Annotated in this window: 63 protein-coding genes (2 of these 63 running past the window's edge); 12 read left to right on the top strand and 51 right to left on the bottom strand. The window is 69.8% G+C overall.

What is annotated here, in order from left to right; all coding sequences use genetic code 11:
* Positions 1-109, bottom strand: the beginning of a protein-coding gene (locus AB0D18_RS15670; RefSeq protein ID WP_362417450.1) for a right-handed parallel beta-helix repeat-containing protein. The gene continues 1,475 nt to the left of window position 1, outside the view; only the first 109 of its 1,584 coding nucleotides appear in the window; it begins with the start codon at positions 107-109; its stop codon lies beyond the left edge, outside the window.
* On the bottom strand, positions 84-1,925 hold the full coding sequence (locus AB0D18_RS15665; protein ID WP_362417447.1) for a DUF2264 domain-containing protein: 1,842 nt from the start codon (positions 1,923-1,925) through the stop codon (positions 84-86). The genes AB0D18_RS15670 and AB0D18_RS15665 overlap by 26 nt, the downstream gene beginning before the upstream one ends.
* A gap of 169 nt (positions 1,926-2,094) precedes the next feature.
* On the opposite strand from AB0D18_RS15665, the gene AB0D18_RS15660 reads away from it, so the two are divergent.
* From AB0D18_RS15660 to AB0D18_RS15640, 5 genes are all read left to right on the top strand, one after another.
* Positions 2,095-3,222 (top strand): substrate-binding domain-containing protein, encoded by a 1,128-nt coding sequence (locus AB0D18_RS15660; RefSeq protein WP_362417444.1) that lies wholly within the window; start codon positions 2,095-2,097, stop codon positions 3,220-3,222.
* Between the two features lie 205 nt (positions 3,223-3,427).
* Positions 3,428-4,753 (top strand): sugar ABC transporter substrate-binding protein, encoded by a 1,326-nt coding sequence (locus AB0D18_RS15655; protein WP_362417441.1) that lies wholly within the window; start codon positions 3,428-3,430, stop codon positions 4,751-4,753.
* Between the two features lie 8 nt (positions 4,754-4,761).
* On the top strand, positions 4,762-5,817 hold the full coding sequence (locus AB0D18_RS15650; RefSeq protein WP_362417438.1) for a sugar ABC transporter permease: 1,056 nt from the start codon (positions 4,762-4,764) through the stop codon (positions 5,815-5,817).
* Complete coding sequence (locus AB0D18_RS15645) at positions 5,814-6,689, top strand: carbohydrate ABC transporter permease (protein WP_362417435.1); 876 nt, start codon at positions 5,814-5,816, stop codon at positions 6,687-6,689. The genes AB0D18_RS15650 and AB0D18_RS15645 overlap by 4 nt, the downstream gene beginning before the upstream one ends.
* A gap of 50 nt (positions 6,690-6,739) precedes the next feature.
* The gene (locus AB0D18_RS15640; protein WP_362417433.1) at positions 6,740-7,765 is read left to right on the top strand and encodes a hydroxyacid dehydrogenase; all 1,026 of its coding nucleotides are present in this window, start codon (positions 6,740-6,742) and stop codon (positions 7,763-7,765) included.
* 105 nt (positions 7,766-7,870) lie between these two features.
* On the opposite strand, the gene groL is transcribed toward AB0D18_RS15640, so the two are convergent.
* The 4 genes from groL to AB0D18_RS15620 all read right to left on the bottom strand — a co-directional run bounded on the left by groL (position 7,871) and on the right by AB0D18_RS15620 (position 11,953).
* Positions 7,871-9,496 (bottom strand): chaperonin GroEL, encoded by a 1,626-nt coding sequence (groL, locus tag AB0D18_RS15635; protein WP_362417430.1) that lies wholly within the window; start codon positions 9,494-9,496, stop codon positions 7,871-7,873.
* Between the two features lie 110 nt (positions 9,497-9,606).
* Positions 9,607-9,915 (bottom strand): co-chaperone GroES, encoded by a 309-nt coding sequence (gene groES, locus AB0D18_RS15630; protein WP_362417428.1) that lies wholly within the window; start codon positions 9,913-9,915, stop codon positions 9,607-9,609.
* A 215-nt stretch (positions 9,916-10,130) separates the two neighbouring features.
* The gene (locus AB0D18_RS15625; protein ID WP_362417425.1) at positions 10,131-11,033 is read right to left on the bottom strand and encodes a polysaccharide deacetylase family protein; all 903 of its coding nucleotides are present in this window, start codon (positions 11,031-11,033) and stop codon (positions 10,131-10,133) included.
* A complete protein-coding gene (locus AB0D18_RS15620) occupies positions 11,033-11,953 on the bottom strand; it encodes a polysaccharide deacetylase family protein (protein ID WP_362417422.1) in 921 nt (306 codons plus the stop codon). The genes AB0D18_RS15625 and AB0D18_RS15620 overlap by 1 nt, the downstream gene beginning before the upstream one ends.
* Positions 11,954-12,169: 216 nt before the next feature.
* On the opposite strand from AB0D18_RS15620, the gene AB0D18_RS15615 reads away from it, so the two are divergent.
* Both AB0D18_RS15615 and AB0D18_RS15610 read left to right on the top strand, forming a co-directional pair.
* Positions 12,170-13,645 (top strand): SAM-dependent methyltransferase, encoded by a 1,476-nt coding sequence (locus tag AB0D18_RS15615; protein WP_362417419.1) that lies wholly within the window; start codon positions 12,170-12,172, stop codon positions 13,643-13,645.
* Between the two features lie 35 nt (positions 13,646-13,680).
* Positions 13,681-14,256: a hypothetical protein gene (locus AB0D18_RS15610; protein WP_362417416.1), complete on the top strand. Its 576-nt coding sequence runs from the start codon at positions 13,681-13,683 to the stop codon at positions 14,254-14,256.
* Positions 14,257-14,352: 96 nt separating this feature from the next.
* On the opposite strand, the gene AB0D18_RS15605 is transcribed toward AB0D18_RS15610, so the two are convergent.
* The 8 genes from AB0D18_RS15605 to tsaB form a co-directional block, all read right to left on the bottom strand.
* The gene (locus tag AB0D18_RS15605) at positions 14,353-14,979 is read right to left on the bottom strand and encodes a hypothetical protein (protein WP_362417413.1); all 627 of its coding nucleotides are present in this window, start codon (positions 14,977-14,979) and stop codon (positions 14,353-14,355) included.
* A gap of 189 nt (positions 14,980-15,168) precedes the next feature.
* Complete coding sequence (locus AB0D18_RS15600; protein WP_362417410.1) at positions 15,169-15,531, bottom strand: hypothetical protein; 363 nt, start codon at positions 15,529-15,531, stop codon at positions 15,169-15,171.
* 63 nt (positions 15,532-15,594) lie between these two features.
* A complete protein-coding gene (locus AB0D18_RS15595) occupies positions 15,595-16,350 on the bottom strand; it encodes an amidohydrolase family protein (RefSeq protein WP_362417408.1) in 756 nt (251 codons plus the stop codon).
* 244 nt (positions 16,351-16,594) lie between these two features.
* A complete protein-coding gene (locus AB0D18_RS15590) occupies positions 16,595-17,137 on the bottom strand; it encodes a hypothetical protein (protein WP_362417405.1) in 543 nt (180 codons plus the stop codon).
* 170 nt (positions 17,138-17,307) lie between these two features.
* Positions 17,308-17,574, bottom strand: coding sequence for a hypothetical protein (locus AB0D18_RS15585; protein WP_362417402.1), 267 nt, complete (start codon positions 17,572-17,574; stop codon positions 17,308-17,310).
* A complete protein-coding gene (tsaD, locus tag AB0D18_RS15580) occupies positions 17,571-18,785 on the bottom strand; it encodes a tRNA (adenosine(37)-N6)-threonylcarbamoyltransferase complex transferase subunit TsaD (RefSeq protein WP_362417400.1) in 1,215 nt (404 codons plus the stop codon). The genes AB0D18_RS15585 and tsaD overlap by 4 nt, the downstream gene beginning before the upstream one ends.
* The gene (rimI, locus tag AB0D18_RS15575; RefSeq protein WP_362417591.1) at positions 18,782-19,252 is read right to left on the bottom strand and encodes a ribosomal protein S18-alanine N-acetyltransferase; all 471 of its coding nucleotides are present in this window, start codon (positions 19,250-19,252) and stop codon (positions 18,782-18,784) included. Before rimI ends, tsaD begins: the two co-directional genes overlap by 4 nt.
* A gap of 53 nt (positions 19,253-19,305) precedes the next feature.
* Complete coding sequence (gene tsaB, locus AB0D18_RS15570; RefSeq protein WP_362417397.1) at positions 19,306-19,995, bottom strand: tRNA (adenosine(37)-N6)-threonylcarbamoyltransferase complex dimerization subunit type 1 TsaB; 690 nt, start codon at positions 19,993-19,995, stop codon at positions 19,306-19,308.
* A gap of 122 nt (positions 19,996-20,117) precedes the next feature.
* Between tsaB and AB0D18_RS15565 the strand changes: the two genes are divergently transcribed.
* Positions 20,118-20,687, top strand: a complete 570-nt coding sequence (locus AB0D18_RS15565) for a hypothetical protein (RefSeq protein ID WP_362417394.1) — start codon at positions 20,118-20,120, stop codon at positions 20,685-20,687.
* 59 nt (positions 20,688-20,746) lie between these two features.
* On the opposite strand, the gene AB0D18_RS15560 is transcribed toward AB0D18_RS15565, so the two are convergent.
* The 4 genes from AB0D18_RS15560 to alr all read right to left on the bottom strand — a co-directional run bounded on the left by AB0D18_RS15560 (position 20,747) and on the right by alr (position 24,263).
* Positions 20,747-20,962, bottom strand: coding sequence for a hypothetical protein (locus tag AB0D18_RS15560; RefSeq protein WP_362417392.1), 216 nt, complete (start codon positions 20,960-20,962; stop codon positions 20,747-20,749).
* 260 nt (positions 20,963-21,222) lie between these two features.
* A complete protein-coding gene (tsaE, locus tag AB0D18_RS15555) occupies positions 21,223-21,765 on the bottom strand; it encodes a tRNA (adenosine(37)-N6)-threonylcarbamoyltransferase complex ATPase subunit type 1 TsaE (RefSeq protein WP_362417389.1) in 543 nt (180 codons plus the stop codon).
* Positions 21,737-22,975, bottom strand: a complete 1,239-nt coding sequence (locus tag AB0D18_RS15550; RefSeq protein ID WP_362417386.1) for an alpha/beta hydrolase — start codon at positions 22,973-22,975, stop codon at positions 21,737-21,739. The genes tsaE and AB0D18_RS15550 overlap by 29 nt, the downstream gene beginning before the upstream one ends.
* A 100-nt stretch (positions 22,976-23,075) precedes the next feature.
* The gene (gene alr / locus AB0D18_RS15545) at positions 23,076-24,263 is read right to left on the bottom strand and encodes an alanine racemase (protein WP_362417588.1); all 1,188 of its coding nucleotides are present in this window, start codon (positions 24,261-24,263) and stop codon (positions 23,076-23,078) included.
* A 296-nt stretch (positions 24,264-24,559) separates the two neighbouring features.
* Here alr and AB0D18_RS15540 point away from each other — a divergent pair, with 296 nt between their 5' ends.
* Positions 24,560-25,447 carry a L,D-transpeptidase gene (locus tag AB0D18_RS15540; protein WP_362417384.1) on the top strand — a complete coding sequence of 296 codons (888 nt, stop codon included), beginning with the start codon at positions 24,560-24,562 and terminating at the stop codon, positions 25,445-25,447.
* 178 nt (positions 25,448-25,625) lie between these two features.
* Here the strand turns inward: AB0D18_RS15540 and AB0D18_RS15535 are convergent, their stop codons facing one another.
* The 4 genes from AB0D18_RS15535 to AB0D18_RS15520 form a co-directional block, all read right to left on the bottom strand.
* Complete coding sequence (locus AB0D18_RS15535) at positions 25,626-27,158, bottom strand: NAD(P)H-hydrate dehydratase (RefSeq protein WP_362417381.1); 1,533 nt, start codon at positions 27,156-27,158, stop codon at positions 25,626-25,628.
* 61 nt (positions 27,159-27,219) lie between these two features.
* The gene (locus AB0D18_RS15530) at positions 27,220-27,588 is read right to left on the bottom strand and encodes a holo-ACP synthase (RefSeq protein ID WP_362417378.1); all 369 of its coding nucleotides are present in this window, start codon (positions 27,586-27,588) and stop codon (positions 27,220-27,222) included.
* A 48-nt stretch (positions 27,589-27,636) separates the two neighbouring features.
* A complete protein-coding gene (gene glmS / locus AB0D18_RS15525) occupies positions 27,637-29,484 on the bottom strand; it encodes a glutamine--fructose-6-phosphate transaminase (isomerizing) (protein ID WP_362417375.1) in 1,848 nt (615 codons plus the stop codon).
* 216 nt (positions 29,485-29,700) lie between these two features.
* On the bottom strand, positions 29,701-30,474 hold the full coding sequence (locus tag AB0D18_RS15520; RefSeq protein WP_362417372.1) for a hypothetical protein: 774 nt from the start codon (positions 30,472-30,474) through the stop codon (positions 29,701-29,703).
* A 277-nt stretch (positions 30,475-30,751) separates the two neighbouring features.
* Here AB0D18_RS15520 and coaA point away from each other — a divergent pair, with 277 nt between their 5' ends.
* Positions 30,752-31,738 (top strand): type I pantothenate kinase, encoded by a 987-nt coding sequence (gene coaA / locus AB0D18_RS15515; protein ID WP_362417369.1) that lies wholly within the window; start codon positions 30,752-30,754, stop codon positions 31,736-31,738.
* A gap of 75 nt (positions 31,739-31,813) precedes the next feature.
* Here coaA and glmM read toward each other — a convergent pair whose 3' ends face one another.
* From glmM to AB0D18_RS15495, 4 genes are all read right to left on the bottom strand, one after another.
* Positions 31,814-33,172: a phosphoglucosamine mutase gene (gene glmM, locus AB0D18_RS15510; protein WP_362417366.1), complete on the bottom strand. Its 1,359-nt coding sequence runs from the start codon at positions 33,170-33,172 to the stop codon at positions 31,814-31,816.
* A gap of 235 nt (positions 33,173-33,407) precedes the next feature.
* Positions 33,408-33,935: a 30S ribosomal protein S9 gene (gene rpsI / locus AB0D18_RS15505; protein ID WP_362417363.1), complete on the bottom strand. Its 528-nt coding sequence runs from the start codon at positions 33,933-33,935 to the stop codon at positions 33,408-33,410.
* 46 nt (positions 33,936-33,981) lie between these two features.
* Complete coding sequence (gene rplM, locus AB0D18_RS15500) at positions 33,982-34,425, bottom strand: 50S ribosomal protein L13 (RefSeq protein ID WP_362417360.1); 444 nt, start codon at positions 34,423-34,425, stop codon at positions 33,982-33,984.
* Between the two features lie 363 nt (positions 34,426-34,788).
* Positions 34,789-36,408: an ATP-binding cassette domain-containing protein gene (locus AB0D18_RS15495; protein ID WP_362417357.1), complete on the bottom strand. Its 1,620-nt coding sequence runs from the start codon at positions 36,406-36,408 to the stop codon at positions 34,789-34,791.
* Between the two features lie 251 nt (positions 36,409-36,659).
* On the opposite strand from AB0D18_RS15495, the gene AB0D18_RS15490 reads away from it, so the two are divergent.
* Positions 36,660-37,619, top strand: coding sequence for a hypothetical protein (locus AB0D18_RS15490; RefSeq protein ID WP_362417354.1), 960 nt, complete (start codon positions 36,660-36,662; stop codon positions 37,617-37,619).
* 137 nt (positions 37,620-37,756) lie between these two features.
* Positions 37,757-38,845 carry a hypothetical protein gene (locus AB0D18_RS15485; protein ID WP_362417351.1) on the top strand — a complete coding sequence of 363 codons (1,089 nt, stop codon included), beginning with the start codon at positions 37,757-37,759 and terminating at the stop codon, positions 38,843-38,845.
* Between the two features lie 50 nt (positions 38,846-38,895).
* On the opposite strand, the gene AB0D18_RS15480 is transcribed toward AB0D18_RS15485, so the two are convergent.
* The 25 genes from AB0D18_RS15480 to rpsC all read right to left on the bottom strand — a co-directional run.
* Positions 38,896-39,270, bottom strand: a complete 375-nt coding sequence (locus tag AB0D18_RS15480) for a hypothetical protein (protein ID WP_362417348.1) — start codon at positions 39,268-39,270, stop codon at positions 38,896-38,898.
* Positions 39,271-39,804: 534 nt separating this feature from the next.
* Positions 39,805-40,683: a tRNA pseudouridine(38-40) synthase TruA gene (gene truA / locus AB0D18_RS15475; protein ID WP_362417345.1), complete on the bottom strand. Its 879-nt coding sequence runs from the start codon at positions 40,681-40,683 to the stop codon at positions 39,805-39,807.
* A 94-nt stretch (positions 40,684-40,777) separates the two neighbouring features.
* Positions 40,778-41,254, bottom strand: coding sequence for a 50S ribosomal protein L17 (gene rplQ, locus AB0D18_RS15470; RefSeq protein ID WP_362417342.1), 477 nt, complete (start codon positions 41,252-41,254; stop codon positions 40,778-40,780).
* Between the two features lie 121 nt (positions 41,255-41,375).
* Entirely contained in the window at positions 41,376-42,398 is a 1,023-nt protein-coding gene (locus AB0D18_RS15465) for a DNA-directed RNA polymerase subunit alpha (protein ID WP_185028035.1), read from the bottom strand.
* A gap of 231 nt (positions 42,399-42,629) precedes the next feature.
* On the bottom strand, positions 42,630-43,034 hold the full coding sequence (gene rpsK, locus AB0D18_RS15460; protein WP_003948617.1) for a 30S ribosomal protein S11: 405 nt from the start codon (positions 43,032-43,034) through the stop codon (positions 42,630-42,632).
* A 72-nt stretch (positions 43,035-43,106) separates the two neighbouring features.
* Entirely contained in the window at positions 43,107-43,487 is a 381-nt protein-coding gene (rpsM, locus tag AB0D18_RS15455; protein ID WP_362417338.1) for a 30S ribosomal protein S13, read from the bottom strand.
* A gap of 200 nt (positions 43,488-43,687) precedes the next feature.
* Entirely contained in the window at positions 43,688-43,801 is a 114-nt protein-coding gene (rpmJ, locus tag AB0D18_RS15450) for a 50S ribosomal protein L36 (RefSeq protein WP_009740505.1), read from the bottom strand.
* A gap of 57 nt (positions 43,802-43,858) precedes the next feature.
* Positions 43,859-44,080: a translation initiation factor IF-1 gene (gene infA, locus AB0D18_RS15445; protein ID WP_003956442.1), complete on the bottom strand. Its 222-nt coding sequence runs from the start codon at positions 44,078-44,080 to the stop codon at positions 43,859-43,861.
* Between the two features lie 434 nt (positions 44,081-44,514).
* Positions 44,515-45,351, bottom strand: a complete 837-nt coding sequence (gene map, locus AB0D18_RS15440; protein ID WP_362417332.1) for a type I methionyl aminopeptidase — start codon at positions 45,349-45,351, stop codon at positions 44,515-44,517.
* A 154-nt stretch (positions 45,352-45,505) separates the two neighbouring features.
* On the bottom strand, positions 45,506-46,159 hold the full coding sequence (locus AB0D18_RS15435; protein ID WP_362417329.1) for an adenylate kinase: 654 nt from the start codon (positions 46,157-46,159) through the stop codon (positions 45,506-45,508).
* A complete protein-coding gene (gene secY, locus AB0D18_RS15430) occupies positions 46,159-47,481 on the bottom strand; it encodes a preprotein translocase subunit SecY (protein ID WP_362417326.1) in 1,323 nt (440 codons plus the stop codon). The genes AB0D18_RS15435 and secY overlap by 1 nt, the downstream gene beginning before the upstream one ends.
* Before the next feature lie 223 nt (positions 47,482-47,704).
* A complete protein-coding gene (gene rplO, locus AB0D18_RS15425; protein ID WP_362417323.1) occupies positions 47,705-48,160 on the bottom strand; it encodes a 50S ribosomal protein L15 in 456 nt (151 codons plus the stop codon).
* 1 nt (position 48,161) lies between these two features.
* On the bottom strand, positions 48,162-48,344 hold the full coding sequence (gene rpmD, locus AB0D18_RS15420; protein WP_266659719.1) for a 50S ribosomal protein L30: 183 nt from the start codon (positions 48,342-48,344) through the stop codon (positions 48,162-48,164).
* Positions 48,344-48,946 (bottom strand): 30S ribosomal protein S5, encoded by a 603-nt coding sequence (gene rpsE, locus AB0D18_RS15415; protein WP_097866720.1) that lies wholly within the window; start codon positions 48,944-48,946, stop codon positions 48,344-48,346. The genes rpmD and rpsE overlap by 1 nt, the downstream gene beginning before the upstream one ends.
* A 46-nt stretch (positions 48,947-48,992) precedes the next feature.
* Positions 48,993-49,376 carry a 50S ribosomal protein L18 gene (gene rplR, locus AB0D18_RS15410; RefSeq protein WP_362417319.1) on the bottom strand — a complete coding sequence of 128 codons (384 nt, stop codon included), beginning with the start codon at positions 49,374-49,376 and terminating at the stop codon, positions 48,993-48,995.
* Between the two features lie 3 nt (positions 49,377-49,379).
* Positions 49,380-49,919 (bottom strand): 50S ribosomal protein L6, encoded by a 540-nt coding sequence (gene rplF / locus AB0D18_RS15405; protein WP_362417316.1) that lies wholly within the window; start codon positions 49,917-49,919, stop codon positions 49,380-49,382.
* A gap of 21 nt (positions 49,920-49,940) precedes the next feature.
* On the bottom strand, positions 49,941-50,339 hold the full coding sequence (rpsH, locus tag AB0D18_RS15400; RefSeq protein WP_362417313.1) for a 30S ribosomal protein S8: 399 nt from the start codon (positions 50,337-50,339) through the stop codon (positions 49,941-49,943).
* 221 nt (positions 50,340-50,560) lie between these two features.
* On the bottom strand, positions 50,561-50,746 hold the full coding sequence (locus tag AB0D18_RS15395; protein ID WP_003956452.1) for a type Z 30S ribosomal protein S14: 186 nt from the start codon (positions 50,744-50,746) through the stop codon (positions 50,561-50,563).
* 5 nt (positions 50,747-50,751) lie between these two features.
* Positions 50,752-51,309 (bottom strand): 50S ribosomal protein L5, encoded by a 558-nt coding sequence (gene rplE / locus AB0D18_RS15390; RefSeq protein ID WP_362417310.1) that lies wholly within the window; start codon positions 51,307-51,309, stop codon positions 50,752-50,754.
* Entirely contained in the window at positions 51,309-51,620 is a 312-nt protein-coding gene (gene rplX, locus AB0D18_RS15385) for a 50S ribosomal protein L24 (protein WP_189821105.1), read from the bottom strand. Before rplX ends, rplE begins: the two co-directional genes overlap by 1 nt.
* Positions 51,621-51,622: 2 nt before the next feature.
* The gene (rplN, locus tag AB0D18_RS15380) at positions 51,623-51,991 is read right to left on the bottom strand and encodes a 50S ribosomal protein L14 (protein WP_003966950.1); all 369 of its coding nucleotides are present in this window, start codon (positions 51,989-51,991) and stop codon (positions 51,623-51,625) included.
* 98 nt (positions 51,992-52,089) lie between these two features.
* Positions 52,090-52,374 carry a 30S ribosomal protein S17 gene (gene rpsQ / locus AB0D18_RS15375; protein ID WP_362417305.1) on the bottom strand — a complete coding sequence of 95 codons (285 nt, stop codon included), beginning with the start codon at positions 52,372-52,374 and terminating at the stop codon, positions 52,090-52,092.
* A complete protein-coding gene (gene rpmC / locus AB0D18_RS15370; RefSeq protein WP_138894199.1) occupies positions 52,374-52,598 on the bottom strand; it encodes a 50S ribosomal protein L29 in 225 nt (74 codons plus the stop codon). The genes rpsQ and rpmC overlap by 1 nt, the downstream gene beginning before the upstream one ends.
* Positions 52,598-53,017 (bottom strand): 50S ribosomal protein L16, encoded by a 420-nt coding sequence (gene rplP / locus AB0D18_RS15365; RefSeq protein ID WP_119286204.1) that lies wholly within the window; start codon positions 53,015-53,017, stop codon positions 52,598-52,600. Before rplP ends, rpmC begins: the two co-directional genes overlap by 1 nt.
* Before the next feature lie 5 nt (positions 53,018-53,022).
* A protein-coding gene (gene rpsC, locus AB0D18_RS15360; RefSeq protein WP_362417301.1) for a 30S ribosomal protein S3 crosses the window boundary here: on the bottom strand, positions 53,023-53,796 show its 3' portion. Its footprint extends 69 nt past the window's final position; only the last 774 of its 843 coding nucleotides appear in the window; its start codon lies off the right edge, out of view; the stop codon is at positions 53,023-53,025.

Raw genomic sequence — 53,796 nt, 5'->3', positions numbered from 1 at the left:
CCTGCGCCGGGGCGGGGAGGAGTACGGCGAGGGCGGCAGCCGAGGCTGCTGCGGTGGCGGCCAGGGTGGTGGCCGTACGGGTGCTAAGGGCGTGGGTTCGGTATCTCACGGTGCGGTTCCTCCGGGTCGAGGCGGAGCAGGACAGTGGTGCCGTTCTGCCAGGTCACACGGATTTCGGCGCCGTGGACCTGGACGTCTGCGAGGGACGCGGCGGGGGCCGGGGTGGGCTCGGCGGTGAGGGAGGCGAGGGCGACGAAGAGGGTGCCGGCCGGCTCGGTGGTACGTCCGTGGAGCGCGGCGGCGTGGGCCGAAGAACCGAACTGGGTTGGCCCGACGGGGAGTTGGGTCGCGGCCTCGTCCGAGTAGCCGTGGACGGGGTGGAGCTGGGCGGCCGGTCCGTCCGGCGTGACGGCCCAGCCGGTCTGGCGGGCCTGGGTGCCCGGCGGGGCGCCGACGACCAGGTGTGCGCGGACCTCGGCGCGGCCGTGGACGGCGGTGACCGAGACGACGCGGACGCCGGGGGCGGGAGTGTGGGCGGAGGACGCCCAGCCAGGGCCGTGGGCGAGGGGTTCGGCGGGTCCGCGCCTGGTCTGCGTACCGTCGATGAGCAGGGAGAAGTGGTTGTCGGCGCTCTCGTGGGCCGGGCCGGTGCGGGTCGAGTAGGCGAACCGGGCGTAGCAGGGGGCCTCGTCGTCGCCGACGTGGTTGCTGCCGTGGTTGTGCAGGCGGACCAGGCCGTCGGCGGCGGTGGACTGGATGAGGAGGTGGGGCGGGACGGCGATGGTGACCGCGTCGGCGGTCTCGGCGGGGAGGGGTTCCTCGGCCGCCGTCCAGGCGGGGTGGTCGGCGGGGAGGAGCAGGCCGAGGAAGCCCTTGGAGGCCCAGTAGGGGGAGGCGGGCCCCGAGTACGTCTGGATCATGGGTGGGTACGGGCCGTACCAGCCGAGGGTGAGCAGGCCGTCGTCGTCCGTCGCGCCCCGGTCCATGAAGTGGCGCAGGGCGCCGGAGGCGAGGCGACGGGTGGCGCCGGGGCCGAGCGGGGTGTGGCCGGTGAGGGCGCCGAGCCAGGGGGCGGCGGCCGCGGCGAAGCGGTAGGTGAGCGAGCGGCCGAACGGCATGGGTGCGCCGTTGGTGTCGAACAGACGGGTGGCGTCGCCGAGTTGGGACCGCAGCCTCGGCCCGTACAGGTCGAGGAGGCCCTTGTCGCCGGCGAGGTGGGCGTGCAGTACGGGATAGAAGTGCAGGGCCCAGGCGTTGTAGTGGTCGAAGGCGCGGTTGTGGCCGTCGCTGTACCAGCCGTCGCCCAGGTGCCAGTCCTCGATGCGGGCGAGGGCGGTGTCGATGGTGGTGCGGGCCCGGTCGGTCTCGATGCCGGCGTCCTGGAGGAACCCGGCGACGGTGAGGCCGAAGAGCCACCAGTTGTTGTCCACGGGGGACGGGCCGAGGGCGGGCAGCAGCCAGTCGACGGTGCGCTGCCGCGTGGCATCGTCGAGGGTGTCCCAGAGCCAGGGGCGGGTGAGGCGGAGCGACAGGGCGACGGAGGCGGACTCGACGACGGCCTGGCGGACGTCGGCCATGCGGGGCCAGGACTCGGGGTCGCAGGCACTCAACACACGGCTGCGTGTGGGGTGTTGGGTTCCCGCGGCGAGTCCTTCGGCGTACCTGGGGAGGTGTCCGTGAGGGTCGTCGCCGTGTGCTCCGGCGACGCGGAGGGCCGCGAGGAGGAACGTACGGGCATAGCCTTCGAGGCCGTCGGAACGGGGTCCCGACTCGCTGGGGCGGGGGCCGGGGAGGTGGATCAGGCCGTGCCGGGGGGTGCTGTACGGGCGCACGGCGAGGAGGAGTTCGTCGGCCGTGTGCTCCCAGTGGGCGCGGGTCCAGCCGGTGTACGGGCTGAGCTCACGGTTCTCGGGCGGCATGGGCATGATGCTCCCCTGGAGGCGGTGCGGCGGTGTCGGCGTCGCCCGGAATCATCAACTTCCGTTGATCGAAGGTCAATGGATCGCGTTCGAATGATCGAAACTTCTGTCGTTCGATCAGCCTTGCTGGTCTAGGGTCGGACCGAGCCACCACACCGCCTAGGGGGATGCGACCGTGCGCGAGAGTGCCGCTGAACGTCATGACCGACTGCTGGAGCTGGTGCGCCGGCACGGCACCGCGCGGGTCTCGGACCTGGCCGGGCTGCTGGGGGTCTCCCCCGTCACCGCCCGCCGGGACGCCGAGGCGCTGGCCGCGAAGGGGCTGCTGGAGCGGGTGCACGGCTCGGTGTCGTGGCCCGGGGAGCAGGACCCTGCGGTCCCGGGGCAGCGGTCGGGCGATCTGGTGCTCGGGCTGCTCGCACCCTCGGCGACGTACTACTTCGCCGAGGTGATCAGGGGTGCGCACGAGGCGGCGGCGCGGGCCGGGGCGCGGCTGATCCTGCGGATCTCCGACTACCGTCCCGAGGAGGACCGCGCCCGGGTGGAGGGGCTCCTCGCGGCAGGCGCGCAGGGGCTGCTGGTGGCGCCCGGGTGGCGGCGCCCCGAGGATCCGGCGGTGCACGGGGAGTGGATCGCCCAACTACCCGTACCGGCCGTGCTGCTGGAGCGGCTGCCCGAGCCGGGGTCCGCGCCGGACGGCCTCGACCGGGTGTGCTCGGACCACCGGTACGGGGCACTGCTCGCGGTGCGGCACCTGGTGGGGCTCGGGCACGGGGCGCCGGTGCTGGTGGCGCGGGCGGACAGCCCCACCGCACTGTCGGTGCGCGCCGGGTACGCGGCGGCGCTCGGCTCGCTGGGGCTGGCCGCACCGCGGACGGCGATCGACTCCGTACCGGCGGAGCTGGACCCGGAAGGGTTCGAGGCGGCGGTACGGCAGCTGCGTGCGGCGGTCGCGGCCGGGGCGACGGCGGCGCTGGTGCACAACGACGTGGACGCGATCCAGATCGTGCAGCGGCTGGCGGAGCTGGGCGTGCGGGTGCCGGACGATCTGGCGGTCGTCGCGTACGACGACGAGGTGGCCGCGCTGGCGGACACGCCGCTGACAGCGGTGGCCCCGCCGAAGCGCGAAGTGGGGCGGCACGCGGCCGAGTTGCTGGTGGAGAGACTGGGCGAGCAGACGGGCGGGGGCGGGAGCGGTGGTGCGCAGGAGGCTCCGCGGCGGCACCTGACGCTGCTGCCGAGGCTGCGGGTACGGGCTTCGTGCGGGGCCGGATCGCAGGTTCCGGCAGGCTCGCGGACATAGGTCCCGGCGGGCTCCACTCGCAGGTTCCGGCAGGCTCTACTCGCAGGTCCCGGCAGGCTCCACTCGCAGGTTCCGGCAGGCTCGCGGGCCATATCCGCCTGATCTATTTTCGATCATTCGATCGTTCGCTCTTGACTTCGTTCAAGGCTGGTTCAAGGATCGCGGCCAACGCCAATGTCGCCGCCTTCCTTACAGGAGCCAAGCCGTGAGCCGCAGTTGGAAGCGAACACCACTCGTCATAGCCGGCGCCGCCATCGCCCTCGCCGTCCTCACGGCCTGCGGCGGCAGCGGTGACGGCGGTTCCGCCGCCCCGGGGGCCGACGGCAAGCCCGTCGACATCACCTTCTGGGGCTGGGCGAAGGGCACCAAGGAGGTCGTCGACGCCTTCAACGCCTCGCACACGAACATCAAGGTGAAGTTCGAGGAGATCCCGTCGGGCAACGCGGGCGGCTACGCGAAGATCTCCAACGCGGTGAAGGCGGACAACGCCCCCGACCTGGTGTCCATCGAGTACCCGATGCTGCCGGAGTTCGTCAGCCAGGGCTCGGTGCAGGACATCGGCTCCCTGCTCGGCGACGACGTGAAGAAGAAGTTCCTGCCGCAGGCGGTGGAGCTGACGACGCTCGGCGGCAAGAACTGGGCGGTGCCCTTCGACGCCGCACCGCAGGCCTTCTTCTACCGCAAGGACCTGTTCGCCAAGTACGGCGTCGAGGTGCCGAAGACCTGGGACGGGTTCAGGGCGGCGGCCGAGAAGGTCAAGAAGGCCGACGCGAAGGCGCGGATCGGCACGTTCTTCCCCGACGACCCGACAACGTTCCAGGCGATGGCCTGGCAGGCGGGCGCCCAGTGGTTCAAGGCCGAGGGCGACACCTGGAAGGTGAACACCACCGACCCGGCGACCGCCAAGGTCTCCTCGTACTGGCAGAAGCTCCTCGACGACGACCTGATCCGCAACAACGCGTCCTTCAGCCCTGAGTGGACCAACTCCCTCAAGAGCGGCGGCACCATCGGCTACCTCGGTGCGGCCTGGGGCGCGGGCGTCCTGAAGAGCACCCTGCCGGAGCAGAGCGGCAAGTGGGCGGTGGCGCCGATGCCGACCTGGGACGGGAAGGCGGCCAGCGGAATGCTCGGCGGGTCGACGTTCGCGGTGACCAAGGGCAGCAAGAAGGCGGCTGCCGCGGTCGAGTTCGCGAAGTGGATGACGACGACGGAGGCGGGCATCAAGGCCCGTATCGCGTCCGGCACTTCGAGCGCCTTCCCGGCCGCTGCCGAGCTGCGCCCGGCGGCGAAGAAGGCGTTCGACGCGAAGTACTACGGCGGCCAGGACATCTACCAGGTCTTCGAGGACGCCGGTACGTCGATCAGCCCGAACTGGTCGTGGGGGCCGAGCACCGGCACCACCAACAGCATCATCAAGGACCAGTTCGGCAAGGTCACCCACGGTGGCACCACGATCGCCGACGCGGTGAAGGCCGGCCATGACGCGACCGTCGCCGAGCTGAAGAAGCGCGGCCTGAAGGTCGAGGGCTGAGCAGCACCATGACCACCACGAAGGCCGGTACCCGGCCCGGCGCTCCCGCCGCCGGGCCGGACGACCCCGCCGCCGCCCGGCCGACACGCGCCGACGGCCGCGTCCGCTCGGCCGCCCGCGCCCGTACCAATGCCGCCGCAGCCCTCCTCCTCACTCCCTTCTTCGCGCTGTTCGTCCTGGTGATGGTCGTGCCGATCGGTTACGCGGTGTGGCTCAGCCTGTTCAGCGAGAAGCAGTCCGGGCTGGGCTTCGGCGGGGTCGAGACCGTGTTCAGCGGGCTCGACAACTACGCCGCCGCGTTGGGCGATCCGGCCTTCCGCGAGGGCTTCGTCGTACTCCTCGGGTACTGCGTGCTCTACATCCCGCTGATGATCGGCGGAGCGCTCGCGCTGGCGCTGCTGCTCGACTCGGCGCTGGCCCGCGCGCGCCGCTTCTTCCAGCTCGCGCTGTTCCTGCCGCACGCCGTGCCCGGCATCATCGCCGCGCTGATCTGGGTGTATCTCTACACGCCGCAGCTCAGCCCGGTGGTCGACGCGATGGAGGCAGGCGGGATCGGCTTCGACTTCTTTTCGCCGTCGGGTGCCCTGCCCTCGGTGGTCAACATCGCCCTGTGGGAGTGGCTCGGCTACAACATGGTGATCTTCTACGCGGCCCTCCAGGCCGTCGACCGGTCCGTCCTGGAGGCGGCCACGGTGGACGGCGCGGGGGCCTGGCGCACCGCGTTCAGCATCAAGGTGCCGCTGATCAGGGCCTCGGTGGTGATGGTCGCACTGTTCACGGTCATCGGCTCGCTGCAGCTGTTCACCGAGCCGCTGATCCTCAACAAGGGCACGGGCTCCGCCGTCACTTCCACCTGGACGCCGAACATGTACGCCTACACCGCGGCCTTCGACCGCAACGACTACGGGCTGGCAGCGGCCGCCTCCGTACTCCTCGCCCTGACAGCCGCACTGCTGTCGTTCGTGGTGACCAGGCTGTCCGGCGGACGCAGGCAGAAGAGGGCCGTGCACAAGCAGAGGGCCGTGAACAAGCAGGAGAAGGCCTCGAAGGGCGGCAGCTCATGACCACCCCCGTCTCCCCCACCGCCCCGGCCGGCGCGGCGAGCCGCTGGCTCTCCCGTACGGCAGTCAACGGCGCGCTCGTCCTCGCCACGCTCTACATGCTCTTCCCCCTGGTCTGGCTGCTCACCGCCGCCACCAAGGACGCCGGCGGACTGCTCGCGGGCAACGCCTTCTCCTTCGAGGGCTTCGACCTCGGACAGAACCTCTCCGACCTGGCCTCGCACGGCGACGGCATCTACTTCCGCTGGTACGGCAACTCCCTTCTGTACGCAGGTGTGGGGGCTGTGATCAGTTCGCTGGTGAGCGTGGCCGCGGGCTACGCCTTCGACAAGTACGCCTTCCGGGGCAAGGAGAAGCTGTTCTCCACGGTGCTGCTCGGGGTGCTGGTCCCGACGACCGCGCTCGCCCTGCCGATGTACCTGCTGGCCAGCAAGATCGGGCTGGTCAACACCTACTGGTCGGTCCTGCTGCCGGTCCTGGTCCACCCCTTCGGGGTCTACCTCTCCCGGGTCTTCAGCGCGGGCTACATCCCGAACGAGGCCCTGGAGGCCGCCCGTATCGACGGCGCGGGCGAGCTGCGGATCTTCTTCTCGATCGGTCTGCCCATGGTCATGCCGGGCTTCGTGACCGTCTTCCTCTTCCAGTTCACCGCGATCTGGAACAACTTCTTCCTCCCCCTGGTGATGCTCTCGGACCAGAAGCTCTTCCCGCTGAGCCTTGGTCTGTACGCATGGAACTCCAATGCCCACGCCGAGCCGACGTACCTCCCGATGGTCGTCACCGGCTCCCTCCTCGCCGTCATCCCCCTGATCGTCGCCTTCGTCTCCCTCCAGCGGCACTGGAAGGCCGGGCTCACGGCCGGCAGCGTCAAGTGACGGGCGACTACTTAGCGCCGAACGACCCGATGAGGAGCCCGAGTTCCACCATGCACCACGGCACTGACAATCGCCCGGCCACCTTGCTCGCCATGGCCCCCGGTATAGCGGAGCGCCTGCTCGGCGACGCCCAGCGCGGCCACCTCGCCCGTATCGCACGCACCGACCCCCGCCTGGTCGCCCACGACCTGCACGCCCCCGAGTTCGCTTCCGCGCTCGCCGAGGCCGAGGTGCTCCTCACCTGCTGGGGCGCGACACCGCTCACCCCGGAGATCCTGGAGCGGGCCCCGCGGCTGCGCGCCGTCGTGCACGCCGCGGGTTCGGTGAAGCACCACATCACCCCGGCCTGCTGGGAGCGCGGTCTGCTGGTCAGCTCGGCCGCCGGGGCCAACGCCCTGCCCGTCGCCGAGTACACGCTCGCCGCGATCCTCTTCGCGGGCAAACAGGTCCTGCCCGCCGCCCACCACTACCGCGCACTGCGCGGCACCGACCACGACTGGCGCACCGAACTGGCCTCCTCCGGCAACTACCGGCGCACCGTCGGCCTCGTCGGCGCCTCCCGGATCGGCCGCCGGGTGATCGAGCTGCTCCGCCCCTTCGACGTAACGACCCTCCTGTACGACCCGTATGTGACGGACACGGAAGCCGCCGGACTCAGCGTGCAGAAAGCGGAGCTGGCGGACCTCTGCGCCCGCGCTTCGGTCGTCTCCGTACACGCGCCGCAGCTCCCGGAGACCGACGGCATGATCGGTGCGGCACAGCTCGCCGCGATGCCGGACGGCTCCACTCTGATCAACACCTCGCGCGGTTCACTCGTCGACGAGGCGGCGCTGCTCGCGGAGCTGCGCACCGGCAGGCTGCATGCCGTACTCGACGTAACGGAACCCGAAGTACCGCCCGCCACCAGCGAGTTCTACACCCTGCCGAACGTACTGCTCACTCCGCACATGGCCGGTTCCTTCGGCAACGAGCTGCACCGGATGGCCGACCACGCACTGTCCGAGCTGGAGCGGTACGCCGCAGGACTGCCCTTCACCGAGCCGGTACGTCCGGACGCGCTGGAGCACTCCGCGTAACCCGCCCCGCAAACGCGCCGAGGCCCGGCACCCCCGAAGGGGCGCCGGGCCTCGGCGTTCAACCGGCTACTGGCTACCGACTACCGACAGCCGCTGACGCGGACGTCAGTGGGAGTGGCCGTGGCCGCCGTGACCGGCGTCGCCCTCGTCCTCGGCCGGCTTCTCGACGACCAGGGTCTCGGTCGTGAGCAGCAGCGACGCGATGGACGCGGCGTTCTCCAGGGCGGAGCGGGTGACCTTGACCGGGTCGATGACGCCGGCCTTGACCAGGTCGCCGTACTCGCCGGTGGCGGCGTTGAAGCCCTGCCCGGCCTCCAGGTCGGCGACCTTGGAGGTGATGACGTAGCCCTCCAGGCCGGCGTTCTCGGCGATCCAGCGCAGCGGCTCGACGGCGGCGCGGCGGACGACCGCGACACCCGTGGCCTCGTCGCCGGTCTTGCCGAGGTTGCCCTCGAGGACCTTCACGGCGTGGACGAGCGCGGAGCCACCACCGGAGACGATGCCCTCCTCGACCGCGGCGCGGGTCGCGGAGATGGCGTCCTCCAGACGGTGCTTCTTCTCCTTGAGCTCGACCTCGGTCGCGGCACCGACCTTGATGACGCAGACGCCGCCGGCGAGCTTCGCCAGGCGCTCCTGCAGCTTCTCGCGGTCCCAGTCGGAGTCCGTGGACTCGATCTCGGCCTTGATCTGGTTGACGCGGCCCTTGACGTCCTCGGAGTTGCCCCCGCCGTCGACGATGACCGTGTCGTCCTTGGAGATCGTGACGCGGCGGGCGGTGCCCAGTACGTCCAGACCGGACTGGTCGAGCTTGAGGCCGACCTCTTCGGCGATGACGGTGGCACCGGTGAGGGTGGCCATGTCGCCGAGCATCGCCTTGCGGCGGTCGCCGAAGCCCGGGGCCTTGACGGCCACGGCGTTGAACGTGCCACGGATCTTGTTGACGACGAGGGTGGAGAGCGCCTCGCCCTCGACGTCCTCGGCGATGATCAGCAGCGGCTTGGAGCCACCGGCCTGGATGACCTTCTCCAGGAGCGGCAGCAGGTCCTGGATGGAGCCGATCTTGCCCTGGTGGATCAGGATGTACGGGTCGTCGAGGACGGCCTCCATACGCTCCTGGTCGGTCACCATGTACGGCGAGAGGTAGCCCTTGTCGAAGGCCATGCCCTCGGTGAAGTCGAGCTCCAGGCCGAAGGTGTTGGACTCCTCGACGGTGATGACACCGTCCTTGCCGACCTTGTCCATCGCCTCGGCGATGAGCTCGCCGACCTGCTGGTCCTGCGCGGAGAGCGCGGCCACGGCGGCGATGTCGGACTTGTCCTCGATCGGGCGGGCGGTCGCGAGGAGCTCCTCGGACACGGCCTTGACCGCGGCGTCGATGCCCTTCTTCAGGGCGGCCGGGGAGGCACCCGCGGCGACGTTGCGCAGACCCTCGCGGACGAGCGCCTGGGCCAGCACGGTGGCGGTGGTCGTACCGTCACCCGCGATGTCGTTGGTCTTGGTCGCCACCTCCTTCACCAGCTGGGCGCCGAGGTTCTCGTACGGGTCGTCGAGCTCGACCTCACGCGCGATGGTGACACCGTCGTTGGTGATGGTCGGGGCGCCGAACTTCTTGTCGATGACGACGTTGCGGCCGCGGGGGCCGATCGTCACCTTCACGGTGTCGGCAAGCTTGTTGACGCCACGCTCAAGGGCACGACGGGCGTCTTCGTCAAACTTCAGGATCTTCGCCATGGAGCTTTCTCAAGTCCTCTCGGGAAAAACGAACTGCGCCCCTGCCGCCCGGCAGAGCGGGGCCAGGGGCGCAGAACAAGAAATGCGGAAGTGGGTACTTCCCGGCTTGCTTACTTCTCGACGATGGCGAGAACGTCGCGGGCCGAGAGGACGAGGTACTCCTCGCCGTTGTACTTCACCTCGGTGCCGCCGTACTTGCTGTACAGCACTACGTCGCCGACGGTCACGTCGAGCGGAAGGCGCTCGCCGTTCTCGAACCGACCCGGACCTACGGCGAGGACGGTGCCCTCCTGGGGCTTCTCCTTCGCGGTGTCCGGGATGACCAGGCCGGAGGCCGTGGTCTGCTCGGCGTCGAGCGGCTGGACCACGATGCGGTCCTCAAGCGGCTTGATGGCAACCTTGGAGCTTGCGGTCGTCACGATCCGGTCTCCCCCTTCGGAGATCTCACGGGGTTAAACGTCTGGGGTGGCGACCAGGTGGATCCGTCGTCGCGGGTGCCGGACCTGCCCGTCGCTGTGTTGGCACTCTCCAGTGGTGAGTGCCAGGGCCGAGACTATGACGCGGTTAGCACTCGGTCAAGCGGAGTGCCAATTCAAGACCCCCGGGAGTGGTCCCGCGCCCCCGCAGGGGCGGGTCACAGATAGTCCTCCAGCCGCGCCACCGTGAACCCCTGGTCCTGGATCCTGCGCAACATGCGGGCCGTCATCTCGGTGATGGTCGAGCCCTTGAGCTCGTCGGGGCCGCGGAAGTGGGCGAGGACGATGTCGCCGGGCTTGAGGCTGTCGCCCTCCGCGTAGCGCATGTTGTGGATCTGCATCGACTCGCGCCAGAGGACGAGGGCCCGCACGCCGCAGCTGCCTGCCGCGCGCACCGTGTCGTCGTTGTAGTTGCCGTACGGCGGACGGAAGAGAGCGGGGCGGGTGCCGAAGCGGGCGGCCAGTCGATCCTGCTGGTGGCAGATCTGGGCACGCTGCCCCTCGTACGAGAGGGTGCGGAGGTTGGCGTGGCCGGTGGTGTGGTTCTGTATCGCGCCGCCGCCGGCGTCGCGCAGGCGCGCGAAGTGGCCGTAGTCGCTCCCGGCGACGCTGTCCGTCAGGAACATGCTGATCGGGAGCTTCAGATCCCCGACCATCTTGATGAACCGGGGGTCCTTCTCGGCGCCGTCGTCGAAGGTCAGGAAGACGACCTTGTCGCGGGTGCGGACCCGGTCCAGGACGACGGGCGGTCCGGACGCCTTGAGCACGGGCGTACGGTCCGGGCGCGCCGGGGCCGGCGCGAGGGGGCCCGCCAGACCCCAGCGCGTGTACGCCTTCAGGGGTACGCCCCGGGCGTCGGTCCCCGGTGCGGCGGGCGCGGGCGCCGCCTTCTTGGGCGTCGCCGGTCCGGGAGTCGCGGACTTCGCCGCGGTCCCGTCCGGCGGCGCACCGGGGCCGGCCCCGGCCCCTTGCCCCGCGCATCCGCTCGCCCCCACGACGAGCACACCGATCGCCACCGCCCCCGCCGCCCACAGTCCCGACCGGCGTGCCCGTCCTCGCATCACACGTAATCCTCCAGCTTGGCCACGGCGTAACCCTTGGCGGTGATCGTCTTCATGACGCGTCGAATCATGTCGGGCATGGACCCCTTCCAGTCACCCCGCCCCCGGAAATGTGTGAGAACGATGTCGCCGGGGTGCAGGTCCTTGTCCCATTCGCGCCATTCCATCCGGTCCGGGAAGGCCTCCGCCGCCCACAGCGGGACCGCCTTCACACCGCAGGACTTGGCCGCGACCAGGGTGTCCTTGTTGTAGTTGCCGTACGGCGGGCGGAAGAGCGGGGGGCGCTTGCCGTACCGCTTCTCGATGTTGGACTGCTGGCCACAGATCTCGCGCTTCTGCTCTTCGTACGAAAGGCCGGGCAGGTAGCGGTGGTTGAGGGTGTGGTTGTGCAGGGCCACGCCCTTGTTCTGCATCTTCTTGAAGTACGCGTAGTCCTCCTTCACCAGGTAGTCGGAGAGGAACGCGCTGTACGGGATCTTCAGCTCGTCCAGCATCCGGATCAGCTCGGGATCCTTCTCGGCCCCGTCGTCGATGGTCAGGAACACGACCCTGTCCTTGACCGGCACCGTCGTGAAGACCGGCGGCAGTCCCTCCGAGACCTGCCCGTCCACCTCGAAGCCCTGCCGCGTCGTGATCTTCGGCTTGACCTTGGGCGCCGGAGGCACGGCCAGCGGCGTCTGCACCAGCCCCCAGCGCCTGGCCGCCACCACCCGGGCCGCCTGCGCGGCCTTGGCCACGGCCTGCTCGTGCCGCAGCTTCTCGGCGGGCGAGAGCAGTGCGCCGGCCGCGCCGTCCACCTTCTTCCGCCCCTCCCCCGTCTCCTTCCCGACGGCGGACCCGCCCCGCCCGCCCGTCTCCTCCTCCGCCGGGGTCGCGCACCCCGAGGCGATCGCGGCCGTCAGCAGAACCGCTACCGCCATGGTGCCCCGCCTGCGCCCGCCTGCTCCCGAGTTATCCACAGAGAGCCCTCTTTCTTCCGTTTGTCGTACAAGCCGCATGGCGCCGCATCCTGTCAGCGGGGCGGGGCGGGGAGCGGGCGACACGGGGAGGGGGTGCGGACGGTCGCCCGCCTGGCCCACAGGGGGGTACGGCGGGCGGGGCGGGCGGTTCTGCCGGGCTGGACCACAATGGGGCAGGTGACGAACCACTCCGGCCGCCCCTCCGGCGACGACAACGCCGACACCCCCGGCACGCCCCCTGGCACGCCCTCCGGGACGCCCTCCGGGACCACCGGCACCACCGGCATGACCGCCAGCACCGCCACCGGCACGAGCGGCACCGGGACCCCCGCCACCGACACGACCAGCACGACCGCCACCGGGACCACCGCCACCGAGGACGCCGCCCTCGCCGCCTTCCGCGCCCTCCTCGCCCCCGAGGGCCAGGCCCTCCTCGCCGAGCTGCGGGACTACGACCCCGCGCAGGCCCTGGCGCTCGCGACCCGGCTACGCCGCGACCACCCCGCCGAGCTGGTGTCGGCGGCGCTCGCCCAGGCCCGGCTACGGCAGCGCGCGGCGGTGAAGTTCGGCGCCGCGGACGCGCACCGGATGTACTTCACGCCCAACGGGGTCGAGCAGTCCACCCGCCGCTCCGTCGCCGACTACCGCGCGGCCCGCTTCCGCGGCCTGACCCCCGGGCCCTCGCTCTCCCACGTCCTCGACCTCTGCGGCGGCATCGGTGGCGACGCCCTCGCCATGGCCCGTGCGGGTCTGGCCGTCACCGCGGTCGACCTCGACCCAGCCGCCTGCCTCGCCGCCCGCGCCAACGCGCAGGCCCTCCTCCCCGACCCCGCCGCGCTCACCGTCGTACAGGCCGACGTCCTGACGTACGACCTGACCGGCGCGCAGTCCCTCTTCATCGACCCGGCCCGCAGGTCGGGCGCACGCGGCCGGATCTTCGACCCCGAGGCGTACTCCCCGCCCCTCTCCTTCTCCATCGACGCGGTGCGCAAGGTCGGCACGGGCGCCATCAAGATCGCCCCTGGCATCCCTCACGAGCTCGTCCCCGACGACTTCGAGGCCGAGTGGATCTCCGACAACGGCGACGTGAAGGAAGCGGTCCTCTGGCACGCGCCCAGCAGCCAGAACCAGACCCAGGACCAAGGCCAGCCCCAGCCCCAGGGCCAGGGCCAGGACCAGGGCCACGCCCAGAACCGGCGGATCGTCGGCGGCGCCCGCCGCGCCACCCTCCTCCCCTCCGGCGCGACCCTCGTCGGCCGCGGCCTCCCCAACCCGGACGTCCGCAAGGTCGGCCGCTACCTCTACGAGCCCGACGGCGCCGTCATCCGCGCCCACCTCGTCGCCGAGGCCGCCGAGGAACTCGAAGGCGGCCTGATCGACGAGACGATCGCGTACATCACCGCCGACGCGCTGCGTCCCACCCCGTACGCCACCCCGTACGAGATCACCGATCAACTCCCCTTCGGCGTAAAGAAGTTGAAGGCACTCCTCCGCGAGCGCGAGGTCGGCATCCTCACCGTCAAAAAGCGCGGCTCGGCCGTCGAACCCGAGGAGCTCCGCAAGAAGATGAAGCTCTCCGGCAAGAACTCCGCGACCGTCTTCCTCACCCGCGTCGCCGGCGCCCCGACCATCCTGATCGGCCACCCGGCCTGAGCAGGGGCCGTACGACCCGCAAGTAGGGTCGCACCATGACTCACCTGGAAGACGCCCTGCGCGAAGTGCGGCGCGTCCTCGGGCCCCGTACCGAGGACGGCAGCAGCGACGACTGGTCCGCCCCCGCCGGGTCCCTGACCTGGTCCTGCTGGGAGACCACCGCGCACATCGCGCACGATCTGACCGCGTACGCAGGGCAGTTGGCGGCCCGGCCGACGGACCGCTATCTGCCGATGGACCTGACCGTCCGGCCCGGGACCGCCCCGAGTGACGTACTGCGCGTGATCGCCGCCGCCGGTGGAATGCTCTCCGCCGCGCTGGCCGCCTCCGGGCCCGAGGTGCGGGCGTACCACTGGGGCCCGTGCGATCCGACCGGGTTCGAGGCGATGGGGGTGGCCGAGGCGATGCTTCACACGTACGACATCACGCAGGGCCTGAAGGTGGAGTGGATGCCCCCGGCCCGGCTGAGCGGCTTCGTGCTGGAGCGGCTGTTCCCCGAGGCCCCCGCGGGCGATCCGGCGCACGTGCTGCTCTGGTGCACCGGTCGCGGCGATCTCCCCGGCCACGAGCGGCGTACGGAGTGGGTGTGGCAGGCCGCACAGGACGAGTAGCCGGTGCGCATAGCCGACGCCTGTAATCGGCGCCGGTAGCCGGCGCCGGTAGCCGGTACGCATAACCGGCGCGTCGGTAGCCGGCGCCGGTGCCGGTCAGTTCCGGTCGCGGCGGCGCCCCGGCACCCGTACCGCCCACCGGTAGTGGCCCACCGCCTTGACCGACCCCAGCAGCCCCACCACCCACATCACACAGCCGAAGCCGATGAAGTAGGCGGCGTCCGCGTACGTAGCCGACCCCGGGCGCGCCGTCGCCGCGTACCCCAGCGAGGTCCACAGGCCGACTGCCGCAAGCAGGAAGGAAGGGAGCAGCCAGCCGAGGCTGCGGGAGGGGGCGCACAACCGGGCATCGACGGCGGGGTCGGGGCCCAACTCGGCCCAGGCGCGCAGTCGTTCACGTATCGTCCGGTCGCGCTTCACGCCCAGCCACAGCAGGATGACGGCGGGCACGATCGCGCCGATGCCCAGTACGAGGAAGACGCCGCCGATCAGGACCTCGGGAAAAGCGCCGCCGTCGAAGGCCTGGAGCGCGACCCCGACGCACCCCCACCCGACCGCGAGCAGCACCCCGTACAGCCAGAATCCGACGGCCGCGGGCGCTCCGAGCCATCTGCGGCCCAGCTCCTCCATCGCGCGCGCCCGGTCGGTCAGCATCGCCTCCCGGTCCGGCCAGGCCCAGATGTCCGGGGCGGGCGGAGACGGCGGCAGGGGCGGGCGGGGCATGGGCGTCCTTCGTACGTACGGGGCAGTCGGGGCCGCGTTGACGCTACCGCGCACCCCGAGCCGTACGAACGGCCGGGTCCAGGGATCCGCCGGGCCTCAACAGCTCCTCACAGCCCTTGGAGGTCCGTCAGCCTTAAAGGCCCGTCACGGCCCGTCAGCCCTTAAAGGCCCGTCACGACCCGTCAGCCCTTAAAGATCCGTCAGCTCTTCCGCGTACACCTGCGAGAGCGGCTGTGGCCCCACGTACTGCTGACAGTTGCAGCTGCCCGCCTCGAAGCGGATCGGCTTCTTGTTCTCGTCCCACGCGGTGGGCGTCTCGACCGCCTCGTGGCACTTGCCGGCCTTGTCGTGCTTGGCGAGGTGGTGCGTACAGCCGCAGATCGGCTCCGGGGGCTTGTTGGCCGCCTCGATGGCCTGACGCTCCTTGCGCTGCGTCTCGATGCGCTCCAGCTGGCGCTTGTGCCGGGTGTCCAGCGCCTGGCGCCCCATGTTCGCCAGACCACCGAAGCCGCCCATCATGAAGAAGATGAACAGCCACCAGTACCACTCCATTTGACGCCCCTTCCCCCGCCCCGCACTTGTGCGACAAGGGTACGCCGCTTCGGTCAACAGGGACTAAAAGCGGAGGAGCTCCGCCGCATTGCCCTCGGGCACCAGCGCGTCGAACTCCCCTGTGCGGTACGGGTATCCACTGCCCAGCAGCAGCCGCTCCGGACCGAACGTCACGGCCGCCCGACGCAGGGACTCCGCGTCGGCGACGGCGTGGTGGTGGAAGGGGTTGAGGGGGCGGTCGGGCGGAGTGCTGCCGGTGGTAATGAGGCGGATGTTCGGGTACGGGGCCAAGTCCAGCCACTCGTAGGCCCGTGGGGAATCCTCCCCGCCCGTGGGATGCAGCAGGAGTACGGCACCGCGCCGCTCCAGCGCGTCGAGGAGCGGGACGAACTCCGGGTCGGAGAGCGGCCGTCCGAGGACGGTCGTGGTGACGGCCGCACCCAGGAACCCCAACTCGTCGACTGCATATCCCAGTTCGTCGCCCGCCGCGAGGCCGTTGGGCAGCGGGAGCGCGGCGAGCGCGCGGAAGCGGGTGGGGTGGGCACGGATCAGGTCGGCGTACGCGGCGTTGGCGACGCGCGCGGCACCGAGCGCCTGCACGGAATCGTCGAAGTACGGGGTGAGGGGCGGTGCGGACAGCACCTGTACGTCGACCCCGGCGGCGTCCATGGCGGCGAGGCGGGCAGCGATCTCCGGCGGGGTGCTCCCGCCGCCCTCACCGCGCAGCCCGGTGGTCGTGGCGGGCGAACCGTGGAGCTCGTCGAGCATGTCGAGGTAGAGCTCGGGGAAGTAGTGCGCGTGGACATCGACCCTGGTCATGGAAGTGCCGCCTCCTTCATGGGCTCTCGTACGAGGCTGCCACGGGCGGGGGCGGGGCGCGCGGTGGGGATTTCGGGGGCGGGGAGGGCGCGCAGGCGCGGCAGGGAGGGCACGCGAGCGCGGCACGCCGGCAGGGCGGAGCGGGCACGCGAGCAGAACACGCAGGCAGGGCGGAGCGGGCACGCGAGCGGGCCGTGGCCGAGGACCTCAAGGTCTCCGGTCACGGCCCGCTGTGCCGCCCTCGTCACCCCTTCGGGCCCGCAGGGTCGGCGGGCCTCACGGGAGCAGCCAGTTCCGCGGGGCTGAGGGGGCTCGTCGCAGCGCGGTGGTGGCCGCACCAGCCGACGTAGCTGAAGTTGTCGACGTACTTGGCGCTCATCCAGCCGGAGCGGTTCCACAGCTTGAACCAGATGGTGTTGCCGCCGACGTTCTGGCCGCGCACCTTGCAGGCGATGCGGACGATGGCGTGCGAGGGGTACGAGCCGATGTTCGCGGAGTGCGTGGTCGGGTGGGACCGGACGATCTGTCCGGTGTGCGAGGTCACCCTGCCGCCGACGCCCCACCGCGCGGCGACGGTGTTCACGGCCTGCACGGACTCGGCGGTCCGCACGGAATCGGCGGTCCGCACAGACCCGGCGGCCTGCACGGACCCGGCGGCCTGCGGTGCGGCGGCGACGGACGTGACCGGCGCGGCGACGGCCCCGGCCGGCGCACCCACCGCGAGCACGACACCCAGGGACACTGCACCCAGAGCGGCCTGGGCCACCTTCAGCTGCGATACGAACATACGGCGGACTCACTTTCTCGACGAGCGGGACGAGCGGTACGAGCGGAGGGGTGACCCCCCGGCACCGCCGAGTCTCAAGTCGAATTGTCCGAAAAGCGGTTAACGCCACTCGGGAGTCAGCCGTATGGCCCAGCCCGGACCCGCCGGTCTCCGGCGGCCCCAGTCGCCCCCTAGGGCCGCCGCTCCACCGATTCGAACCGCCACCTGTGCACCGGCCGGGAGATCAACTCGGCGTCGGGCTCCGGGAGTTCGGGCAGCTCCGCGTCATAAGGAGCGTCCCACCAGGTGAGCACGAGAACCCGGTCCTGCGGCGCCCGGAAGATCTCGCGGCGCAGCGGCGGGGTGGCGAGGACCTCCGCCTGGGCGTAGGCCCACTCAAGGAGCTCGGGGCCCTTGCCGTCGACGGCGCGGGCCTCCCACATCAGCGCGAGGGTCATGAGTAGAGGTTGTCCTTGCTGATCTCGTGGACGTGGTCGTGGTCGTGGGCATGCCCGTGGCCGTGCGAGTGACCGTGCGCATGGCCACCCCCGTGACCACCCCCGTGACCGGCCCCGCCACCGTCTCCCTCGCCGTCCTCATGACCGTGCGCATGGCCCGGTACGTGCGGTTCCGTCACCGGCAGCGAGGAGTCAGCGGACAGGTCCCAGTCGGAGGCGGGCCTGCCCCTGGCCACCATCTCGGCTCCCAGCGCCGCGACCATCGCACCGTTGTCCGTGCACAGGCCGGGGCGCGGCACCCGCAGCGTGATGCCCGCCTTCTCGCAGCGCTCCTGGGCGAGCGCCCGCAGCCGGGAGTTCGCGGCGACACCGCCGCCGATCATCAGGTGGTCGACGCCCTCGTCCTTGCAGGCGCGTACGGCCTTCCTGGTCAGGACGTCGACGACCGCCTCCTGGAAGGACGCCGCCACGTCGCGCACCGGCACCTCCTCGCCCGCGTTCCGCTTCGCCTCGATCCAGCGCGCCACGGACGTCTTGAGGCCGGAGAAGGAGAAGTCGTACGCCGGGTCGCGCGAGCCGGTCAGACCGCGCGGGAACGCGATCGCCTTCGGGTCGCCCTCCCTGGCGAGGCGGTCGATGACCGGGCCGCCGGGGAAACCGAGGTGGAGTACGCGGGCGATCTTGTCGAAGGCCTCGCCCGCGGCGTCGTCGATGGTCGCGCCCAGGGGGCGTACGTCGGAGGTGATGTCGGGAGCGAGGAGCAGGGACGAGTGCCCGCCGCTGACCAGGAGGGCCATGGTCGGCTCGGGGAGCTTGCCGTGCTCCAGCTGGTCGACGCAGATGTGCGAGGCGAGGTGATTGACGCCGTAGAGGGGCTTGCCGAGGGCGTACGCGTACGCCTTGGCCGCCGTCGTGCCGACGAGCAGCGCGCCCGCGAGGCCCGGACCGGCCGTGACCGCGATGCCGTCCAGGTCGGAGGCGGCGATCCCGGCTTCCTTCAGGGCCCGCTCGATGGTCGGAACCATCGCCTCCAGGTGCGCGCGGGAGGCGATCTCGGGGACCACTCCGCCGAATCTGGCGTGCGTGTCCACGCTGGACGCGACGGCGTCGGCGAGCAGCGTCGTGCCGCGGACGATGCCGACGCCGGTCTCGTCGCAGGAGGTCTCGATGCCGAGGACCAGGGGTTCGTCGATACCGCTGGTGAGGTTCATGGCTGGATCTCTTCTGTCTCTTCGGTCGTGGTACGCCGCATCACGAGCGCGTCGATGTTGCCGGGCTGGTAGTAGCCGCGGCGGAAGCCGATCGGCTCGAAGCCGAAGCGCTCGTAGAGCCGCTGCGCGCGGGTGTTGTCGACGCGCACTTCGAGCAGCACCTCGGTGCACTCGAAGGCGGTCGCGTGCTTGAGGAGGTCGGCGAGGAGGCGGGCGCCGAGGCCCGTGCCCCACTGGTCGCGGGAGACCGCGATGGTCTGCACGTCACCGAGGTCTCCGGCGGCGGCGAAGCCCGCGTACCCGACGAGGCGGCCACTCTCCCGGTCCTCGGCGACGACGTAGCGCCGGGTGGCGCGGGGGCCGCGCGCGAACGCCAGCTCGGACCAGAACATGCCGGGCGACCAGGCGTCCTCGGGGAACAGCTCGTGCTCCAGGGCGAGCACAGGCCCGATGTCCCACCAGCGCATCTCGCGCAGGACCGCCGAGTCGGCCCGGTCGCTCAACCTGCTTGCCGCAGCGGTCACTGGGGGGTGACCACCTTGTAGTTCTTGGGCACCTGCGCGTCCGGCCGGCGCAGGTAGAGGGGAAGCGGCGGCAGGAACTCCGTCCCCGCGGCCAGCTTCTCGGCGGCCAGCGAGGCGAGCGCCGCCGCCGACACGTGCTCGGGGCCGCGCGCGTCCGGGAAGGCCTCCGGGTAGAGGAGCGCACCGGCCCCGGCCACCGGCAGGCCGGCGAGCTGCTCCGCGATCTCGGCGGGGCGGTCCACGGCGGGCTCGGTGGTGCGGGTGCGCGCGTCGTCGTAGCGCGCCCAGTAGACCTCCTTGCGGCGGGCGTCGGTCGCCACCGCGAAGGGGCCTTCGATGCCGCCCCCGGTTCTCTCCCCGGCCGCCGCCCCGGTCCCCGCCGCGTACGCCAGCGCGTCCAGCGTGCACAGGCCGTGCACGGGGACGCCGAGCGCGAACCCGAAGGTCTCGGCGGTCGCGAGGCCGACACGCAGTCCGGTGTACGGGCCCGGTCCCACGCCCACCACCAGACCGGTGACGGCGTCGAGCTTCAGACCGGCCTCGCGGAGGGTCGAGTCGATGAGGGGCAGCAGCAGTTCCCCGTGCCGGCGCGCGTCGACCCGGGTGGTCTCGGCGACGACGAACGAACCGTCGTGGAGGGCGACGGTGACGGCAGGGGTGGCGGTATCAACAGCGAGCAGGAGCACACAAACAGCCTACGGCCCGCGCAGCGGAAGCACGGCGTCCGTACGGGCCGTACACCTGCTGCTACCGTCACGACAAAGTCGTGCAGAACCTCGGTCTGAGTCGAAACGAAAGGTGCAGCAAGGTGGCTAGCAGCAGCTCGGGAATCGTGGCCGGGCTCACCGCGGGGGCACTCGCCGTCGTCGGGTTCCTCGCCTACCAGGCGTCGGCGAGCGCACCCTCGTCGGCGGTCGCCGCCAGCTCGTCCGCCTCGCCCTCCGCCACCGGCCCCACGGAGAAGGCCCGCAAGCCGTCACCGCTGGCGCTGCCCGCGAACTCCGGCAGCGGCACCCGGGTCGTGTATTCGCTGGCGGGCAAGCGGATCTGGCTGGTGGACTCCGAGGCGAAGGCCGGCACCAAGCCGCGGACCTTCCCGGTCGCGCCGAGCGCGGTCAACCCGACGCCGGACACCTACCGGGTCCTCACCCGCTCCTTGAAGATCACGGGCTCGGACGGCAAGCCGGTGGAGCACGTGGTGCGGTTCGCGAACGTCGACGGGACGACGATCGGCTTCAGCGCGGCCGTCGACGGGACGATGCCGAAGCCGGGCGCGACGCCGCAGGAGGGCACGGGTGCGGTGCGCCTCAGCCGCGCGGACGGCACCGCGGTGTGGGAGTTCGCCACGGTCGCCGTCAAGGTGGTCGTCGTCCCGTAACCCCCGCACCCGTAATCCCCACACTCGAACGAGGGCAACGGGGACACCGAGGGGATCGTCTAGGCAGCGTCGCGCTGCCCGGCGGTCCCCTCTTCGCTGCCCCGGGTACGGGCCGGGGACTGGCGGGCCGGGGACTGGCGGGGCGGGGTGGACACCGCCGTGGCCGCGGCACAGGACGCGAGCAGGGCGCTCATGGTGACGGGAGCGGTGACGGGAGCAGGCGCGGGCGCGGCAGGCGTCATGGGCTTCTCGACTTCTCGTTCCGGTGCCGACATGGACGCCTCCTGGGGCGACGGGAGCAGGCGCAGGGCGAAGGTGGTTAGGCTGGCCTAACCAAGGCCTCGGAACCCATGTGACCATGTCCGGCACCCCCGATGCAACATCTTCCCGACACCTTGTCGGAAAGTACGGCGTGTCAGGAGAACGCACGGCGCGCCGCGCAGGTTCCCGGTCGCCCCCCCCCGGAGCCGTCAGCCCCCTCGGCACCGCCACCCCAGCACCGTCAGCCCCTCCAGCGCCGTCAGCCCCAGCGCCGTCAGCCCTCCAGCGCCGTCAGCCCCTCCAGCGCCGTCAGCCCCTCCCCCGCCCAGCGCGCCCCGATGCCGTCGAGCCGTACCTTCCGTACGTCGTCGTCCGTGTCGCCCGTCGCCCGGTCGATGACGACGTGCAGCCGGCTCTCCGACAGGTCCTCGACCTTGCCGTCGCCCCACTCCACGACGATCACCGAATCGGGCAGCGAGACGTCCAGGTCGAGGTCCTCCATCTCGTCGAGGCCGCCGCCGAGCCGGTACGCGTCGACGTGCACCAGCGCGGGCCCGTCGCCGAGCGGCGGGTGCACACGGGCGATGACGAAGGTCGGCGAGGTGACGGCGCCACGCACCCCCAGCCCCTCGCCGAGGCCGCGGGTCAGCGTGGTCTTGCCGGCGCCGAGCTCACCGGTGAGCATCACGAGATCGCCGGGGCGCAGCAGCTTGGCCAGCGAGCGCCCCAGCTCCCCCATTTCGGCGGGGGAGTTGACGGTCAGGGAGTGGGAGTTGATCGGGGCGTTCTCAACGGCCCCGCTGTGCGGTGCTTCCATGCTCGTCAACGTTAGGGCCTGTCGCAGCCGCCGGCGGTACGGCCCCCACGCGCGCCAGCAGCTCGGTGAGGCGTCCGTTCACCAGCTCCGGGAGTTCCAGCATCACCAGGTGCCCCGCGTCGGGGACGATCACCAGTTCCGCGTCCGGGAGCAGCTCGGCGATGGCCTCGCTGTGCGAGCTCGGGGTGACCAGGTCCTTCGTACCGGCCAGCACCAGCACCGGCACCTCCGCGAAGATCTGGAGCGCCGCCGCCTTGTCGTGGTCCTGGAACGCCGGGTAGAACTCGGCGACCACGTCGATCGGCGTCCCCTCGATCAGGCGCTCCGCGAACCGGGCGACCGCCGGGTCCACGTCCCGCGACCCGAACGAGTACCGCTTGATGACGCCCGCGAAGAGGTCGGCGGTGGCCCGGCGCCCCCGCTCGACCAGTTCCGCCTGCGAGCCCAGGGTGCGCAGCACGCGCGGCAGGAAGCGGCGTATCGCGTTCATCCCCGCGACCGGCAGCCCGAAGTTGACCTCGCCCATGTGCCCCGACGACGTACCGACGAAGGCGACGCCGACGACGCGCTCGCGGATCAGCTCCGGGAACTGGTCGGCCAGCGCCATCACCGTCATCCCGCCCATCGAGTGCCCCACCAGCACCAGTGGCCCCTCGGGCGCCGCCGCGTCGATGACCGCCCTGAGGTCGCGGCCGAGCTGGTCGATGGTGACCTCCTCGCCGTCGGCCTGGGCCATGCCGCGCGCGGAGCGGCCGTGGCTGCGCTGGTCCCAGTGCACGGTGCGCACGGCGCCGCGCAGGGCGGCGCGCTGGAAGTGCCAGGAGTCCTGGTTGAGGCAGTAGCCGTGACTGAAGACGACGGTGACGGGGGCGGGCGCGCGGCGGCCGAAGAGCCCCCTGCGCTTGGCGGGGGCGTCCGGCTCCGGGTCGTCCGTCTCGTAGTAGAGCTCGGTGCCGTCGTCGGCGAGCGCGGTGCCCGGGGTGCCGCGCAGCGAGCCGTACGGGCCGGCCGCGTCCAGGGCCAGCCGGGCCTTCTTGCGCATGCCCCGGCCGACGGTGAGCCGCTCGACGGCGACACCGGCCGCCGCGCCCGCGGCGACCACGCCTATGGCGGCGCCTGCCAGGCCTGCCCGGCGCCAGTTGCCGGAGACGGCCGCCTCGGTCGCCGCCTGCGCAGCGGCGACCGCGCCCTCCGTGCTGCTCTCGCTCACGTGCCGCTCCTTGCTGGTGCGCCTGCCGGGCCGACGGTGTGCCCGTGGTGTACCCGTCTACCGGTCCACTGGTCCTGCCGGTCCACCGGTCCTACCCGCCCTATCGGTCCTGAGATGGGTCCTCGTTCACATGGACGCGCGGGATGCGCTGACCGATGCGCGTGACGATCTCGTACGCAATCGTGTCCGCGGCCTGCGCCCAGTCCTCGGCGGTCGGCTCGCCCCGGTCACCCGGGCCGAACAGGATTGCTTCTTCCCCCGGTTCGACCGTCTCACCGCGGAGATCGACCACGAACTGATCCATCGCGATCCGGCCGCGAGCACGCCGCCACCGGCCGCCGACCAGGACCGGACCGCGCCCCGACGCGTTCCGCGGGATCCCGTCCGCGTACCCGACCGGGATCAGGGCGAGCGTCGTGGCGCGCTCGGTGACGTAGTGGTGGCCGTAGCTGACGCCGTGTCCCGCCGGGACGTCCTTGACCAGGGCGACGGACGCGGCGAGCGTCATCACCGGGCGCAGCCCCAGCTCGGCGGGCGTGCCCAGCTCGGGGCTCGGCGACACCCCGTACATCGCGATCCCGGTCCGTACGAGATCGAAGTGCGCGTGCGGGAGGGTCAGCGTGGCCGGGGAGTTGGCGAGGTGGCGGACCTCGGGGGCCAGCCCCTGCCCCTCCGCGTACGCGACCATCTCGCGGAAGGCGGTGAGCTGGAGTTCGATCGAGGGGTGGCCCGGCTCGTCGGCGCACGCGAAGTGCGACCACAGGCCGGTGACCTTCGCCGTGCCCTCCGCCTCGGCGGCGCGGGCGGCGGCGACCAGGGCGGGCCAGTCGGCGGGCTGGCAGCCGTTGCGTCCCAGGCCTGTGTCGGCCTTGAGCTGGATCCTTGCCGTACGTCCGAGGGCGCGGGCGGCGTCGGTGACCTCGCGCAGCGCCCACATCGCGCTGATTCCCATGTCGAGGTCCGCCTCGATGGCCTCGCCCCAGGGGTCGCCCGGGGTCCACAGCCAGCACATGACGCGCGCGTCGGCCGGGGTGATCCCGGCGGCGCGCAGGGCGAGCGCCTCCTGGGGGGTGGCCGTGCCGAGCCAGGTCGCACCGGCCTGGAGGGCGGCGCGGGCGCAGGGCAACGCGCCGTGTCCGTACGCGTCCGACTTCACGACGGCCATCAGCGCGGCGTGCGGGGCACGCGCGCGCAGGGACCGGACGTTGGCGCGCAGGGCGGCAAGATCGATCTCCGCACGCGCCCGCATCGGGGCCCGGGGCCTCGCCCGCGTCGTCGACTGGGTCATCGCCTGGCTCATCACGCTCTCGGTCTTCACGGTCATCGCGCCCCCAGTCTCGCAGAGGGGTACGACAGGGCCGGTCAAGGCGGTGCGGGGCAGGGGCCGGGCGACCGGCGCCACGCACCGATACGCGCGCATCCGACCCGTATGCACGAAATCACCACACGTCACACATTTGGCCTGCCCTGTCACCCGCGCGGCAGGCCGTGCCTGGCGCGCGGGCCGCGCGGGCCGCCCGATGGACTCCACAGGCGGCTCGCTTCCATGGGCTTGCCGCACGCACGCTGGAGAGCTGAGGAACCATGAAGCGCGTCCACCTCGCCCGTATACCCGCTCTGGCCGGCCTCGTCGCCGTGGCGGTGACGGCGGCCGTCGCCCCCGTGTCGTCGGCCTCGGCCGCTGTTCAGGCCGCCGTACCCGGTGCCCTGCCGGGCGCTGGTCCGGCCGCGTACGCCGCCCCCGAGCCGCCGTGCACCGCGCCCACCGGCCCGTACCAGAAGGAGCTGGAGGGCAAGCTCCGCCTCAGGGCCGACGGCAAGCAGTCGGAGGCCGACTGCGTCGCCATCCGCAAGCTCCAGCGGGACCTGAATATCGACCCGGCGGACGGCCGCGCCACCGCGAAGACGTACGGCCTGCTGCTGGTCCGCGAGGCCCGCAAGAACCCGAACGCGGCGGGCAAGTGCCCGATCCGCTACGGCTACTCCGTCACCTGCGTGGACCTCCCCCGCCAGCTCCTCTGGGTGCAGGTCGGCCGGAAGGTCACCTTCGCCCCGGTACCGATCCGCAGCGGCATCCGCGGGCTGGAGACCCGTACCGGCTGGTTCAGGATCTACTGGAAGCACAAGAACCACTTCTCCACCATCTACAACAACGCCCCGATGCCGTACAGCCAGTTCTTCAGCGGCGGGCAGGCGCTGCACGGCACGTACGGCGACCTCTTCGAGGCGGGTTCCGGCGGCTGCGTGAACCTGTACGTGGAGGACGCGGCACGCCTCTGGAAGAAGCTCGGCGTCGGCAGCATGGTCTACGTCTGGGGCGCCAAGCCGGGCACGAACGTGCGCAGCTGGGAGCCGCGCGACGGCCGCCGCCTCACCGACGACGAGCTCATCATCAAGGGCTTCGGCGGCGAGAACATCCCGCTGATGTGGGACCTGAACACCCCGATCACCCCGCCCACCCAGCAGAGCTGACCACCCCGGGGCGGCTTCCCACCGGAAAGCCGCCCCGGACTCACCCGGCCCTTGACCCTTGTCCTCACGCGCCGCTTGCCCCTTGTCCTCACGCGCCTGTGCTCACCCGCCGCCCAGCCCTGTGCTCACCCGATGCCATGGCCCGTAGCTCAAGCGATGCCGCCGCCCCCCCCTGTGCTCACGCGATGCCGCCGCCCCCTTGTGCGACAGCACCCCGCACGTCCCGCCAGGCCCCCGCGATCTCCCCCGCCACGTCTCCCGCCCCCACCGGCGCTCCCCGGGCCGCCCGCCGTCCCGCCAGGCCGTGCAGGTAGGCGCCCACCGAGGCCGCGTCGACCGCCCCCAGGCCGGATGCCAGCAGCGCGCCCGTCAGGCCCGAGAGCACGTCACCGCTGCCTGCCGTCGCCAGCCAGCCCGTTCCCGTGGGGTTGACCCGTACCGGCCGTCCTCCGTCCGGCGGTGCGACGAGCGTGGTCGAGCCCTTGAGCAGGACCGTCGCCCCGTACTTGGCCGCCAGCTTCCGCACCGAGCCGAGCCGGTCGGCCTCCACCTCCGTCCGCGCCACGCCCAGCAGCGCCGCCGCCTCCCCCGCGTGCGGCGTCAGTACGGTGGGCGCGTCGCGGCCCCGTACCGCCTCCGGGTCGAGCTCCCGCAGCCCGTCCGCGTCGACCAGCACCGGCACGCCGGACGCCAGCACGTCTGCCAGCACGTCCTTCGTACGGTCGTCCAGGCCGGGCCCGACAACCCACGCCTGCACCCGTCCAGCGTCCCCGGGCGTCCCGTCGCTCACCAGCACCTCGGGGAACCGCGCCAGCACCGCGTCCCCGCCCCGGCCGACGTACCGCACCGCACCGGCACCGCCGTGCAGCGCCCCCGCCACCGCGAGCACCGCGGCGCCCGGGTAGCGCGCCGACCCGGCGACGATCCCCACCACACCCCGCCGGTACTTGTCGCTCTCCGCGGCCGGCAGGGGCAACAGGCCCGCCACCTCGGCGTGCTGGAGCGCCTCCACATCGGCAGGCGCCCCGGCCGTCTCCAGCCCGAGGCCGACGAACCGCAGCACCCCGGCCCGCTCCTTCGCCGGGTCGATCAGCAGCCCCGGCTTGTACGTCCCGAACGTCACGGTGACGTCGGCCCGAACGCACTCGCCCTCGATCCGCCCGCTGTCGGCATCGATCCCGCTCGGCAGATCCACCGCCACCAGCACCGCCGCGGCGGCCTCGGCGGCCCGCACCAGCGGCACCGCCTCCGGGCGCAGCCCGCCCCGTCCGCCGATCCCGGTGATCGCGTCCATGACCAGATGGGCGCGGTGGAGTGCCACGTACGCGGCGGATCCCGCGCCCGCACCACCCGCACCGCTCGCCTCATGCACCTCGTGGGCCTCGTGCGGCCCCGCCACGATCCGTCCCCCGGCGGCGCGCAGCGCGGTTACCCCGCCCGCGTGCGCCCGCTGCCGCGCATCGACCAGTACAGCCGTGACTCCGGCCCCGCGCCTGGCGAGCCGCGCCCCGGCGTAGAGGGCGTCGCCCCCGTTGTCGCCGCTGCCGACGAGCAGCACGACCCTCGCCCCGTACACCCGCCTCTCCAGCAGATCGGCGCAGGCGGCGGCCAGTCCGGCGGCGGCGCGCTGCATGAGCGTGCCCTCCGGAAGCCTGGCCATGGCCTCCCGCTCGGCGGCCCTGACGGTCTCGACGCTGTGTGCGGTACGCATGCCTCCGAGTCTGCCGCAGAGGCCTCTGGACGGGGCCGAAGCCACCCCCATGGCCCACCCCCTACCCCTCCGCGATCACCACCGCCGAAGCCACCCCCGCGTCATGGCTGAGCGACACGTGCCACGACCGCACTCCCAGCGCCTCGGCCCGCGCGGCCACACTCCCCGAGACCCGCAGTCGGGGCTGTCCCGTCTCCTCGACGTACACCTCCGCGTCCGTCCACAGCAGCCCGGCCGGCGCACCCAGCGCCTTCGCCAGTGCCTCCTTGGCCGCGAACCTCGCCGCCAGCGAGGCGATCCCCCGCCGCTCCCCGCTCGGCAGCGTCAACTCCCGCTCCACGAAGAGCCGTTCGGCCATCTGCGGCGTACGCGCCAGCGCCGCCCCGAACCGCTCGATCTCGGCGACGTCGATCCCGACCCCAACAATCATTTACTCACTCCAGCCCACTCTGCTCACTCTGCTCACTCCGGCTCCAGCTCACTCCACGGTCACGGACTTCGCCAGATTCCTCGGCTGGTCCACCTCGTTGCCCCGCGCCGTCGCCAGCTCACAGGCGAAGACCTGCAGCGGCACCGTGGTGACCAGCGGCTGAAGAAGCGTAGGCGTACGCGGCACCCGGATCAGATGGTCGGCGTACGGCACCACCGCCTCGTCCCCCTCCTCCGCGATCACGATCGTCCGCGCCCCGCGCGCCCGGATCTCCTGGATGTTGGACACGATCTTGTCGTGCAGCACCGACCGCCCCCGCGCCGACGGCACGATCACCACCACCGGCAGATCCTCCTCGACGAGCGCGATCGGCCCGTGCTTCAGCTCGCCCGCGGCGAACCCCTCCGCGTGCATGTACGCCAGCTCCTTGAGCTTCAGCGCACCCTCCAGGGCCACGGGGTATCCCACATGGCGGCCGAGGAAGAGCACCGTGTTCTTGTCCGCCAGGGACCGCGCCAGCTCCCGCACCGGCTCCATGGTCCCCAGCACTTCCTCCACGGCGCCGGAGATCTCCGACAACTCCCGTACGACGTCCCGGACTTCGTCGCCCCACTTGGTCCCGCGCACCTGCCCCAGGTACAGCGCCACCAGATAGCACGCCACCAGCTGCGTCAGGAACGCCTTCGTGGACGCCACCGCGACCTCGGGACCGGCATGCGTGTACAGCACCGCATCCGACTCCCGCGGGATGGTCGACCCGTTCGTGTTGCAGATCGCCAGCACCTTCGCGCCCTGCTCACGGGCGTGCCGCAGCGCCATCAGCGTGTCCATGGTCTCGCCGGACTGCGAGATCGCGATCACCAGTGTCCGCGCGTCCAGGATCGGGTCCCGGTAGCGGAACTCGCTCGCCAGCTCCGTCTCGCAGGGCAGCCGGGTCCAGTGCTCGATCGCGTACTTGGCGATCATCCCCGCGTGAAAGGCCGTCCCGCACGCCACGACGACGACCTTGTCGACCTCCCGCAGCACGCCGGCGGGAATTCGCACCTCGTCGAGCGTCAACTGCCCACCCGCGTCGATGCGCCCCAGCAGGGTGTCCGCGACCGCCTTGGGCTGCTCGGCGATCTCCTTCAGCATGAAGTAGTCATAACCCCCCTTCTCGGCCGCCGAGGCGTCCCAGTCCACGTGGTACGCCCGCACCTCCGCGGGCGCACCGTCGAAGTCGGTGACGCTCACCCCGTCCCGCCGGAGCTCCACCACCTGGTCCTGGCCCAGCTCGATCGCCGACCGCGTGTGGGCGATGAACGCGGCGACGTCCGACGCGAGGAAGGACTCACCCTCTCCAACGCCCACCACCAGCGGGGAGTTCCTGCGCGCCCCGACCACCACGTCCGGCTCGTCCGCGTGCACCGCGACGAGCGTGAACGCACCCTCCAGCCGTCTGCACACCTGCCGCATCGACGCCGCGAAGTCACCGCTCGCCGAGAAGCACTCGGCCAGCAGGTGCGCCACCACCTCGGTGTCCGTCTCGGACGCCAACTCGTGTCCCCGCTCGGCCAGTTCGGCCCGCAGCGCGGCGAAGTTCTCGATAATCCCGTTGTGCACGACCGCGACGCGCCCCGCGTTGTCCAGATGGGGGTGCGCGTTGGCGTCGGTGGGCCCTCCGTGGGTTGCCCACCGGGTGTGCCCGATCCCGGTGCTCCCGGCGGGCAACGGCCGCCCCACCAGCTCCTTCTCCAGGTTGACGAGCTTGCCCGCCTTCTTCGAGGCCGCCAGCCCCCCGTCCGCGAGCACCGCAACCCCTGCCGAGTCGTACCCCCGGTACTCCAGCCGCTTCAGCCCCGCGACGACGACATCCAGCGCCGACTGCCCACCGACGTAACCCACGATTCCGCACATACTCCGCAGCGTAAGCCGGACCAAGCCTTGGGCCCGGGAGCCGCACAGCACGAAGCCGGGAGCCGCAGGGCACGAGCCAAGGTGCCGCACAGCACGAAGCCGGGAGCCGCACAGCCACGGGCCAAGGTGCCGCAGGGCACGGGCCACGGTGCCGCACCGCACGAAAAACCCCGCCCCGGCACGGTGGCCGGAGCGGGGATCGCATGCGAGGAACGGTCAGCCGAGCTTCTTCACCTGGGCGTCGATGACGCCCGCCGGCTGCGCCTTGACCGTGCCGCCCAGGCTGATCGTGTAGAAGGTGGCAAGCGTGCTCCCCTCGCGCACCGCCGCGAGCTTCATGACGACCTCGGTGCCGTCACCGTCCATCGTGAGCGTCCAGCCCTGCGCCTCGTCGCCGCCGGTCACCGTGTCCGCGAGCACCTTGGTGATCTTGACCTTCTCTCCGGCCTGGTCGCCGGTGAAGCCGCCCCCACAGGCCTGGCCCGCCTTGCTGAGCGCCGCGAACGCCTCCTGCGCGCCCTTGCCCTCGTACGAGGCGAGCCGGTCCGCCGTGACCGGCTGCGTCATCGCGGCGATTCCGGCCTTGGCCTTCTCCTCGGCCGACGCGTTCGGGTCCACCTTCATCTTGGCGGGCTTCTCGACGGCCTTGCGCAGCACGTGGGCCGCCGGCTTCCCCATCGGTATCGCCGCCATGGCGTCGCCGAGCGGCTTGCACTCCGCCTTGTCGGTCTTGACCGCGCCGTCCGGGACCTCGTCGGCCTTCGTGCCGTTCTTCACCATGTGGGTGGACAGGTCACCCTCTGCGAGGGCGGCCTTCTCCAGCTCCGCGGCCGACAGTGCCTTGGCCGCGGCCTCCTCCGGCTTGGCGGGAGCGCCCGCGGCCGGAGCATGGGCGGCGGGCTTGTCCGCCGCACAGGCCCCGACCAGCAAGGTCAGCGAAGCCGCGGCCACGGCGGCCACGGCGGTACGACGAAGATCGGTGCGACGCATGAAAGGAAACCCTCCGAGTGGTACGAAAAAGGTGACCAACGCCCCCCGCGTACAGCTGCCGGTCACCGGCCACGCGGATTCTGTTGTGTCAAGGAAATGTAAAGCCGGGACCAGCCTCCGGGACACCGAATTCCCCCCGCCCCTGCACCTCTCCCAAGATCGTGACCGGCGCGCAATCCCACCTCCCCCCGATCGAGACCGGACCCCGCAAAACCCTGCCTCCACGTGACCCACCCCACCCCGCCCGACCGGCGACAAGGGCGCCCCACCCCCGACAATGGGCTGTGTGATCACTTCGCCGACGCGTTGCTCCCCCCGCCGGGCCGAGTCGTCCCCGTACCTGGACCTCACCCGCACGGAGTGGAGCGCCCTGCGCGAGAAGACGCCGCTGCCCCTCACCGCCGAGGAGGTCGAGCGGCTGCGCGGTCTGGGCGACGTCATCGACCTCGACGAGGTACGCGACATCTACCTCCCGCTGTCCCGCCTCCTCAACCTCTACGTGGGCGCCACCGGCAACCTGCGAAGTGCCCTCAACACCTTCCTCGGCGAGAACGGCACCCAGCGCGGCACCCCCTTCGTCATAGGGGTCGCGGGCAGCGTCGCCGTCGGGAAGTCCACCGTCGCCCGCCTCCTCCAGGCCCTCCTGGCCCGCTGGCCGGAGCACCCGCGCGTGGAGCTGGTCACCACCGACGGCTTCCTGTACCCGATGAAGGAACTGGAGAAGCGCGGCCTGATGGCCCGCAAGGGCTTCCCCGAGTCGTACGACCGCCGCGCCCTGACCCGCTTCGTCGCCGATGTGAAGGCCGGGAAGGACGAGGTCACCGCCCCCGTCTACTCCCACCTGATCTACGACATCGTCCCCGGCGAGCGCCTCACCGTGCACCGCCCGGACATCCTGATCGTCGAGGGCCTCAACGTCCTCCAGCCGGCCCTCCCCGGCAGCGACGGCAAGACCCGCGTCGGCCTCGCCGACTACTTCGACTTCTCGGTGTACGTGGACGCCCGCGCCGAGGACATCGAGCAGTGGTACCTCAACCGGTTCCGCAAACTGCGCGCGACCGCGTTCCAGAACCCGTTCTCGTACTTCCGCAAGTACACCCAGGTCTCCGAGGAAGAGGCCCTCGACTACGCACGCAACACCTGGCGCACCATCAACCGCCCCAACCTCCTGGAGAACGTCGCCCCCACCCGGGGCCGCGCCACCCTGGTCGTCCGCAAGGGCCCGGACCACAAGGTCCAGCGGCTGTCACTGCGCAAGCTCTGAGCGTTCCGTACGTACGAAAGGGGCTCGGCCGGAAGTGAATCCGGCCGAGCCCCTGTCACGTACCGCTCAACAGGCCTAGCCCAGCGCGGACTTGACCACATCCGCCAGACGGCCGGCAACGGCCTTCGCCTGCTCGATGTCGGCGGCCTCCACCATCACGCGCACCAGCGGCTCGGTGCCCGACGGGCGCAGCAGCACCCGGCCGGTGGCGCCCAGCTCGCGCTCGGCGTCGGCGACGGCCGCGGCCAGCTCCGCCGACGTACCGACACGGGACTTGTCGACGTCGGGGACGTTGATGAGGATCTGCGGCAGCCGCGACATGACGCCCGCCAGGTCCGCGAGACCGCGGCCGGTGGCGGCGATCCGGGCGGCCAGCATGAGGCCGGTCAGGGTGCCGTCGCCGGTGGTGGCGTGGTCGAGGACGATGACGTGTCCCGACTGCTCGCCGCCCAGCGCGTAGCCGTGCTCCTTCATCGACTCCAGGACGTAACGGTCGCCGACGCCGGTCTGGACGACCCCGATGCCCTCGCCCTCCATGGCCAGCTTGAAGCCGAGGTTGGACATGACGGTGCCGACCACGGTGTTCTTGCGCAGCTGTCCCGCCTCGCGCATGGCGAGGGCGAGCACGGCGAGGATCTGGTCGCCGTCGACCTCCTGACCTGCCGCGTCGACGGCCAGGCAGCGGTCGGCGTCGCCGTCGTGCGCGATGCCGAGGTCGGCGCCGTGCTCGACAACGGCGGCCTGCAGGCGTTCCATGTGCGTGGAGCCGTAGCCGTCGTTGATGTTGAGACCGTCCGGCTCGGCGCCGATGGTCACGATCTCGGCACCGGCGCGCGCGAACGCCTCCGGGGAGACGCGCGAAGCGGCGCCGTGCGCCTCGTCGAGAACGACCTTCAGGCCGTCGAGACGGTTCGGCAGCACGCCCATCAGGTGGGCGATGTACTTGTCGAAGCCCTCGTCGTAGTCCGTGACACGGCCGACACCCGCTCCGGTCGGACGGTCCCACGCCTCGCCGCTGCGGTGCTGCTCGTAGACCTTCTCGATCCGCACCTCCAGCTCGTCGGCCAGCTTGTGGCCGCCGCGCGCGAAGAACTTGATGCCGTTGTCCGGCATGGCGTTGTGGCTGGCGGAGAGCATCACGCCGAGGTCGGCGCCCAGCGCACCGGTGAGATACGCCACCGCGGGGGTGGGCAGCACACCGACGCGCAGGACGTCCACGCCCGCGCTCGCCAGGCCTGCCACGACGGCGGCCTCCAGGAACTCGCCCGAGGCGCGCGGGTCACGCCCGACCACTGCCGTCGCCCGATGGCCCTCGAACGTACCGGCCTCGGCGAGTACGTGCGCCGCCGCGACCGACAGACCGAGCGCCAGCTCCGCCGTCAGGTCCGCATTGGCAACGCCGCGTACACCGTCAGTGCCGAAGAGTCGTCCCACAACTGTCCTCCGAAATGCCGTCGTGCTTCGAAAACCGTGCTTCGAGAGCTGTACTCCGAGAGCCACTCCGAGAGCCGTGCTTCGAAAAGCACACTCCTGAGCGCTTTGTGCCCGTTTTACGCCCGAGGAAGTCCAATAAAGGTCCAAGAAAGGTTCCAAGCGAACTACACGAACGCCCCGGCGGCACGAAGAGTGCCACCGGGGCGAACGGTGATGCTGCTGAGCAAGCTCGTGATTAACGCTTGCTGTACTGCGGCGCCTTGCGGGCCTTCTTGAGACCGGCCTTCTTGCGCTCGACCGCACGGTCGTCGCGGCAGAGGAAGCCGTTCTTCTTCAGGATGGCGCGGTTGTTGTCGACGTCGGCCTCGTTCAGCGAACGGGCGACACCGAGGCGGAGCGCACCGGCCTGGCCGGAAACGCCGCCACCCGAGATACGGGCGATGACGTCGTAGCGGTCGTCCAGCTCGAGCACCTTGAAGGGCTCGTTGACTTCCTGCTGGTGGACCTTGTTCGGGAAGTAGTCCTCGAGCGTACGCCCGTTGATCTTCCACTTGCCGGTGCCCGGAACGATCCGGACGCGGGCGATGGCGTTCTTGCGACGGCCAAGGCCGGCGGCGGGCTGCGGGTCGCCGAAGCGGCCTGCGAGCGACTCGCTGGTGTACTCGCCCTCGACGGGAACCTCCGACTCGAAGGTGGTCACCTCAGCGAAAGTCTCTTCGCCTTCGGTGCCCTCGACGGGGGTCTCAACAGTGGTCTCGGCCACGATTCTCCTCAGATCTTTCTGTACGTCTTAGGGGGTGTGGCCGGAACTACTGCGCGACCTGGGTGATCTCGTACGCGACCGGCTGCTGTGCAGCGTGCGGGTGCTGGTCGCCTGCGTAGATCTTCAGCTTCGAGAGCATCTGACGGCCCAGGGTGTTCTTGGGGATCATGCCCTTGATGGCCTTCTCGACGGCCTTCTCCGGGCTCTTCTCCATGAGCTCGTCGTAGCGCATCGAGCGGAGGCCGCCCGGGAAGCCAGAGTGGCGGTACGCCATCTTCTGGGTCTTCTTGTTGCCGGAGAGGTGGATCTTCTCGGCGTTGATGATGATGACGAAGTCACCCATGTCCATGTGCGGCGCATAGGTCGGCTTGTGCTTGCCCCGGAGGAGGTTCGCTGCCGTAGTCGCCAGACGGCCCAGGACGATGTCCTGAGCGTCGATGATGTGCCACTGGCGAGTGACATCGCCGGGCTTGGGGCTGTACGTACGCACTTCGTAGCCTTCGCTTCTTCAGTGGATGGGGTCCAGACACATGGCGCCCCTGAAGCGATCGTGCAGCTGGGGCTCACAATGCTGGGGACGCTGCCCATATGCGAACCACTGGTAACTGCTCCAGGGAACCTACGTAAGGGCCCTTCGCGTGAGAACGACGAAGCCAATACGCATAACAAACCAGAAGAATACCCGCCACCCCCGCACGGGTCAAAACGCCCCCACACCCCTTGTCCCCCTTGACGCATCCCCCCCGCCGCCCCCAGCCCCCTTGGGCAGCGGGGCCGCCCCCCGGGGGCGGAACGGGTGGGCAAGGGGGCGGCCCCACGCGGAGCACGCCCCACCCGACCGCCCGCGCCCCCGCTAGCGAGCCCTCTCAACCCTCCGCTCATCCCAAACCGGCTCCACCGTCTCCCGCACCACCCCATCCGACCCGAACACCAAATACCGGTCGAACGACTTCGCAAACCACCGGTCGTGCGTCACCGCCAGCACCGTCCCCTCATAAGCCTCCAACCCCTCCTGAAGCGCCTCCGCCGACTCCAGGTCGAGGTTGTCCGTCGGCTCGTCCAGCAGCAGCGCGGTAGTCCCCCTCAGTTCCAGCAGCAGAATCTGGAACCGCGCCTGCTGCCCGCCCGACAGCCGCTCGAACCCCTGGTCCCCCTGGCCCTCCAGCTCGTACCGCCGCAGCACCGACATCGCGCCGCCCCGGTCCTTGGAGTGCTCGGCCCACAGGATGTCGACCAGGGTCCGCCCGATCAGCTCCGGATGCGCGTGCGTCTGCGCGAAGTGCCCGGCGACCACCCGCGCCCCCAGCTTCCACGCCCCGGTGTGCTTGACGTCCTCGCCCGCCAGCAGCCGCAGGAAGTGCGACTTCCCGGACCCGTTCGACCCGAGCACAGCCACGCGTTCCCCGTAAAAGACCTCCAGGTCGAACGGCTTCATCAGCCCGGTCAGCTCAAGGCCCTCGACGGTCAGCGCCCGCACTCCGGTCCGGCCGCCCTTCAGCCGCATCCGGATGTCCTGCTTCCGCGGCGGCTCCGGCGGCGGCCCCACGTCCTCGAACTTCTTGAACCGCGTCTGCATCGCGTGATACCTCGACGCCATGTCCGGGCTGATCGCCGCCTGGCCCCGCAGCCGCAGCACCAGCGCCTTGAGCCGCGCGTGCTCCTCCTGCCAGCGCCTCAGCAGCTCCTCGAAGCGCTCGAACCGCTCCTTACGGGCATCGTGGTACGTGTCGAAGCCCCCGCCGTGCATCCACACCTCGGACCCCGTCGGCCCCGGCTCGACGCTCGCGATCTTCTCGGCGGCCCGCGACAACAGCTCCCTGTCGTGGCTCACGAAGAGGACCGTCTTCCGCGTCTCCTTGAGCTTCCCTTCCAGCCACCGCTTGCCCGGCACGTCCAGATAGTTGTCCGGCTCGTCGAGCAGCAGTACTTCATCGGGGCCCCGCAGCAGCGCCTCCAGCACCAGCCGCTTCTGCTCGCCCCCGCTCAGCGTCCGCACTTCCCGCCACTGGGCCTTCTCGTACGGCATGCCCAGCGCGGCCATGGTGCACATGTCCCAGACCGTCTCGGCCTCGTACCCCTGGACCTCGGCCCAGTCGCTGAGCGCCTGCGCGTATTCCATCTGCGCGGCCTCGTCGTCCCGCTCCAGAATCGCGGCCTCGGCCTTGTCGACGGCGGCCGCGGCGGTACGAATCCTCGGCTGGGCCACCGAAACCAGCAGGTCACGCACGGTCCGCTCATCGCGCACCGAACCCACGAACTGCCCCATCACCCCGAGCCCACCGCTCACGGTCACCGACCCGCCGTGCGCCTGCAGCTCCCCCGCGATGATCTTCAGCAGAGTCGTCTTCCCGGCGCCGTTGGGCCCGACGAGGGCCACCACGGCCCCTTCACCCACCCGGAACGAGACGTCACCGAGCAGCACCCGCCCGTCCGGCAAGTAGTACTCGACGTGTCCGACCTCAAGATGTCCCATACCGGCATTCTCACCGCCAGCCGCTCCACACCCCAATCGGATTACGAACGCCGGGCCCCGCGCACCTCGCCCCCCTAGTTAGGATGCGCGGCATGAGCTTCGGGCATGGGGGTCCTTCCGACGGCCCCGGGGGCCAGCCCCCGCACGGCAACGACCAACCCCACCACGCCGGTTACGGCCCCCCTCCGCAGGGCCCCACCGAAACCCCCAACCCCTACCTCACCCAACCCCCGAGGCAACCCCCTGCCCCCATGCCCCCGGTCCAACTCGTCCCACCCGCCGCCCCCCAGCCCCCTTGGGCAGCGGGACCGCCCCCCGGGGGCGGAACGGGTGGGCAAGGGGGCGGCCCCCACGCGGCCCCCCACCCCTCACTCCCGCCCCACCCCGCCCCCGGAACCGGCCCGACCCCCGACTGGTCCGCCCTGGCCGACGCCACCGCATCCCGCACCCGCCGCAAACGCCTCCTCTACATCGGCGGCGGCATCCTCGCGACCCTCACCATCGGCGCCCTCGTCGCCACAGCCGTCATCTCCAGCGGCAGTTCCCCCTCCACCGACGGCAAGAACTCCGCCCTGCCCTCCCCCGAATCCCTCCCCACCGATCCCACCGCCCCCACCCCCTCCTTCTCCCCGGTCGCACCCCCGCCCCCGCCGGACCCCAAGGAGTTCATCTCCAGCGCCCAGAAGGACAAGGCCCCCCTCAACGCCGACACCCTCTTCCCGGGCAAGTCCCTCACCCTGGACGGCCGTTCCTACGCGAAGGGCGCCACCAGCCGCACCACCGACTGCGCCTCCGCCACCCAGGGAGCCCTCGGTGGCATCCTCACCCGCAACGGCTGCGGCCAGGTCATCCGGGCCACCTTCACCAAGGGCGGCACCGCAGTCACCGTCGGCGTAGCGGTCTTCGAAACGGAAGCCCAGGCCCTCAAGGCGAAGGCCCAGGTGAAGGACGGCGTCGCCTCCCTCCCCGGCACCGGCGTCCCCACCTTCTGCCGCAACGGCACGATCTGCCGGAAGACCGCCAACTCCTACGGCCGCTACGCCTACTTCACCGTCAGCGGCTTCACCGACAACAAGAAGAACGTCACCACGACCGACAAGGCCGTCTACACACTCGGCGACGACGCGGCGAAGTACACGTTCCTCCGCATCGTCGAACGGGGCCGCACCCAGGCCTCCGCAGCAGCCACCTCCACCACGGCCAACAGCTGACCTGCTTCTTCCCAAGCTCCCGGTCTCGCTCAAGCAGGGGAGACCCCACTCACCCCCGGCCCCTGGCGGCCCACCCACCCCCTGACTAACCTGTCGGCGGGGCAGCGCAAGGGCCTGCCATCATCGGGGGGCGAAGCATGGAAACGGGCAGAACCGACCGACACCACACCTCGGACTCCCCCACCCCGGAAGCCGACACCACCCCGGAAGCCGACACCACCCCGGGCCCCAGCCCCTCCCGCGAATCCCGCGAATCCCGCGAATCCCAGGAACCGCGGGAAACCCAGGAACTGCGGGAAACCCAAGAGACCCGGGCCACCCCGGGCACCAGCTCCCACCCCCCGGCCCCCGAACCCCCGCCTGCCACAGAGCAGTTCGCGCATCGGACCGGCTCCACTCCCTCACGGCCCGAACCGGACGGCCCGGAGGACACCCCCGCCGGCCCCACGGAGACCGAGCCCCCGGCCGCAGAATCCACCCGCCCCAGCTGGCCCAAGGTCGTCCCGCACCAGCCACCCCCCACCTCACCGGAACCCCCCGAGCCCCCCCGCCCCGGCAACGGCCCCCGCCCGGAAACCCCCCGCGCCACCCCCATATCCGCCTCCGCCCCCTCCCCCATACCCCCGCGCGCCCGCGCATCCGGCTCCTTCAGCGCGGTCGGCCCCACCGCCCCACCCCCGCCGCGCTACAACCAGCACCGCCAGCAGCCCGAAGAGCCCCCCGCCCCCGGCCCGCCCCAGCCCGCCGAAACAGATCCGGACGCGCGCCGAGCCGTCTACCGGGACCGTGCCACCGGGTTCGCCACCGGCGTCCTGCACACCCTCGGCTTCACCCTGCTCACCGTGTACGAGTATTTCCGGGCCACGGCCAGCACCCTCTCCACCGCCCAACGCGCCACGGGCGGCCCCGAGAAGCTGCGCGAAATAGCCGCAATGCAGGCCGACTTGGCCCACGAGGGCTGGTACGGAGCCATCGGTGACATAGCCCGCACGGTCACCTTCGACCAGCCCCGCGCCGCCCTGTGGTCCGCCGTCTTCCTCGCCGTACTCGTACGCCTGAACCGCAGCGGCCCGCCGCGCACGCAGCTCGCCCTCTCCGTACTCGCCGCCGGATACTGCGCCGTGCTCGCCCTGCTCTGGTTCCCGTTCCTCTACGGGCTCGGCGGTGCGAGCGTCGTCGCCCTCGCCGCGACCGGCACCCTCCTCTGGGCCGCCACCCGCCGCTGACCACCGCAGCAGCAGCAGCCAACCGTCGCGAACCCGACGCCAACCGGCACCTACCCCCGATAGACCATCGTGCAGAGCAGCGTCCCGCCCCCGTCGACCTGCCAGGACCAGTAGTACGTCCGGTCGTCCGGGGCCCGCCGGCAGTTCCCCGGCGCCCGGCCGGACGAGGGCTCGTACACCCCGGTGATGTGCAGGACCGTGTTGTACGGAGGCGTGGCCCGCTTCGCCTTGCAGTCGACGGCCGTCATCGCCCCGAGCCGCATGGCCGTACCGCCCGCCCCCTTGCCCGCGCTCTTCTCCGCCAGCACGCAGTACCCGGCCTTGTACTGCCGGGTCAGGCACAGCACCCGCTTCTCCGCCCCCGAGCGGTGTGCCACGTACGACAACCCGTCGCCCGTCGGGCAGGCGCTCCAACCGGTCCGCACCGCACTGACCCTGGTCAGCCCCGCATCCCCGGAACACCCGACCTTCTGAGGTATTCGGGTGTTCCACCCGTCCCCCGTGTCGAACAGTGCAAGACAGTCCCCGGCCCGCGCCGCAGCGAAAGCCTCACCCCTCGCTTTGTCGTCCTGCTTGCCGTCCTGCTTGCCTTCCCTCGAAGAATCGCCCGCCGAAGAATCGCCTGCCGAAGGCCCCCCTCCCGAAGAGCCCCCTCCCGCAAGCCCCTCCCCCGCAGGACCCCCTCCCGAAGGGCTCTTCGACCCCTCTGGAGCATCCGAAGCACGCGGCACCCCGAGCGCCACTCCGGCCGCCTGCGCCGGCCCCCCGCCCCCGTCCCCCTTCTCCAGGACCTGCGGCACCACAAAGACCCCGAACAGCGCCACCGCGATCAGCAGCACCCACACCCCGCGCTTCCGTGCCCCCGTCATCAAAGCCCCCGTACGCCACCTGAATTGATGTCTGAAAACACCATCCCACAGCCCACTGACAATGACCCTGGAGCAGCCGCAGTCACCCCTTCAGCAACAACCGCCCCCGTCTTCCAGCAGTCCCGCCGCCCCCGGCAGCGTCCGCACGTTCCGTGCCTCCACCGCTCGCGCCGCCAGCAACTCGTCCGCCGGATACGCCACTTCCTCCAGCGTCAGGCCGTGCGCCTTCACCACATGCACCGACGAGTCCCGCACCCCCGCCGCCAGCACCTTCGCCGGCCACTCCACCCCCCGGTGTCCGTCGCCCACGTACAGCAGCGCCCCCACCAGCGACCGCACCATGTTGTGGCAGAAGGCATCGGCGCGCACCGTCCCGGTGACCACCCCGTCGGCCCCCCGCTCCCACCACAGCTCCTGGAGCGTACGAATGGTCGTCGCCCCCTCGCGTTTCTTGCAGTACGCCGCGAAGTCGTGCTCCCCGAGCAGCAACGCCGAAGCCGCGTTCATCTTCTCGACGTCCAACTCCCAGTCGTGCCACAGCACATGACTGCGAATCAGCGGGTCGACACCGCCCGGATGATCCGTCACCCGGTACTGGTAGCGCCGCCAGATCGCCGAGAACCGAGCATTGAAGCCCTCCGCCGCCCGAGCCACCTTCCACACCCGCACATCGTGCGGGAGCCGCCCCGCCAGCCGCCGCAGCAGCTTCTCCTCGTGCTCGGCCCACACGTTTTCCGGCAGGTCCACGTGCGCCACCTGCCCACGCGCGTGCACCCCGGAATCGGTCCGCCCGGCCACCGTCAGGTCGTACGTCGTGTCCGACCGCGTCACCGTCCGCAGCGCCGCCTCGATCTCGCCCTGTACGGTCCGCCGCCCGCTGGGCTGCTTGGCCCACCCCGAGAAGTCCTTGCCGTCGTACGAGAGGTCCAGCCGCACCCGTACAAACCCGTCCGCCACCTCGTCAGCCACAACCAACCTCCACGCTCACCCGGAACACACGGAACACAGAACGGGCCCGCCCCCAGAAAAACTGGGAACGGGCCCGTCCAGGTACTGCTGGGTACTACTTGGACTCGTCGCCCTCGGGCTTCGTGTCCTCGACGGCCTCGGTCTTGGCGTCGTCTTCCTTGACCGCGCGCTTCGTGGCAGCCTCGGCCTCGCCGACAGCGTTCTGCTGCACGGTCAGGGCCTCGACCAGCTCGATGATCGCCATCGGGGCGTTGTCGCCACGACGGTTGCCGATCTTCGTGATGCGCGTGTAACCACCGGGGCGGTTCTCGTAACGCGGCGCGATCTCGGTGAAGAGCGTGTGCACGATGCTCTTGTCCGTGATCGTCTGAAGCACCAGGCGACGGTTGTGGATGTCGCCCTTCTTCGCCTTCGTGACGAGACGCTCGGCGACGGGGCGCAGGCGGCGGGCCTTGGCCTCGGTCGTCGTGATGCGGCCGTGCTCGAAGAGCGACTTCGCCAGGTTGGCGAGGAGCAGCTTCTCGTGCGCGGCACTGCCGCCCAGACGGGCACCCTTTGCGGGACGCGGCATGGTGATTCTCCTTGTGTCTGCACCGGCCGTATCAGGTACCGGTGTCAGGGCCCCACGAGCGGACGCTCACGGGCAGTCTGTGCCGGGCGCGCACCTCACAGCGCGCGTCCGGGGGTAACGCTTAGTACTGCTCGGTCTCCACGAAACCGGCATCCGCGTCGTCGTCGGCGCCGAAGGCGTCGGCGGCAGCGGTCGGGTCGAACCCGGGGGGGCTGTCCTTGAGGGCCAGGCCCATGCCGTTGAGCTTCATCTTGACCTCGTCGATCGACTTCGCACCGAAGTTACGAATGTCGAGCAGGTCCGCCTCGGAGCGGGCCACGAGCTCGCCCACCGAGTGGATGCCCTCGCGCTTGAGGCAGTTGTACGACCGAACGGTGAGCTCAAGCTCCTCGATCGGCAGGGCCAGATCGGCGGCCAGGGCGGCGTCCGTCGGGGACGGGCCCATGTCGATGCCCTCGGCGTCGATGTTGAGCTCGCGCGCCAGACCGAACAGCTCGACCAGGGTCTTACCGGCCGACGCCATGGCGTCGCGGGGACGCATGGCCTGCTTGGTCTCGACGTCGACGATCAGCTTGTCGAAGTCGGTGCGCTGCTCGACACGGGTCGCCTCGACCTTGTACGTGACCTTGAGCACCGGGGAGTAGATGGAGTCGACCGGAATGCGACCGATCTCCTGACCCACCTGCTTGTTCTGGACGGCGGAGACGTAGCCGCGACCGCGCTCGACGGTCAGCTCCATCTCCAGCTTGCCCTTGCCGTTCAGCGTCGCCAGCACGAGGTCCGGGTTGTGGACCTCGACACCGGCCGGCGGGGCGATGTCAGCAGCGGTGACCAGGCCGGGACCCTGCTTGCGCAGGTACATCACGACCGGCTCGTCGTGCTCCGAGGAGACGACCAGCTGCTTGATGTTGAGGATGAGGTCGGTGACGTCCTCCTTGACGCCCGGCACGGTGGTGAACTCGTGCAGGACACCGTCGATCCGGATGCTGGTGACAGCGGCACCCGGGATGGACGACAGGAGGGTACGACGCAGGGAGTTACCGAGCGTGTAACCGAAGCCAGGCTCCAGCGGCTCGATCACGAACCGGGAGCGGTACTCGTCGACGACCTCTTCGGTCAGCGACGGACGCTGAGCAATAAGCATGGGGTTCCTTTGTTCTTGGCGCCCACTATTTGACGCCAACTACCACAAGGGTACGGGCGGTACGGCTCCGAAGAGCTGTACCGCCCGAAAACGCAGTCCGGGCGACGAGGAGGTCGGTCTCCACGCCGCCCGCACCACGGTAAAAATCGATGCGACGCCGTAATGGCGGCGAATCACACGCGACGACGCGGTACACCTCCGCTTGCGCAGAGAGAGTCGTCGCGCAGTGGGTCAGACGCGACGACGCTTCGGCGGGCGGCAGCCGTTGTGCGGCGTCGGGGTGACGTCCTGGATCGAACCGACCTCAAGGCCAGTGGCCTGGAGGGAGCGGATCGCGGTCTCGCGGCCGGAGCCCGGACCCTTGACGAAGACGTCAACCTTGCGCATGCCGTGCTCCTGCGCGCGGCGGGCGGCCGACTCGGCGGCCATCTGCGCGGCGAAGGGGGTGGACTTGCGCGAGCCCTTGAAGCCCACGTGGCCCGCGGACGCCCACGAGATCACGTTGCCGGTCGGGTCCGTGATGGACACGATCGTGTTGTTGAACGTGCTCTTGATGTGCGCGTGGCCGTGAGCGACGTTCTTCTTTTCCTTGCGGCGCACCTTCTTGGCAGCGCCCTGACGTCCCTTGGGGGGCATGTCTTACTCCAGATGGAGAGGGAGGTGATCGGTCCTACAGCGAAGACCGCTTGAAAAGCGTCCGGCTGAGGACTACTTCTTGCCCGGCTTCTTCTTACCGGCGATGGCGCGACGCGGGCCCTTGCGGGTACGAGCGTTCGTGCTGGTGCGCTGGCCGTGGACCGGCAGGCCGCGACGGTGGCGCAGACCCTGGTAGCAGCCGATCTCTACCTTGCGGCGGATGTCGGCCTGCACCTCGCGACGGAGGTCACCCTCGGTCTTGAGGTTGGCGTCCACGTACTCGCGGATCTTGACCAGGTCCTCTTCGGCCAGGTCACGAACGCGGGTGTTCGGGTTCACACCGGTGGAGGCGAGGGTTTCCTTCGCCAGGGTGCGGCCGATGCCGAAGACGTAGGTGAGGGCGATCTCCACACGCTTTTCGCGCGGGATGTCAACACCTGAAACGCGTGCCATTCAATGGCTCCAGTTGTTAGTTCGGGGGTCTTCCACAGAGCTGCTCCCGACCGCCGACCCCACTCGATGAATGAGGTGGTACGTCCGGGTCCCCGGCCCCCGCCGGAGGTGCCGCCGGCCACTGGGGCCGGGCGTGCTCTGCGTATGTACGAATTGCTTGCGTCGCGCGAAGAACTGCGAGATGCAGGAAAGGTCGTGCGTCAGCCCTGGCGCTGCTTGTGGCGCAGGTTTTCGCAGATGACCATGACCCGACCGTGACGGCGGATCACCTTGCACTTGTCGCAGATCTTCTTGACGCTCGGCTTGACCTTCATGGGATGTCAGGTTCTCCGGGTCAGTGCCACTAGCCCCCCGGAAGGGGCACGGCAGATCTACTTGTACCGGTAGACGATCCGGCCACGCGTCAGGTCGTATGGAGAAAGCTCCACGACGACCCGGTCATCCGGGAGGATGCGGATGTAGTGCATACGCATCTTGCCGCTGATGTGCGCGAGGACTTTGTGACCGTTCTGCAGTTCCACCTTGAACATTGCGTTCGGGAGGGACTCGATCACGGTGCCCTCGATTTCGATGGCACCTTGCTTCTTGGCCACGCTTCGCCCTTCGAATCGGCTACCTTGATCGACTCTCGCATCCAGAATGCAGGCACACGGATGCACGAGAGCCGACGAGTCAGTCTACGTCAGGCCACTCGAAAAGACGAATCCGTCAAGTTTGCCCAACACTGGTGATCGTTATGCGGCATTCACCCCTCCGGCTCCAAAGCCACAGAGGCCCTACTCACCCTGCGGGGAGGATCCGCCCCGGCCGACAAAGCAGCCTCGGTCCGCCCCCGCCCGGCCTCAGCCCAACGGGTCCGGCGCCGCCGCAATGCCTCACTCCGCCAGCTTCGCCTTGCCGCCGACCCCTTCTCGACGCAGCCCTCGCGGGCTCGGCGCCCGGGGGCGCCTCACATGCTTCGTGCCGCTGCGCCGGCCTCCGACCGCCGAGGACCCGGCCCACCCGACAAAGCAGCCCCGGCCCGGCCTCAGCCCAACGGGTCCGGCGCCGCCGTAATGCCGTACTCCGCCAGCTTCGCCTTGCCGCCGTCGACGGCGGTCAGGACCAGTGGGCCGTTCTCGGTCAGCGCGATGGAGTGCTCCCAGTGCGAGGACCAGGTGCCGTCCGTCGTGATGACCGTCCACTCGTCGGCGAGGACCTCGGTCTGCGCCGTGCCGAGCGAGATCATCGGCTCGATCGCGAGGCAGACACCGGGGACCAGCTTGATGCCCTTGCCACGCTTGCGCGCGACGTAGTTCAGCACGTGCGGGTCCATGTGCATCTCGGAGCCGATGCCGTGCCCGCCGTAGTCCTCGATGATCCCGTACTTGCCGGTGGCCGGCCGCGGCTGGCGGCGGACGTAGCCCTCGATGGACCTGGACACGTCGACCAGCCGGTTGCCCAGCTTCATGGCCGCGATGCCCGCCCACATGGACTCCTCGGTCACCCGGGAGAGCTCCACGAGCTCCGGCGCGTGCCCGCCGCCGACGAAGGCGGTGTACGCGGCGTCGCCGTGCCAGCCGTCGATGATGGCGCCGCAGTCGATGGAGATGATGTCGCCGTCCTTGAGGACGGTCTTCTCGTCCGGGATGCCGTGCACGACGACCTCGTTCACCGAGGTGCAGATGGTGGCCGGGAAGCCGCCGTACCCCAGGAAGTTGGACTTCGCGCCGTGCTCCGCGAGCACCTTGCGGGCAACCTCGTCGAGGTCCTTCGTACTGGCGCCGGGAACGGCCGCCGTACGGGTCGCCGCGTGAATGGCGGCGACGACCAGCCCCGCCTCACGCATCTTCGCGATCTGCTCGGGAGTCTTGATCTCCACCATGGATGTGCCTTCCACGCTCTTCGTTGACTTCGTTTCCACAGTACGGCCGAAACAGCGAGGCCGCGGCGCCCCATGGACACCGCGGCCTTCACCGTCGTACGTATAAAACCCGGCCGGTTAATCTGGCCAGATAAACCCGGGCGCTTTGAGGGGCCTAGGCCGTCTTCTTCAGGGCGTCCATCGCGCGCGCGGTCACCTCGGCGACCTTGCCTTCCGCGGAGAGGGTGACCACCAGGCCCTGCGCCTTGTAGTGGTCGATGATCGGCTCGGTCTGCGTGTGGTAGACGTCGAGCCGCTTGCGCACGGTCTCCTCGGTGTCGTCCGGGCGCTGGTAGAGCTCGCCGCCGCAGACGTCGCAGACGCCCTCGGCCTTCGGCGGGCTGTACGTGGCGTGGAAGACATGAGCGGAATCGTTGCGGCAGATACGCCGGCCGGCGATCCGCTTCACGACCTCGTCCTCCGGGACCTCCAGGTCCAGGACGGCGTCCAGCTTCTGGCCGTCGGCCTCCAGCGCCGCGTCCAGGGCCTCGGCCTGGAAGACGTTGCGCGGGAAGCCGTCCAGCAGGAAACCGTTCTCGGCGTCGCTCTGGCCCATGCGGTCCAGCGCCATGCCGATCGTGACCTCGTCGGGGACCAGATTTCCGGCATCCATGATGGCCTTGGCCTGCTTGCCGAGGGCAGTGCCCTGGCTGATGTTGGCCCGGAAGAGATCACCCGTCGAAATGTGCGGGATCGACAGGTTCGTAGCAAGGAACGCGGCCTGCGTTCCCTTGCCCGCGCCCGGCGGCCCGACGAGGACGATACGCATCAGCGGAGGAACCCTTCGTAATTGCGCTGCTGGAGCTGGCTCTCGATCTGCTTCACGGTCTCCAGACCCACACCCACGATGATGAGGATGCTTGTGCCGCCGAACGGGAAGTCCTGGCTGGCACCGAAGCCGGCCAACGCCATCGTCGGCACGAGAGCGATCAGACCCAGGTACAGCGATCCTGGCCACGTGATGCGATTCAGCACGTAACTCAGGTACTCAGCAGTAGGTCGACCTGCCCGGATGCCCGGGATGAAGCCACCATACTTCTTCATGTTGTCGGCAACTTCCTCGGGGTTGAACGAGATCGCCACATAGAAGAAGGCGAAGAACACGATCAGGAGGAAGTACGTGACGATGTAGTAGGGATGGTCGCCCTTGACCATATTGTTCGAGATCCACTGGGCCCAGGGGGCGGTGGATCCGGAGAACTGGACGATCAGGGCGGGGATGTAGAGCAGCGAAGAAGCGAAGATGACGGGGATGACACCCGCCTGGTTCACCTTCAGCGGGATGTACGTCGAAGTGCCGCCGTACGACTTCCGGCCGATCATGCGCTTCGCGTACTGAACTGGGATACGGCGCTGAGCCTGCTCCACGAACACCACTAGGCCGACCATCGCGAATCCGACCAGGATCACCACGGCGAACTCGATCCAGCCGTCCGCCAGCTTGCCCGACTCCTTGATGGCCCACAGCGATCCGGGGAAGCCCGCGGCGATCGAGATGAACATCAGGATGGACATGCCGTTGCCGATGCCGCGGTCGGTGACGAGCTCACCGAGCCACATCACCATCGCGGTGCCGGCGGTCATCGTGATGACCATGACGGCGGTGGTGAAGATCGACTTGTCCGGGACGATCTGCGAGCGGACCGACTCTGCGCAGGACTGGAAGAGCGCACCCGAGTTTGCGGTGGCCACCAGTCCTGTGCCCTGAAGGATCGCCAGCGCCACGGTCAGATAACGCGTGTACTGCGTGATCTTCGCCGTGCCGGACTGGCCCTCCTTCTTGAGGGCTTCCAGCCGTGGGATCACCACGGTCAGCAGCTGAAGGATGATGCTCGCCGTGATGTACGGCATGATGCCGAGCGCAAAGATCGTGATCTGCAACAGCGCGCCACCACTGAACATGTTGACCAGGCCGAAGAGACCGCCGCCGCCTTCCTTGGCGGAGTCGATGCAGGCCTGCACGTTCTTGTAGTTGACGCCCGGGACAGGAATGTGCGCGCCGAGCCGGAACAGCACAATGATGCCGAGTGTGAAGAGCAGCTTCTTGCGCAGGTCGGGCGTCTTGAACGCCCGGGCGAACGCGGTGAGCACGGTGCCTCCTGCGACCCCCGCGCTACTGCGTCAAGGGTGACGGTATTGAGGATCGACGAATACGTATCAGTCAAGAAACGAGCGACGGGCGTTGTGGGCACACCGCTCGAAAGTTAACAGTGCACGCCACCATACCGGCGGACCATGCCCCCTAGGAACGACCAACCGGGGATGCCCCATATGAGAGGCATCCCCGGTCGGATGTTCAAGCCATCGAGCTGTCTCAGACGAGCTCGGTGACGGTGCCGCCAGCGGCACCGATCTTCTCCTTGGCGGAGGCGGAAACGGCGTCAACCGAAACCTGCAGCGCCACGGAGATCTCGCCCTGGCCCAGGACCTTGACGAGACAGTTGTTACGCACCGCGCCCTTGGCGACCAGGTCGGCCACCGTGACCTCTCCACCCTCGGGGTAGAGAGCGCCGAGCTTGTCCAGGTTCACGACCTGGAACTCGGTGCGGAACGGGTTCTTGAAGCCCTTGAGCTTCGGGAGACGCATGTGGAGGGGCATCTGCCCGCCCTCGAAGCGCTCCGGAATCTGGTAACGGGCCTTCTGGCCCTTGGTACCACGGCCTGCCGTCTTACCCTTCGACGCCTCACCACGACCCACACGGGTCTTGGCGGTCTTGGCGCCCGGAGCCGGACGGAGGTTGTGGACCTTCAGCGGGTTGTTCTCCGCCATGTCAGTCGACCTCCTTGACCGACACGAGGTGGCGGACGGTGTGCACCATTCCGCGGAACTCGGGGCGGTCCTCCTTGACAACCGTGTCGTTCAGGCGCTTGAGCCCGAGCGAACGCAGGGTGTCGCGGTGGTTCTGCTTGCTGCCGATGTACGACTTGGTCTGCGTGATCTCGAGACGGGCCATTACGCACCCGCTCCCGCACGAGCACGAAGCAGCGCTGCCGGAGCGACGTCCTCGAGGGGCAGACCACGGCGAGCCGCGATCTCCTCGGGACGCTGCAGACCCTGAAGGGCGGCAACGGTCGCGTGCACGATGTTGATCGCGTTCGACGAACCGAGCGACTTCGACAGGATGTCGTGCACGCCGGCGCACTCGAGCACGGCACGCACCGGGCCACCGGCGATAACGCCGGTACCGGGGGAAGCCGGCTTGAGCAGGACAACGCCCGCAGCCTTCTCGCCCGTGATCGGGTGAGGGATCGTGCCCTGGATACGCGGGACCTTGAAGAAGCTCTTCTTGGCCTCTTCAACGCCCTTGGCGATGGCCGCGGGAACTTCCTTGGCCTTGCCGTAACCGACACCTACGGTGCCGTCACCGTCTCCGACCACGACGAGCGCGGTGAAGCTGAAGCGACGACCACCCTTGACAACCTTGGCAACGCGGTTGATCGCGACAACGCGCTCAACGTAAGCGGTCTTCTCGGCGGCAGCGCCACCGTCGCGACCCTTCCGGTCCCGCCGCTCGCCGCCACCGGCACCGCTTCCGCGGCGCTGGGGTCCAGCCATTGGATTTACCTCTCTCTGTTACGTCCGTTAGTCCCGGAACCGGGGCTTAGAACTTCAGCCCGGCTTCGCGGGCGGCGTCAGCCAGAGCGGCAATGCGCCCGGCGTACCTGTTGCCACCACGGTCGAACACGACGGTCTCAACGCCGGCAGCCTTCGCACGCTCGGCGACAAGTGCGCCGACCTGCTGGGCCTGGGCGCTCTTGTCGCCCTCGCCGCCGCGGATCGAGGTGTCGAGGGTCGACGCCGAAGCGAGCGTGTGGCCCGCGATGTCGTCGATGACCTGCGCCACGATGTTGCGGTTGGAGCGGGTCACGACCAGGCGAGGACGCTCCGGCGTACCGGAGACGTGCTTGCGAATGCGGACGTGACGACGCTTGATGGCAGCGCGCTTGTACGCGTCACCCTTGGCGATCTTTACACCGTATGCCATGGCTTACTTACCCGCCTTTCCGACCTTGCGGCGGATGACCTCGCCGGCGTACTTGACGCCCTTGGCCTTGTACGGGTCGGGCTTCCGCAGCTTGCGGATGTTAGCGGCGACCTCGCCGACCTTCTGCTTGTCGATGCCCTCGACGCTGAGCTTCGTGGGCGACTCGACCTTGAAGGTGATGCCTTCGGGAGCCTCGATCACGATGGGGTGGCTGTAGCCCAGGGCGAACTCCAGGTTGGAGCCCTTCGCCTGGACGCGGTAACCGACACCGCTGATCTCGAGCGCCTTGCTGTATCCCTGGGTCACGCCGGTGATCATGTTCGCCACCAGCGTGCGGGACAGGCCGTGAAGGGCCTTGTTCTGACGCTCGTCATTGGGGCGGTTGACGTTGAGAACGCCGTCCTCGCCCTTAACAATTTCGATCGGCGCGGCAACAGTGTGCGTGAGGGAGCCCTTGGGACCCTTCACGGCAACCGTGCGGCCGTCGATGGTGACGTCCACACCAGCGGGAACCTGGATGGGGAGCTTGCCGATTCGCGACATGAGCTTTCCTTCCTTTCCCGACTACCAGACGTAGGCGAGGACTTCCCCACCTACGCCCTTCTTGCCTGCCTGCTGGCCGGTCAGAAGACCGTGCGACGTGGAGATGATCGCCACGCCGAGGCCGCCGAGGACCTTGGGCAGGTTGGTGGACTTCGCGTACACGCGCAGACCCGGCTTCGAAATACGCTTGATGCCGGCGATCGAACGCTCGCGGTTCGGACCGAACTTCAGGTCGAGAACGAGGTTCTTGCCGACCTCGGCGTCCTCGACCTTCCAGCCGGTGATGAAGCCCTCCTGCTGGAGGATCTCCGCGATGTGCGACTTGATCTTGCTGTGCGGCATCACGACAGAGTCGTGGTACGCCGAGTTTGCGTTACGCAGACGCGTGAGCATGTCTGCGATGGGATCAGTCATGGTCATGAATTGGCCTTCGGCCTCTCTCGCCGGGGTTTCCTGTATGCGCCATCCCTCTCCCCACTCAGAGGCGGGACGGGTGCGGTGCGGGGACCTACGGCGTAGTAAGTCGTTATGGGCGGCGGGCGCCCAACCCTTCTAGCCTACGGCATTCGGGGTGGGGCTCCCGCCGACCAGATACTTACCGAGAGCCCTGGAAAATCCGTACGCCCAAAGGGCAGTACTGACTACCAGGAGCTCTTGGTCACGCCCGGCAGCTCGCCACGGTGAGCCATCTCACGAAGGCACACGCGGCACAGGCCGAACTTGCGGTACACGGAGTGGGGCCGGCCACAGCGCTGGCAGCGCGTGTAGGCACGCACGCCGAACTTCGGCTTGCGAGCGGCCTTAGCGATCAGAGCCTTCTTCGCCATCTCGGTTACGCCTCCTTGAAGGGGAAGCCGAGGTGACGGAGGAGGGCGCGGCCCTCGTCGTCGTTCGACGCCGTGGTGACCACGGTGATGTCCATTCCCCGGACTCGGTCGATCTTGTCCTGGTCGATCTCGTGGAACATGACCTGCTCCGTGAGACCGAACGTGTAGTTGCCACGGCCGTCGAACTGCTTCGGCGACAGACCACGGAAGTCACGGATACGCGGCAGCGCGAGCGACAGCGTACGGTCCAGGAACTCCCACATGCGGTCACCGCGGAGGGTGACGTGGCAGCCGATCGGCTGACCCTCGCGCAGCTTGAACTGCGCGATGGACTTCCGGGCCTTGGTGACGGCCGGCTTCTGACCCGTGATGGTCGTCAGGTCCTTGATGGCCCCGTCGATCAGCTTCGAGTCACGGGCGGCGTCGCCGACACCCATGTTGACCACGATCTTGACGAGACCGGGGATCTGCATGACGTTCTCGTACGAGAACTCTTCACGCAGCTTGCCCGCGATCTCCTCGCGGTAGCGCAGCTTGAGGCGCGGTGCGGTGGTGGCAGTCATCAGATGTCCTCACCCGTCCGCTTGGCAACGCGGATCTTGTTGCCCTCGTCGTCAAAGCGGTAGCCGACGCGGGTAACGACCTTGTTGCCGTCCTTCTCCACAACCAGCTGAACGTTGCTGACGTGGACCGGAGCCTCGGTCGTCACGATGCCGCCGGCCTGGTTCTGGCCGGCCTTCGTGTGCTTCTTGACCCGGTTGACACCCTCGACCAGGACGCGGTCCTCGCGGGGGAAGGCCTGAACGACCTTGCCCTGCTTGCCCTTGTCCTTACCGGTGATGACCTGAACCAGGTCGCCCTTCTTGATCTTCATGCTTACAGCACCTCCGGCGCGAGCGAGATGATCTTCATGAACTTCTTCTCGCGCAGCTCACGGCCCACCGGGCCGAAGATACGGGTGCCGCGGGGGTCGCCGTCGTTCTTGAGAATGACAGCGGCGTTCTCGTCGAAGCGGATGTACGAGCCATCCTGGCGACGACGCTCCTTGACGGTGCGAACGATGACCGCCTTGACGACGTCACCCTTCTTCACGTTGCCACCGGGGATTGCATCCTTGACGGTGGCGACAATGACGTCACCGATGCCCGCGTAGCGGCGACCCGAGCCACCGAGAACACGGATGGTGAGAATTTCCTTCGCACCCGTGTTGTCGGCGACGCGAAGTCGCGACTCCTGCTGGATCACGTCTATCTCCTGATCGTCTGCCGGTTCCCGGTGGGGCCGTATTGCTACGGCCCCACCGAGCCTGGCGGAACTGCCTAAAGGGAAACCCCTTTAAGGAATTACTTGGCCTTCTCGAGGATCTCGACGATGCGCCAGCGCTTCGAGGCCGACAGCGGACGCGTCTCCATGATGAGGACGCGGTCGCCGATACCGGCAGCGTTGGACTCGTCGTGAGCCTTGAGCTTGTTCGTACGGCGGATGACCTTGCCGTACAGCGCGTGCTTGACGCGGTCCTCGACAGCGACGACGACGGTCTTGTCCATCTTGTCGCTGACGACCAGACCCTCACGGGTCTTGCGGAATCCGCGCTGCTCAGTCGTCTCAGTCACATTCTTCTCGCTCATCAGGCGCTCTCCACCGTCTCGATGCCCAGCTCGCGCTCGCGCATCAGGGTGTAGATCCGGGCGATGTCCTTACGGACGGACTTGAGCCGGCCGTGGTTCTCGAGCTGCCCGGTCGCCGCCTGGAAGCGGAGGTTGAACAGTTCTTCCTTGGCCTCACGGAGCTTCGCGACGAGGTCCTCGTCGTTCAGCTCGCGCAGCTCAGTCGCCTTCGTACCGGCCACCATCACGACTCACCTGCCTCGCGCCGAACAATCCGGCACTTCATCGGAAGCTTGTGAGCAGCGCGGGTAAGCGCCTCACGAGCAATCTTCTCGTTCGGGTAGGACAGCTCGAACATCACCCGACCGGGCTTGACGTTCGCGATCCACCACTCGGGGGAACCCTTACCGGAACCCATGCGGGTCTCGGCGGGCTTCTTGGTGAGCGGACGGTCCGGGTAGATGTTGATCCAGACCTTGCCGCCACGCTTGATGTGGCGGGTCATCGCGATACGAGCCGCTTCGATCTGGCGGTTCGTCACGTAGGCCGGGGTCAGCGCCTGGATGCCGTACTCGCCGAATGCGACCTCAGTACCACCCTTGGCCATACCGCTGCGCTTGGGGTGGTGCTGCTTGCGGTGCTTGACCCTACGAGGGATCAGCATGTCGGTCAGGCCTCCGTTCCGGTGCTCTCGGCCGGAGCAGCGGCGGCGGGAGCGTCGGCCTTGGGGGCCTCGGCTGCCGGCGCGGACTGCTGCGGCTTGCGGCCACGGCCGCCACGCTCGCCACCACGGCCACCACGGGCCGGGCGGTCGGCTGCGCCACCGGCGCCACGGGCCGGGCGGTTACCCGCACGGGCCGCAGCGTTCTCGGCGCGAACCTCGGCGATGTTCTTGACGTCGCCCTTGTAGATCCAGACCTTGACGCCAATACGACCGAAGGTCGTCTTGGCCTCGAAGAAGCCGTAGTCCACGTTCGCGCGGAGCGTGTGCAGCGGCACACGACCCTCGCGGTAGAACTCCGACCGGGACATCTCGGCGCCGCCGAGGCGACCGCCGCACTGGATCTTGATGCCCTTGGCGCCGGCCTTCATGGTGCCCTGCATGCTCTTGCGCATGGCACGACGGAAGGAGACGCGGGAGGAGAGCTGCTCGGCAACGGCCTGGGCAACCAGCTGAGCGTCCATCTCGGGGTTCTTGACCTCGAGGATGTTCAGCTGGACCTGCTTGCCCGTGAGCTTCTCGAGGTCACCGCGGATGCGGTCGGCCTCGGCGCCACGGCGGCCGATGACGATGCCCGGACGAGCGGTGTGGATGTCCACACGCACGCGGTCACGGGTGCGCTCGATCTCCACCTTCGAGATGCCGGCGCGCTCCATGCCGGACGTCATCATCCTGCGGATGGCGACGTCTTCCTTGACGTAGTCCTTGTACAGCTTGTCGGC

Origin of the sequence: Streptomyces sp. NPDC048442, assembly GCF_040651475.1 — a bacterium.
GTDB lineage: Bacteria > Actinomycetota > Actinomycetes > Streptomycetales > Streptomycetaceae > Streptomyces.
Note: the sequence above shows the minus strand (reverse complement) of the source record. Positions and strands in the feature narration are given on the sequence as shown.

What these genes read in the sequence shown, in the direction of transcription:
- AB0D18_RS15665 (WP_362417447.1), bottom strand. Translation starts at nt 1,925, where the DNA reads ATGCCCATGCCGCCCGAGAACCGTGAGCTCAGCCCGTACACCGGCTGG.
- AB0D18_RS15490 (WP_362417354.1), top strand. Translation starts at nt 36,660, where the DNA reads ATGCCCCCGGTCCAACTCGTCCCACCCGCCGCCCCCCAGCCCCCTTGG.
- AB0D18_RS15640 (WP_362417433.1), top strand. Translation starts at nt 6,740, where the DNA reads ATGCACCACGGCACTGACAATCGCCCGGCCACCTTGCTCGCCATGGCC.
- AB0D18_RS15595 (WP_362417408.1), bottom strand. Translation starts at nt 16,350, where the DNA reads ATGACCAGGGTCGATGTCCACGCGCACTACTTCCCCGAGCTCTACCTC.
- glmS (WP_362417375.1), bottom strand. Translation starts at nt 29,484, where the DNA reads ATGTGCGGAATCGTGGGTTACGTCGGTGGGCAGTCGGCGCTGGATGTC.
- coaA (WP_362417369.1), top strand. Translation starts at nt 30,752, where the DNA reads ATGGGCTGTGTGATCACTTCGCCGACGCGTTGCTCCCCCCGCCGGGCC.
- tsaE (WP_362417389.1), bottom strand. Translation starts at nt 21,765, where the DNA reads ATGGAAGCACCGCACAGCGGGGCCGTTGAGAACGCCCCGATCAACTCC.
- AB0D18_RS15585 (WP_362417402.1), bottom strand. Translation starts at nt 17,574, where the DNA reads ATGACCCTCGCGCTGATGTGGGAGGCCCGCGCCGTCGACGGCAAGGGC.
- AB0D18_RS15495 (WP_362417357.1), bottom strand. Translation starts at nt 36,408, where the DNA reads ATGGGACATCTTGAGGTCGGACACGTCGAGTACTACTTGCCGGACGGG.
- AB0D18_RS15645 (WP_362417435.1), top strand. Translation starts at nt 5,814, where the DNA reads ATGACCACCCCCGTCTCCCCCACCGCCCCGGCCGGCGCGGCGAGCCGC.
- AB0D18_RS15520 (WP_362417372.1), bottom strand. Translation starts at nt 30,474, where the DNA reads ATGCGTCGCACCGATCTTCGTCGTACCGCCGTGGCCGCCGTGGCCGCG.
- AB0D18_RS15590 (WP_362417405.1), bottom strand. Translation starts at nt 17,137, where the DNA reads ATGTTCGTATCGCAGCTGAAGGTGGCCCAGGCCGCTCTGGGTGCAGTG.
- rpsE (WP_097866720.1), bottom strand. Translation starts at nt 48,946, where the DNA reads ATGGCTGGACCCCAGCGCCGCGGAAGCGGTGCCGGTGGCGGCGAGCGG.
- rplF (WP_362417316.1), bottom strand. Translation starts at nt 49,919, where the DNA reads ATGTCGCGAATCGGCAAGCTCCCCATCCAGGTTCCCGCTGGTGTGGAC.
- rimI (WP_362417591.1), bottom strand. Translation starts at nt 19,252, where the DNA reads ATGCGCTGGTGGGACATCGGGCCTGTGCTCGCCCTGGAGCACGAGCTG.
- AB0D18_RS15465 (WP_185028035.1), bottom strand. Translation starts at nt 42,398, where the DNA reads ATGCTTATTGCTCAGCGTCCGTCGCTGACCGAAGAGGTCGTCGACGAG.
- rpmC (WP_138894199.1), bottom strand. Translation starts at nt 52,598, where the DNA reads ATGGTGGCCGGTACGAAGGCGACTGAGCTGCGCGAGCTGAACGACGAG.
- rplX (WP_189821105.1), bottom strand. Translation starts at nt 51,620, where the DNA reads ATGAAGATCAAGAAGGGCGACCTGGTTCAGGTCATCACCGGTAAGGAC.
- rplE (WP_362417310.1), bottom strand. Translation starts at nt 51,309, where the DNA reads ATGACTGCCACCACCGCACCGCGCCTCAAGCTGCGCTACCGCGAGGAG.
- rpmD (WP_266659719.1), bottom strand. Translation starts at nt 48,344, where the DNA reads ATGGCCCGTCTCGAGATCACGCAGACCAAGTCGTACATCGGCAGCAAG.
- AB0D18_RS15605 (WP_362417413.1), bottom strand. Translation starts at nt 14,979, where the DNA reads ATGCCCCGCCCGCCCCTGCCGCCGTCTCCGCCCGCCCCGGACATCTGG.
- rpsQ (WP_362417305.1), bottom strand. Translation starts at nt 52,374, where the DNA reads ATGAGCGAGAAGAATGTGACTGAGACGACTGAGCAGCGCGGATTCCGC.
- AB0D18_RS15540 (WP_362417384.1), top strand. Translation starts at nt 24,560, where the DNA reads ATGAAGCGCGTCCACCTCGCCCGTATACCCGCTCTGGCCGGCCTCGTC.
- alr (WP_362417588.1), bottom strand. Translation starts at nt 24,263, where the DNA reads ATGACCCAGTCGACGACGCGGGCGAGGCCCCGGGCCCCGATGCGGGCG.
- AB0D18_RS15650 (WP_362417438.1), top strand. Translation starts at nt 4,762, where the DNA reads ATGACCACCACGAAGGCCGGTACCCGGCCCGGCGCTCCCGCCGCCGGG.
- AB0D18_RS15530 (WP_362417378.1), bottom strand. Translation starts at nt 27,588, where the DNA reads ATGATTGTTGGGGTCGGGATCGACGTCGCCGAGATCGAGCGGTTCGGG.
- AB0D18_RS15610 (WP_362417416.1), top strand. Translation starts at nt 13,681, where the DNA reads ATGACTCACCTGGAAGACGCCCTGCGCGAAGTGCGGCGCGTCCTCGGG.
- rpsH (WP_362417313.1), bottom strand. Translation starts at nt 50,339, where the DNA reads ATGACCATGACTGATCCCATCGCAGACATGCTCACGCGTCTGCGTAAC.
- rplP (WP_119286204.1), bottom strand. Translation starts at nt 53,017, where the DNA reads ATGCTGATCCCTCGTAGGGTCAAGCACCGCAAGCAGCACCACCCCAAG.
- AB0D18_RS15435 (WP_362417329.1), bottom strand. Translation starts at nt 46,159, where the DNA reads ATGCGTATCGTCCTCGTCGGGCCGCCGGGCGCGGGCAAGGGAACGCAG.
- rpmJ (WP_009740505.1), bottom strand. Translation starts at nt 43,801, where the DNA reads ATGAAGGTCAAGCCGAGCGTCAAGAAGATCTGCGACAAGTGCAAGGTG.
- AB0D18_RS15560 (WP_362417392.1), bottom strand. Translation starts at nt 20,962, where the DNA reads ATGTCGGCACCGGAACGAGAAGTCGAGAAGCCCATGACGCCTGCCGCG.
- rplQ (WP_362417342.1), bottom strand. Translation starts at nt 41,254, where the DNA reads ATGCCGCGTCCCGCAAAGGGTGCCCGTCTGGGCGGCAGTGCCGCGCAC.
- AB0D18_RS15485 (WP_362417351.1), top strand. Translation starts at nt 37,757, where the DNA reads ATGGAAACGGGCAGAACCGACCGACACCACACCTCGGACTCCCCCACC.
- rpsK (WP_003948617.1), bottom strand. Translation starts at nt 43,034, where the DNA reads ATGCCCCCCAAGGGACGTCAGGGCGCTGCCAAGAAGGTGCGCCGCAAG.
- AB0D18_RS15625 (WP_362417425.1), bottom strand. Translation starts at nt 11,033, where the DNA reads ATGCGAGGACGGGCACGCCGGTCGGGACTGTGGGCGGCGGGGGCGGTG.
- AB0D18_RS15535 (WP_362417381.1), bottom strand. Translation starts at nt 27,158, where the DNA reads ATGCGTACCGCACACAGCGTCGAGACCGTCAGGGCCGCCGAGCGGGAG.
- rpsM (WP_362417338.1), bottom strand. Translation starts at nt 43,487, where the DNA reads ATGGCACGCGTTTCAGGTGTTGACATCCCGCGCGAAAAGCGTGTGGAG.
- AB0D18_RS15620 (WP_362417422.1), bottom strand. Translation starts at nt 11,953, where the DNA reads ATGGCGGTAGCGGTTCTGCTGACGGCCGCGATCGCCTCGGGGTGCGCG.
- tsaD (WP_362417400.1), bottom strand. Translation starts at nt 18,785, where the DNA reads ATGAACCTCACCAGCGGTATCGACGAACCCCTGGTCCTCGGCATCGAG.
- map (WP_362417332.1), bottom strand. Translation starts at nt 45,351, where the DNA reads ATGGTGGAGATCAAGACTCCCGAGCAGATCGCGAAGATGCGTGAGGCG.
- AB0D18_RS15395 (WP_003956452.1), bottom strand. Translation starts at nt 50,746, where the DNA reads ATGGCGAAGAAGGCTCTGATCGCTAAGGCCGCTCGCAAGCCGAAGTTC.
- rplO (WP_362417323.1), bottom strand. Translation starts at nt 48,160, where the DNA reads ATGGCGGAGAACAACCCGCTGAAGGTCCACAACCTCCGTCCGGCTCCG.
- rplR (WP_362417319.1), bottom strand. Translation starts at nt 49,376, where the DNA reads ATGGCATACGGTGTAAAGATCGCCAAGGGTGACGCGTACAAGCGCGCT.
- groL (WP_362417430.1), bottom strand. Translation starts at nt 9,496, where the DNA reads ATGGCGAAGATCCTGAAGTTTGACGAAGACGCCCGTCGTGCCCTTGAG.
- AB0D18_RS15600 (WP_362417410.1), bottom strand. Translation starts at nt 15,531, where the DNA reads ATGGAGTGGTACTGGTGGCTGTTCATCTTCTTCATGATGGGCGGCTTC.